56 protein-coding genes and 3 pseudogenes (1 of these 59 running past the window's edge) are annotated in these 57671 nt (G+C 50.0%); 27 read left to right on the plus strand and 32 right to left on the minus strand.

Going from position 1 to position 57671, the window contains the following annotated elements; translation table 11 throughout:
* Positions 1-377 precede the first annotated feature (377 nt).
* The 4 genes from AC27N8_RS13605 to AC27N8_RS13620 are packed head-to-tail and all read left to right on the plus strand — an operon-like array spanning position 378 to position 2157.
* Positions 378-863, plus strand: coding sequence for a MerR family DNA-binding protein (locus tag AC27N8_RS13605; protein WP_487067932.1), 486 nt, complete (start codon positions 378-380; stop codon positions 861-863).
* Entirely contained in the window at positions 856-1167 is a 312-nt protein-coding gene (locus AC27N8_RS13610; protein ID WP_487067933.1) for a GDCCVxC domain-containing (seleno)protein, read from the plus strand. The genes AC27N8_RS13605 and AC27N8_RS13610 overlap by 8 nt, the downstream gene beginning before the upstream one ends.
* Complete coding sequence (merB, locus tag AC27N8_RS13615) at positions 1148-1825, plus strand: organomercurial lyase (protein ID WP_487067934.1); 678 nt, start codon at positions 1148-1150, stop codon at positions 1823-1825. The genes AC27N8_RS13610 and merB overlap by 20 nt, the downstream gene beginning before the upstream one ends.
* Positions 1825-2157, plus strand: coding sequence for a VOC family protein (locus AC27N8_RS13620; protein WP_487067935.1), 333 nt, complete (start codon positions 1825-1827; stop codon positions 2155-2157). The genes merB and AC27N8_RS13620 overlap by 1 nt, the downstream gene beginning before the upstream one ends.
* A gap of 192 nt (positions 2158-2349) precedes the next feature.
* Here the strand turns inward: AC27N8_RS13620 and AC27N8_RS13625 are convergent, their stop codons facing one another.
* The 4 genes from AC27N8_RS13625 to AC27N8_RS13640 form a co-directional block, all read right to left on the minus strand.
* Positions 2350-2529, minus strand: coding sequence for a hypothetical protein (locus tag AC27N8_RS13625; protein WP_487067936.1), 180 nt, complete (start codon positions 2527-2529; stop codon positions 2350-2352).
* A 498-nt stretch (positions 2530-3027) separates the two neighbouring features.
* Positions 3028-3486, minus strand: coding sequence for an NUDIX hydrolase (locus AC27N8_RS13630; protein WP_487067937.1), 459 nt, complete (start codon positions 3484-3486; stop codon positions 3028-3030).
* 38 nt (positions 3487-3524) lie between these two features.
* The gene (locus tag AC27N8_RS13635) at positions 3525-5132 is read right to left on the minus strand and encodes an ISL3 family transposase (RefSeq protein WP_487067938.1); all 1608 of its coding nucleotides are present in this window, start codon (positions 5130-5132) and stop codon (positions 3525-3527) included.
* Positions 5133-5342: 210 nt separating this feature from the next.
* Positions 5343-5507, minus strand: coding sequence for a hypothetical protein (locus AC27N8_RS13640; RefSeq protein ID WP_487067939.1), 165 nt, complete (start codon positions 5505-5507; stop codon positions 5343-5345).
* A 737-nt stretch (positions 5508-6244) separates the two neighbouring features.
* Between AC27N8_RS13640 and AC27N8_RS13645 the strand changes: the two genes are divergently transcribed.
* Together AC27N8_RS13645 and AC27N8_RS13650 are read left to right on the plus strand one after the other, a co-directional pair.
* Entirely contained in the window at positions 6245-6937 is a 693-nt protein-coding gene (locus AC27N8_RS13645) for a ferritin-like domain-containing protein (RefSeq protein ID WP_487067940.1), read from the plus strand.
* Between the two features lie 185 nt (positions 6938-7122).
* Complete coding sequence (locus tag AC27N8_RS13650) at positions 7123-7287, plus strand: hypothetical protein (RefSeq protein WP_487067941.1); 165 nt, start codon at positions 7123-7125, stop codon at positions 7285-7287.
* 100 nt (positions 7288-7387) lie between these two features.
* On the opposite strand, the gene AC27N8_RS13655 is transcribed toward AC27N8_RS13650, so the two are convergent.
* From AC27N8_RS13655 to AC27N8_RS13685, 7 genes are all read right to left on the minus strand, one after another.
* Positions 7388-8614 carry an MFS transporter gene (locus AC27N8_RS13655; protein ID WP_487067942.1) on the minus strand — a complete coding sequence of 409 codons (1227 nt, stop codon included), beginning with the start codon at positions 8612-8614 and terminating at the stop codon, positions 7388-7390.
* A gap of 64 nt (positions 8615-8678) precedes the next feature.
* Positions 8679-9710, minus strand: a complete 1032-nt coding sequence (locus AC27N8_RS13660; protein WP_487067943.1) for a PLP-dependent cysteine synthase family protein — start codon at positions 9708-9710, stop codon at positions 8679-8681.
* Between the two features lie 12 nt (positions 9711-9722).
* Positions 9723-10640 carry a GHMP family kinase ATP-binding protein gene (locus AC27N8_RS13665; RefSeq protein WP_487067944.1) on the minus strand — a complete coding sequence of 306 codons (918 nt, stop codon included), beginning with the start codon at positions 10638-10640 and terminating at the stop codon, positions 9723-9725.
* A gap of 261 nt (positions 10641-10901) precedes the next feature.
* Positions 10902-11897 carry a M56 family metallopeptidase gene (locus tag AC27N8_RS13670; RefSeq protein ID WP_487067945.1) on the minus strand — a complete coding sequence of 332 codons (996 nt, stop codon included), beginning with the start codon at positions 11895-11897 and terminating at the stop codon, positions 10902-10904.
* Positions 11898-11899: 2 nt separating this feature from the next.
* Complete coding sequence (locus tag AC27N8_RS13675) at positions 11900-12340, minus strand: BlaI/MecI/CopY family transcriptional regulator (protein ID WP_487067946.1); 441 nt, start codon at positions 12338-12340, stop codon at positions 11900-11902.
* Between the two features lie 240 nt (positions 12341-12580).
* Entirely contained in the window at positions 12581-13768 is a 1188-nt protein-coding gene (locus AC27N8_RS13680) for a permease (RefSeq protein ID WP_487067947.1), read from the minus strand.
* Positions 13769-13797: 29 nt separating this feature from the next.
* A complete protein-coding gene (locus AC27N8_RS13685; RefSeq protein WP_487067948.1) occupies positions 13798-14073 on the minus strand; it encodes a metal-sensitive transcriptional regulator in 276 nt (91 codons plus the stop codon).
* Positions 14074-14350: 277 nt separating this feature from the next.
* Here AC27N8_RS13685 and AC27N8_RS13690 point away from each other — a divergent pair, with 277 nt between their 5' ends.
* Positions 14351-14650, plus strand: coding sequence for a hypothetical protein (locus tag AC27N8_RS13690; protein ID WP_487067949.1), 300 nt, complete (start codon positions 14351-14353; stop codon positions 14648-14650).
* 39 nt (positions 14651-14689) lie between these two features.
* Here the strand turns inward: AC27N8_RS13690 and AC27N8_RS13695 are convergent, their stop codons facing one another.
* From AC27N8_RS13695 to AC27N8_RS13710, 4 genes are all read right to left on the minus strand, one after another.
* Positions 14690-15331: a DUF305 domain-containing protein gene (locus AC27N8_RS13695; RefSeq protein ID WP_487067950.1), complete on the minus strand. Its 642-nt coding sequence runs from the start codon at positions 15329-15331 to the stop codon at positions 14690-14692.
* A 315-nt stretch (positions 15332-15646) separates the two neighbouring features.
* Positions 15647-15862, minus strand: a complete 216-nt coding sequence (locus AC27N8_RS13700; RefSeq protein ID WP_487067951.1) for a hypothetical protein — start codon at positions 15860-15862, stop codon at positions 15647-15649.
* 192 nt (positions 15863-16054) lie between these two features.
* Positions 16055-16315 (minus strand): hypothetical protein, encoded by a 261-nt coding sequence (locus AC27N8_RS13705; protein WP_487067952.1) that lies wholly within the window; start codon positions 16313-16315, stop codon positions 16055-16057.
* A 632-nt stretch (positions 16316-16947) separates the two neighbouring features.
* Positions 16948-17367 (minus strand): hypothetical protein, encoded by a 420-nt coding sequence (locus AC27N8_RS13710; protein ID WP_487067953.1) that lies wholly within the window; start codon positions 17365-17367, stop codon positions 16948-16950.
* A gap of 602 nt (positions 17368-17969) precedes the next feature.
* Here AC27N8_RS13710 and AC27N8_RS13715 point away from each other — a divergent pair.
* Positions 17970-18461 (plus strand): hypothetical protein, encoded by a 492-nt coding sequence (locus tag AC27N8_RS13715; RefSeq protein WP_487067954.1) that lies wholly within the window; start codon positions 17970-17972, stop codon positions 18459-18461.
* Between the two features lie 307 nt (positions 18462-18768).
* Here the strand turns inward: AC27N8_RS13715 and AC27N8_RS13720 are convergent, their stop codons facing one another.
* The 8 genes from AC27N8_RS13720 to AC27N8_RS13755 form a co-directional block, all read right to left on the minus strand.
* A complete protein-coding gene (locus tag AC27N8_RS13720; RefSeq protein ID WP_487067955.1) occupies positions 18769-20655 on the minus strand; it encodes a protelomerase family protein in 1887 nt (628 codons plus the stop codon).
* A gap of 254 nt (positions 20656-20909) precedes the next feature.
* A complete protein-coding gene (locus AC27N8_RS13725; RefSeq protein WP_487067956.1) occupies positions 20910-21053 on the minus strand; it encodes a hypothetical protein in 144 nt (47 codons plus the stop codon).
* 65 nt (positions 21054-21118) lie between these two features.
* Positions 21119-21577 (minus strand): hypothetical protein, encoded by a 459-nt coding sequence (locus AC27N8_RS13730; protein ID WP_487067957.1) that lies wholly within the window; start codon positions 21575-21577, stop codon positions 21119-21121.
* A 506-nt stretch (positions 21578-22083) separates the two neighbouring features.
* Positions 22084-22605: a hypothetical protein gene (locus tag AC27N8_RS13735; RefSeq protein WP_487067958.1), complete on the minus strand. Its 522-nt coding sequence runs from the start codon at positions 22603-22605 to the stop codon at positions 22084-22086.
* Entirely contained in the window at positions 22541-25888 is a 3348-nt protein-coding gene (locus tag AC27N8_RS13740) for a hypothetical protein (RefSeq protein WP_487067959.1), read from the minus strand. The genes AC27N8_RS13735 and AC27N8_RS13740 overlap by 65 nt, the downstream gene beginning before the upstream one ends.
* Positions 25888-29055, minus strand: a complete 3168-nt coding sequence (locus tag AC27N8_RS13745; protein ID WP_487067960.1) for a hypothetical protein — start codon at positions 29053-29055, stop codon at positions 25888-25890. Before AC27N8_RS13745 ends, AC27N8_RS13740 begins: the two co-directional genes overlap by 1 nt.
* Positions 29036-30454, minus strand: a complete 1419-nt coding sequence (locus AC27N8_RS13750) for a tyrosine-type recombinase/integrase (protein WP_487062701.1) — start codon at positions 30452-30454, stop codon at positions 29036-29038. The genes AC27N8_RS13745 and AC27N8_RS13750 overlap by 20 nt, the downstream gene beginning before the upstream one ends.
* A 278-nt stretch (positions 30455-30732) precedes the next feature.
* Positions 30733-31566: a protelomerase family protein gene (locus AC27N8_RS13755; protein ID WP_487062703.1), complete on the minus strand. Its 834-nt coding sequence runs from the start codon at positions 31564-31566 to the stop codon at positions 30733-30735.
* A gap of 553 nt (positions 31567-32119) precedes the next feature.
* Here AC27N8_RS13755 and AC27N8_RS13760 point away from each other — a divergent pair.
* Together AC27N8_RS13760 and AC27N8_RS13765 are read left to right on the plus strand one after the other, a co-directional pair.
* Positions 32120-33202 carry an IS256 family transposase gene (locus AC27N8_RS13760; RefSeq protein ID WP_487062705.1) on the plus strand — a complete coding sequence of 361 codons (1083 nt, stop codon included), beginning with the start codon at positions 32120-32122 and terminating at the stop codon, positions 33200-33202.
* A 266-nt stretch (positions 33203-33468) separates the two neighbouring features.
* Positions 33469-34224 (plus strand): aminoglycoside adenylyltransferase domain-containing protein, encoded by a 756-nt coding sequence (locus tag AC27N8_RS13765; protein ID WP_487062707.1) that lies wholly within the window; start codon positions 33469-33471, stop codon positions 34222-34224.
* A gap of 75 nt (positions 34225-34299) precedes the next feature.
* Here the strand turns inward: AC27N8_RS13765 and AC27N8_RS13770 are convergent, their stop codons facing one another.
* The 6 genes and pseudogenes from AC27N8_RS13770 to AC27N8_RS13795 form a co-directional block, all read right to left on the minus strand.
* Positions 34300-34425, minus strand: a complete 126-nt coding sequence (locus AC27N8_RS13770) for a hypothetical protein (protein ID WP_487062709.1) — start codon at positions 34423-34425, stop codon at positions 34300-34302.
* A gap of 246 nt (positions 34426-34671) precedes the next feature.
* Complete coding sequence (locus AC27N8_RS13775; protein WP_487062711.1) at positions 34672-34917, minus strand: hypothetical protein; 246 nt, start codon at positions 34915-34917, stop codon at positions 34672-34674.
* A gap of 196 nt (positions 34918-35113) precedes the next feature.
* Positions 35114-36391, minus strand: coding sequence for a transposase (locus tag AC27N8_RS13780; protein ID WP_487074694.1), 1278 nt, complete (start codon positions 36389-36391; stop codon positions 35114-35116).
* A 51-nt stretch (positions 36392-36442) separates the two neighbouring features.
* Positions 36443-36631: pseudogene (locus AC27N8_RS13785) on the minus strand (transposase); the annotation flags it as partial.
* A gap of 15 nt (positions 36632-36646) precedes the next feature.
* The gene (locus AC27N8_RS13790; protein ID WP_487067856.1) at positions 36647-36769 is read right to left on the minus strand and encodes a hypothetical protein; all 123 of its coding nucleotides are present in this window, start codon (positions 36767-36769) and stop codon (positions 36647-36649) included.
* Between the two features lie 153 nt (positions 36770-36922).
* Positions 36923-38248: a hypothetical protein gene (locus tag AC27N8_RS13795; RefSeq protein WP_487067854.1), complete on the minus strand. Its 1326-nt coding sequence runs from the start codon at positions 38246-38248 to the stop codon at positions 36923-36925.
* A gap of 790 nt (positions 38249-39038) precedes the next feature.
* Between AC27N8_RS13795 and AC27N8_RS13800 the strand changes: the two genes are divergently transcribed.
* From AC27N8_RS13800 to AC27N8_RS13815, 4 genes and pseudogenes are all read left to right on the plus strand, one after another.
* Positions 39039-39782 carry a peptidoglycan-binding domain-containing protein gene (locus AC27N8_RS13800; protein ID WP_487067852.1) on the plus strand — a complete coding sequence of 248 codons (744 nt, stop codon included), beginning with the start codon at positions 39039-39041 and terminating at the stop codon, positions 39780-39782.
* 57 nt (positions 39783-39839) lie between these two features.
* Entirely contained in the window at positions 39840-40118 is a 279-nt protein-coding gene (locus AC27N8_RS13805; protein ID WP_487067850.1) for a hypothetical protein, read from the plus strand.
* Positions 40119-40873: 755 nt separating this feature from the next.
* Positions 40874-41215 (plus strand): hypothetical protein, encoded by a 342-nt coding sequence (locus AC27N8_RS13810; RefSeq protein WP_487067848.1) that lies wholly within the window; start codon positions 40874-40876, stop codon positions 41213-41215.
* A gap of 71 nt (positions 41216-41286) precedes the next feature.
* Positions 41287-41925 (plus strand): annotated as a pseudogene (locus tag AC27N8_RS13815) (IS3 family transposase); the annotation flags it as partial.
* 209 nt (positions 41926-42134) lie between these two features.
* On the opposite strand, the pseudogene AC27N8_RS13820 reads toward AC27N8_RS13815, so the two are convergent.
* Positions 42135-43752, minus strand: a pseudogene (locus AC27N8_RS13820) (glycosyl hydrolase family 28-related protein); the annotation flags it as partial.
* Between AC27N8_RS13820 and AC27N8_RS13825 the strand changes: the two are divergent.
* The 13 genes from AC27N8_RS13825 to AC27N8_RS13885 all read left to right on the plus strand — a co-directional run bounded on the left by AC27N8_RS13825 (position 43727) and on the right by AC27N8_RS13885 (position 54405).
* On the plus strand, positions 43727-44017 hold the full coding sequence (locus tag AC27N8_RS13825; RefSeq protein ID WP_487074836.1) for a hypothetical protein: 291 nt from the start codon (positions 43727-43729) through the stop codon (positions 44015-44017). The pseudogene AC27N8_RS13820 and the gene AC27N8_RS13825 sit on opposite strands and share 26 nt — an antisense overlap.
* A gap of 204 nt (positions 44018-44221) precedes the next feature.
* Entirely contained in the window at positions 44222-44476 is a 255-nt protein-coding gene (locus AC27N8_RS13830; protein WP_487067961.1) for a hypothetical protein, read from the plus strand.
* Between the two features lie 113 nt (positions 44477-44589).
* Positions 44590-45348, plus strand: a complete 759-nt coding sequence (locus AC27N8_RS13835) for an SDR family oxidoreductase (protein WP_487067962.1) — start codon at positions 44590-44592, stop codon at positions 45346-45348.
* Positions 45349-45520: 172 nt separating this feature from the next.
* Entirely contained in the window at positions 45521-45973 is a 453-nt protein-coding gene (locus AC27N8_RS13840; RefSeq protein WP_487067963.1) for an FAS1-like dehydratase domain-containing protein, read from the plus strand.
* Positions 45974-46117: 144 nt separating this feature from the next.
* Positions 46118-46648 carry an acyl-CoA thioesterase gene (locus AC27N8_RS13845; RefSeq protein WP_487067964.1) on the plus strand — a complete coding sequence of 177 codons (531 nt, stop codon included), beginning with the start codon at positions 46118-46120 and terminating at the stop codon, positions 46646-46648.
* A 103-nt stretch (positions 46649-46751) separates the two neighbouring features.
* The gene (pobA, locus tag AC27N8_RS13850) at positions 46752-47933 is read left to right on the plus strand and encodes a 4-hydroxybenzoate 3-monooxygenase (protein ID WP_487067965.1); all 1182 of its coding nucleotides are present in this window, start codon (positions 46752-46754) and stop codon (positions 47931-47933) included.
* Between the two features lie 3 nt (positions 47934-47936).
* Positions 47937-48725 (plus strand): 3-oxoadipate enol-lactonase, encoded by a 789-nt coding sequence (gene pcaD, locus AC27N8_RS13855; RefSeq protein ID WP_487067966.1) that lies wholly within the window; start codon positions 47937-47939, stop codon positions 48723-48725.
* A 10-nt stretch (positions 48726-48735) separates the two neighbouring features.
* The gene (gene pcaC, locus AC27N8_RS13860; protein ID WP_487067967.1) at positions 48736-49125 is read left to right on the plus strand and encodes a 4-carboxymuconolactone decarboxylase; all 390 of its coding nucleotides are present in this window, start codon (positions 48736-48738) and stop codon (positions 49123-49125) included.
* Positions 49122-49844: a protocatechuate 3,4-dioxygenase subunit beta gene (pcaH, locus tag AC27N8_RS13865; RefSeq protein ID WP_487067968.1), complete on the plus strand. Its 723-nt coding sequence runs from the start codon at positions 49122-49124 to the stop codon at positions 49842-49844. Before pcaC ends, pcaH begins: the two co-directional genes overlap by 4 nt.
* A gap of 44 nt (positions 49845-49888) precedes the next feature.
* Complete coding sequence (pcaG, locus tag AC27N8_RS13870; RefSeq protein WP_487067969.1) at positions 49889-50470, plus strand: protocatechuate 3,4-dioxygenase subunit alpha; 582 nt, start codon at positions 49889-49891, stop codon at positions 50468-50470.
* Positions 50467-51789 carry a 3-carboxy-cis,cis-muconate cycloisomerase gene (gene pcaB / locus AC27N8_RS13875; protein ID WP_487067970.1) on the plus strand — a complete coding sequence of 441 codons (1323 nt, stop codon included), beginning with the start codon at positions 50467-50469 and terminating at the stop codon, positions 51787-51789. Before pcaG ends, pcaB begins: the two co-directional genes overlap by 4 nt.
* Positions 51790-51798: 9 nt before the next feature.
* Positions 51799-53055, plus strand: a complete 1257-nt coding sequence (locus tag AC27N8_RS13880) for a thiolase family protein (RefSeq protein WP_487067971.1) — start codon at positions 51799-51801, stop codon at positions 53053-53055.
* A 12-nt stretch (positions 53056-53067) separates the two neighbouring features.
* Positions 53068-54405 (plus strand): 3-oxoacid CoA-transferase, encoded by a 1338-nt coding sequence (locus tag AC27N8_RS13885; protein WP_487067972.1) that lies wholly within the window; start codon positions 53068-53070, stop codon positions 54403-54405.
* 123 nt (positions 54406-54528) lie between these two features.
* Here the strand turns inward: AC27N8_RS13885 and AC27N8_RS13890 are convergent, their stop codons facing one another.
* Both AC27N8_RS13890 and AC27N8_RS13895 read right to left on the minus strand, forming a co-directional pair.
* The gene (locus AC27N8_RS13890; protein WP_487067973.1) at positions 54529-57000 is read right to left on the minus strand and encodes a beta-glucosidase; all 2472 of its coding nucleotides are present in this window, start codon (positions 56998-57000) and stop codon (positions 54529-54531) included.
* Positions 57001-57075: 75 nt separating this feature from the next.
* Positions 57076-57671: the 3' portion of a sulfite exporter TauE/SafE family protein gene (locus tag AC27N8_RS13895; protein WP_487067974.1), read on the minus strand. It continues 253 nt past the right edge of the window; only the last 596 of its 849 coding nucleotides appear in the window; its start codon lies beyond the right edge, outside the window; it ends in the stop codon at positions 57076-57078.

The following is a 57671-nucleotide window of genomic DNA, read 5'->3' on the forward strand; positions in this document are numbered from 1 at the left end:
ACAAAGAAAATACATGTGAGTGTGATGGGTTGAGGTAATCAGTGTGGCTTGTTTACTATTATATTACGGGGGTATAAGTAATCATGGTACTTAGATTATCTTTTCTATTGCTGTATGTAGTAATCTAGCTACACTGATTACTAATTATTGGCCTAAACGCTTCCCTACCCACCTTGATATAAGTAATCACAGTGGTTTGATTATGGCATACAGGTTATTTTAAGTAATCATGCTACATTGATTACTTCATGAACTACATTGTGGACTACTGGCGATAATCAACATACATAGATAACTTATAAAGGGTAATCAACCTAGTAAAAAAGAGAAGGGACACGGGCACGACTTCAAGCGGTTTCACCCTGAGAGGATTCCCAATGGTTTCTCTTGACTCTGTAGTATGGTACAGAGTGTATAGTTTTCTTGAAGGAGTGACAGCTATGGAGATCTTCTCAATTGGACAGGTGGCGCGTCTCGCGGGTGTGGGTATCGAGACGGTCCGTTTCTATGAGCGCGAGGAATTGCTGGAGGAGCCTGCACGGCGAGCTTCAGACTACCGGCAATACACAGGAGAAGTGGTCAAACAGATTCACTTTATTAAACGGGCACAACAGCTTGGTTTCTCACTCAAAGAGATTCGAGAACTCCTCACACTGCGCGTGGACGGGCAGAACTCTTGTGAGCAGGTCAAGGAACGTACCACCGCAAAATTAGTGGAAGTAGAGCAGAAGATGATGGAACTCCAACGCATGCGACAAGCCCTGCTGCACGTCGCCTCCCTGTGTGCAGGGGAAGGCCCGAAAAGCCGGTGCCCCATGCTTGATGCTCTCGACGATGATTCAGAAACGGTGGAAAATGAATGACACGACCCTTTTAGCAAACCTTACCTGCCCGAATCCGACGTGTCAACACCAACAACACGTCATGATGCCGACCACTTACTGCCAGTTATCCTATACGTGTGAAGCGTGTTCCATGACGCATGCCCACAAAAGGGGAGACTGCTGTGTGTTCTGTTCGTATGCGGATAAGCCGTGCCCTTCCATGCAAGGAGAAGGAACGTGCAGCACTCCTCATCTCGATGCTCCATTGATCGTGCAGGTAAAAACACCTTCACGATCAACAAATGAGAAAAGGAATGGAAGAGATGGATCAGTCATCCCTTGAGCAGTTCGCGGCCCGTTTAGCTGCTCATCTCGATTGCACGCAGGAGCGTGCCTGTCAGCAGATCGTGCGAACCATCATTGAAACGGGGCAGCCTCTTCTTCCCATGCATCTCGCCAGACGTTTACAGATGCCTCAGGAGAGCCTGATGGCGTATCTAACCAGCACAGATACGGAGTTTGACGCGCAGGGCAATATCGTGGGCTGGGGCATCACCCTGGTCCCAACTCCACACCACGTTCAGATCAAGGAACGTGCACTCTTTACCTGGTGCGCGTTTGATACGTTCCTATTTCCCTCATTGCTCCAGATGGAAGCCCACGTCCAATCGGCCTGCCAAGCATCTGGTCAACGCATTACGTTTCTGGTGACGTCGGATCGGATTGTAGATCTTACTCCTTCCACGAGTGTCGTATCACTCATCCTGCCAGATGCACGCGGTGAGTGTGCCCGGGGAGCTTTTTGTGAGCAGTCGCGCTTTTTTCAGACGAAGCAAGCAGCCTTGCCCTGGATGGCACTGCACCCCGAAGCCATCCTCCTCTCAGTTGAAGAAGCCGCAACTCTTGGGCACGCAACCAGTGAGATAGCCTCATGCATCCGTTTCTTCACCCGAAACAAAGAAGAAGTGAAAAAGAAAAAAACAGGAAAGGAAATCAACTGATGTCACCAGTTCCCCAGAGTCAGCCCACACTCAATGAGATTGCTCCCCGCTTCGTCGTTCAAAATCTCTCGCAAGCCCTGGCCTTTTATGCGCAACTGGGCTTTGTAGCAACCTATCAGGATGAGGCATTTGCCATCGTCACACGCGATGGGATCGATATCCACTTCAATGCGTCCTCTGAGTCCCCAAAGGGCCACGCAGTATGTTGGATTGGCGTCACCAATATCGAGGGCTCTCTATCAGCAGTATCAGCCAACCCAGGCGATCCAGTCTCCACTAGAGACTCAGCCATGGGGGATGAAAGAATTTTTCCTCCGCGATCCCTTTCATAACCTTCTCCTCTTTGCAGCGTGTGAAGATTAGCAAAGATGTCATTCTGGTTTTATAGAAGGAATGGATGACTTGATGAATGAATAAACGTATTCGCAAGAAAAAATACAAGTAATTGGTCAACTGGTTCTATGTACTCGTCACATGTAAGAAATCATTATTTGACCAGGTGACATTCGAGCGAGCAACAAATATTATGGGAAGCTATGGAAGTGGAAGTTATGGAAGCAAAGAGTAAGGACGAAGCGATCCATCTTTTTTATTGCATCTTTGCCCTGATAGTCCGGCCGGATCGGGCGACCAAGTTTTGCGCTGAGCAGTCGCGCCGTATCACCAACTGAGCAATAGTTGTTGATATCTTCTTTTTTCTTCATAGAAATTATTCCTGATCGAGACCCTATCATTTGTATTCAAAGGAGTGGAACAGCACTCCATCTCAGTGAGAAGACTCACACTCACGCCTTGTGGTTTCTCTTGATTTTATTCGCCATTCTCTCATAAAAATTCTTGGCATGGGCATACAAAATGAGCAGAACAAGTGAGCTTTCTCGCAATAAATTTTCTCGATACTGGCCAGTGCTGGCGCAAACTATTCCCAATTTGACAGATAACTTTTCTCACATAAATTTTCTTCGGCCTCTAGAGCGGAGCGAAGACCTCTCGGCGAATGTTTATGTGAGAAAAGATGCCTGTTTGAGACCGCCAAAACGCACTTATATAGGCTGGAAAATTTATGGTGAGAAAAGAGAGAGCCGCTTGTAAGCTTGGAAGCCACTCTACAAGCCGCCTTACGCAAAATCAACGAACGCTTATATGGGTTCTGGGACATATTCGGTGTGCCTTTCGACCTTTTTCTTGGGAAGACAGAACAGTTACCGTGAGAGAGCAGAAGAGAACGAGCGTTCTTGCTCAGTCGCGATGTTGAACAGTGATTGCGCTATTTTCGTCTGTCCCCACGATAACAGTGACAAAAAGTCTTTTGGGGTGGCGAGTGTTCGACGAAGTGTTTCAAACTGGGGATGAAACGGTTCCAGATGGACCCGTGCCCAGAAGCGCGTCTGATAATATCGAGTCAGCCCAGAGGGGGCTGAAGGATCGTCAACTTGCTGTGCACCCAGATAGGCAAGATGCTCGACAATGGCACAAGCCTCTTCTCGTACTTCGCGCACCAATGTTTGCTCAATGGTCTCTCCTCGCTCTGGATGACCACCAGGAAGGGACCAGGTTCCCTCTTCTCCTGCGATTAGAATGATCAATCCATCATTGGTGAAGCAGAGGCCACTGGCCTGAGTGATGAGTGCGCATGGGGAAGCGTTCGTGAAGCACTCCATGTCGTTTTGAGGGTGCGTCCCTCATAGATGGTATCTTCTCAGGCCACTTCCGCCGTTGTTTTTGAACGGAATACATGCTTCTGCGTTGGATGAAGCAGCACACGCCGTTGCAGCAGTGGAAATCCAGCTTGCCCATACGAACTACGTTTGATCCATTTTACTTTATTGACGAACCCCTCAACCATCCCATTGCTCCAGACCAGATTGCATCCATTAGCAACGGCCTCTGCGTCATCGGCGAGCCCATCGACAAATGCAATCAGTTCAACAATCCCGCTGGCCCGCACGGCGGCTTTCCATTGCTCCAGTCGCACCTGCCCCTCACGTTTTCGGAGCAGGCGGCCAAAGTCCTGCGCAAGCTTGAACACGACAGCGATGGTCTCATTGCTGTGGATGAGCTGATCCAGATAGGCCGTTTGTTCCCTCGTGCGGCTTTGTGTGGGTCTCACCATCATTAGTGCAACCCCTCTAGACGATGGAGGCTTGTCCCAGATGATGGTCTGTTTCGAGACAGGGTGTGCTCCTTTGGGACGAAAGGGGAGCAACCGCATCTGAAGGGTTCTCTGTGTCCCTGTATATCCCTGATCGACAATTTCCTTGTACAACTGGGAGACGTTATGGCATCCCTGGTTCCATCGTGAAGTCAGGTAAGAAAGGTAAGGGTCAACAATGGAAGCAGAGCGAGATCGTCGTCGCGGAGGTGGAGGTGTTTCTTGTTCAAGAGCGCGATAGACCGTGCTCGAACTGACTCCAACTGCGTGGGCAATCTGCTCTTGGTGATATCCTTCTCGATACAATTTCCAGATCCGCTTATGAAGACTCACTTGCTGGCGATGACGAGCACGGCGCTCTTGTGCGACTTTTTCCGGCACCACAACCCTTTCAGCAGGACGTGCCTTTCCTGTGCTGCGTTGCGTCGCCTTTTTGAGCACACTTTCCTGCTTGCGAAAGAACTTCTCCAAAGCTTCAGCAAAGTTCTTTTGCAAGTGAAAACGATCGGTCACCTGTTTGGCCTGAGGAGCGCCCTCAGTGGCAGCGTCACGGAAGATTTTACCGCGATCGCGTGAGACCAGATCAATTTCGGGGTGCGTGCGCAACCACGTTTTACTCGTTTCCACCGAACGGTCTGCTAACAACTGCACGACTCGTCTCTTTTCCAGGTCCACGAGGATCGTTCCGTACGTATGGCCTTTCTTCCACGCCCACTCATCGATACCGACCTTGTGCACCGAGCTTTCGCTGGGTAGGGGAAGCTGCAAGACGCGACGGATGATGGTTTTGGCGGTCGTGGGTATTCCAAAGGACGAGGCGATCCGCGCAGCATCGGCTCCATTAGTGGTCACTCCTAGCGATTGAAGAGCCTCGATGAGCCGATCGGTCATCCGAGCATAGCGCTGGACCACCTCTGGGAAGCGCTCGGCAAAGATCCTTTGGGAACAGGAGACCTCACGGCAGATCCACTTGCGCACCCGTAACTTGAGCATGAGGCTTCGCCCGCCAAACGCGACATCGCCAATGGTGCGCACATAGCGACTATGAACCCGAAAGCCGGGCGTTCCACATCGTGGGCAAAGAGCTGTTGGCGAAGTTGCAGAAAGATGGACAATGATGGTCTGATTCTGGATCTCGATGGTCTCAAGGCTCACTGTTGAAGGAAATGCAAAAACAAAGGAAAGATCGATGGAAACGCCTCCAGATGACTCAAATGATGAGAACTACTGCTAGTATATCACAAAGCCAAGCCGACCGGCACACCGAATGTGTCCAAGAGCCCTTATATGATTGAGATACGAACGTAATCAAGAGAATCCACACGTCTTCTTACTGATCAACGTTCCCTCATTTCAGAATACACCTCAACGATGGAAGAGGATGCCCATATCCTGTGCCATATTCCAGGCATCAGGCGTACCCAGACCCGTCGCCATGTCATACCCTATATGTGCTGGATGAAGCATCCTTCCCGAAGAAGCCGCAACCGGCGAACAAGGAATGAGAAAGAGCGAAAAAAGTATCGCCACACAGATGAAGTCTCTTTGAGCTATTCTACGCACAGCACCCACCCTACTTTTTCTTCTTGATATGATGAAATAGCTGTTTTTCATTATAGATAAAGAGCATAATCTCTGTCAACCTATTGTCTTTTCCATCAACACATCCATATATTTATCATCTTCCTATTCTTCCTATTCGTCTACAGAGAAGAAAGCTCCCTCTCCAAGCAGTGTACGAGCATTGTTTAGAGAGGATCGATGTAACTGGTCGCTTACTTCGACAGCTTACGTAGAGCTACCCCTATTAGTCGCCACGAACAGACGAGCGGCTCAAGTGGTTACGTCGAAGGGCAAGATCCGCTCATGTTGCAAGTCATTTACCATCTCTCTCATCGCATGAAGACACGACAGGGAGCCATGACAGCGGTGAGTCATGCGCTTCCGGTCATTTGTTATCATGTACTGGATCGCAGGAATGGGAAGAAAACTCTTTTGATGAATGTCAACGGCAATCGGTCGAAAAACGTCTTATCCATCACTTGGAGAAACTTGGTTATGAGGTGTCCTTATATCCTACAGTTCAGATTATTTGAGCCACAGACTTTTCTTCACCTATTTACAAAAGAGATGAGGCAGAACCACAAAAGTGGGTAAAGATCACCTGAATCTTTTTTGAAAATGACAACGTTTTTTGAAAATGAAGCTATAACAGCTTCACTCAAACACTTTCATTCACCATGTATGTAGAAACAGTGAGGGAAAATATGCCACAACACTTTGAAAAACTCGAGAGAAAGACCTCGTTTCTCGTTGGTCACAATTCACGGAGAACGTTTCTCCGTACCTCTCTTATGAGTACTGTCGCAGGTGCTATTCTTATTCCTGGGAGTACACTTGTAGATCAGACGGTTCATGCTGCCATGCAAGGCGGTCAAGGTGGAGGGAGTCAGAGTGGTTTTCCCTTGAGTGCTTCCAATGCATTCAGGGAGATTATGGCAGATGAGAATGCGCATGTCTCTTTCTTGATGCAAGCCCTTGGCAGTTCTGCGCGTCCGAAACCGACGTTCAAAGGTCTCCTACAAAATAGTGCGGATAGTTTTGTCCAACTCGCTCAGGTGTTCGAAAATGTTGGGGTCGGTGCGTATCTTCTCGCAGCCCCAGCAATCAGCAATAAGGGGTATCTCGCAGCAGCAGGGTCGATCCTGACCATTGAAGCGCGACATGCGGGGTACCTCAATGCGTTACTTGGAAAACCCTTGAGTACGAACGGCTCATTTGATAAGCCGATCCCTCAGGCACAGATAGTGGCAGATGTCGCACCATTTATTAGCAATCTCAATGGAGGGCCTGATCCTGCAAAGCCTTTGGCAAATGATACCGACATTCTCAATTTTGCACTGCTTTTAGAATACCTTGAAGCCTCATTTTATGATAGGAACGTCCCAACGTTCTATTAAGTTCTTTGATACATGAAAGAAGAGCGATTGAACATGTGAGATTGAGAGACTCATTCTCTTGAAAGGGTGTAGGAAGAAGTCTTATCCTTTGTTACAGAGTGGTTTTTGTCTCTGTAACAAGGGATATATGTATTTTTCCAATCAAAATGTCCTGTCCTCATCGGGCAGATTGTGGATGAATAGTCGTGAAAATTGTACCTAAGTTTTGCGCTTTCGGTACTGGGGTCAGTGGTGCACAGGAGCGTGCCTGCCAGCAGATCGTGCGAACCATCAACGAGGCAGCCACTGGCACCCATGCATCTCGCCAGACGTTTACAGATGCCTCCGGAAAGCCTGATGGCTTTATCTGACCAGCACAGATACGGAGTTTGACGCGCAGGGCAATATCGGGGGCTGGGGGATCCGCTGGCCCCAACCTCAGAGCAGCCAGCTACATGGGTGCACTCTGTGCTACCTCTCTTCATGGGGGTGGATGCCAAAACGGAGCAGTCCAGCCAGTCCCGTTAGCAGGAAAATGGCGGCGCTGAGCACGATGGTGACGTGAACGCTGAGATGGGCGAAGGCGGGAATAGCCACGGCAAACCCAAGCGATGCTCCCAGGCTGGAGAGCACCATTCGCACACTATATATTTTCCCCACATGACGAGCGGGAAGGTCCGTTTGGATCATGATCAGCAGCATCATATCTTCCATGGGTCCACCCAGCGCAGCAATGGCCGATCCAGCCAAAGCCATAGGCAGCGTCGTCGCCGTCGCCAGGATCAAAAAACCACTCCCGACGATGATTTTCCCAAAGAAGATCAGCGACACGCGCTGCCGAAGTGCGATCGAGCTCATCACTATGGTACTGATCACATTGCCAACGCCATAGGCCCCCACGATGAAACCATAGGCGGCAATATCTCCCGAGAGGACACGATGGACCAATAACGGGACCCCCACAATAAAGGCGATGCTCCAGGCGATATTAATGATCCCATTGGTGAGCAGTGCCCATGCTAAGGGACGATGAGCCCACATGAGGTGCATTCCTTCACCTATACCATGCAGGACACCCATTATTGCCCGCCTCTCCGTCGGCGTGTTCTCAGCTTTCCAGACAAAGTGCCGTCCTAGCGAGAGGATGGCACACGCGGAAATGACAAAGCTCACCGCATCCAGGGTAAAGAAGTGAGCCAGTGGCATCACAGCCAGAAGCACCCCTGCCATACTGGGCCCAAGTGCGCGTGCCAGGCGTCTGGTCACGTCCATAAGGCCATTGGTCGCCTGCAATGTCTGGGCATTGGCGGTCAGCGCGGGTAAACTGGCCTGCAACGCTGGATCAAAGAGGGAGCCGAGCCCCCCAATCAGGAGTGCCACCAGGAGAAAATGCCAGAACTGGAGCGTGCCAGTCACAGCCAGCACCGGCAGCAGCGCCACAATCCCCGCACGCAAGAGATCAACCAGCATCATGACCCGACGCCGATTCCAGCGATCCGCATAGACACCACCGAACAAGCCAAAGATGAGCATGGAGGTCGTTTCGGCACCAATCACGATACCAGCAGACCCTCCCAAACGGGTGGTTGCCATCCACATGATGGCAATTTCATAGCAATAGTTTCCCATCGCCGAGAGCAGCTGACTGATCCAGAGGATCGCCAGATGCCGATGACGCAAAACCCGAAAAAACACCATGACGATCGAGGTTCCTTTCTCTTTCTTCTGGGCATGGAACACGCAGTGTTGGTCTCTCGGTCTCCTAAGAGCGCTGCATCGCGTGCGTGCTCGGTGCCTTGAGAAAGGACCAGGAGGACACAGGACGCAGTTCAATGAGTTCTTGGGGCGATGCGGGGCAAGGAATCTCGGCCATCCCATGGGCACTCCGATAGGCTTCATTATAGATCGTCTCCACATACCGGTCTCCCCGATCGGGAAAGATGGCCACCACATTCGTCGCGGCGTCCACTTGCTGACTGACCCACCGTGCCACCGCATAGACTGACCCTGAGCTATTGCCGGCAAAGATCTTTTCATGCGCCGCCAGTTCCAACGTGGACAGGAAGGCTTCCCGATCGCTGAGCCAATGCACCTCATCAATCAGCGAGACATCGACATTCGACGGAATCAGGCTATTTCCCAATCCTCCCTGGAGACGGTGTGGCCGATTGGGTTGTCCAAAGATCACGCTCCCAACCGCATCGACGGCGATCACGCGCAGATGGGGATTGGTCTTCTTTAAGGCTCGTGCGGTTCCACAGAGCGACCCACCACTGCCAACGGCAGCCACGAGAATATCGACACAATCAAGCTCGTCAAGCAGTTCGCGAGCCACCTCGGCATAGGCGCGTGGATTGAGCGGATTGTCATACTGGCGCGGCCAGAATGCGTGAGGATGTTCTTCCAAAAACGTGTGGAGAGCGTCCAGCCGGGCTCCCTGCCACCCCTGGGCATTCATCTGTTGAACCACATGCACATGACACCCCATGGCCTGTAATTTGGCACACGTAATGGGATCAATGCGCGGATCAGTGACAATATGAACCGGATGACCCAGCATCGTTCCCACTAACGCGAGCCCGAGCGCCATCGTCCCAGAGGACGATTCAATAATCGGGGCCGCCTCTCGTAAGGCTCCGCTCTCTTTGGCCTCAAGCACTATGTGTTTGGCGACGCGATCCTTCATCCCAAACGGATTGCAGAGTTCCAACTTGGCGTAGAGCGTTCCTCCAGATCCTTGCTGCAATGCGACCAGCGGCGTCTGACCAATACAATCGAGGAGATCTTTCTTCACTTCCAACCCCTTCTATCCACAAAAACCACGAAAAGAATGATAGTCGCGCACGACATATCCCAAGCACGCGAGGGCATGATGGGCCTGCTGGACCTGAAGAGGAGACCCGGCCTCCCCCCCTGGCAACAAGATACCCAGACAGGTCCCACTATGGGCGACAACCACGCCCAATCCGTCAATGTCTTTACATACAGCAATGCAGGCAGCCAACATCCGTTTGGGATTCCTGCCTTGATTCATCACCGCACTGCGGGTCGCCACCTGACCAATCCGGCTGAGATCGCGTTGCCGGATCGCCTGCGAAAGGACGGCGAGAAGATGGTGATATTCTTCCACCTCCCCCGCCGTACAGGGCAGGCGTCTCTGATTGAACGCCATCGTATCCACCGCTCCCCCTTCATCGAGGCCAACAATGGTGAGCGGTGGAAGCACGCCGAAAAATTCGTGCAGCAGTCCCTGACAATGGTGGAACGTCACCACCCCTGGATACATGACCCCATCAGACGGTTCAATCTGACACATGAGTGTGGCCAGCAATGCCGCATCCATCTGGAGCTCAAAACAGGAACTGATAGCGTGTGCGGTGGCAACCAGGTCGGCCGAAGAGCTGGCGAGTCCCTTGCCGATGGGTAATTCGCTTTGCACAATGACCCGACCACCAGGTGGCAACGCATAGGACGCTAAGATTCGTCGGGCGAGCGCGTGCGCCTTGTGTTTCTCAGGTGGAACGATCTGCACATCGTGCAATGCTGCGTCCGCGACAAAAAGCGCATAGGAGTACTGGTCAATGGGCAAGGTGACCAGAAAGTCAGTTCGTTCTTTCCCGACCTGTCCTTGCAAGAGCTCCCCAAAGGTGCCAAAGGCTCTCCCCGCACCCACGCCTGCCGTCCAGGGGACAAGGTGAAATGGTTTCTTTTCCGAACGTATCACAAATTCTCCCTTTCTCACCGCTCCTCTCTCTCTTTGGATGCCACCACGGCATCAAGGCATGCAGCATCTCCAGAGCGGGAAAGCGGCGAGAGACACACACCGACACGACGTTCATGGCGTGCATGCGTTCTCTCGTTTCTTCTCTACTATCAATGATAGTACGACATGCAAATAGAAGCGTATCACTCTGCAGAAAGGAGAAACAGAACGGTACACAGCACCAGCGTTCTCATGACGTCCACGATGGGCAGGCCCCGGTGTCTAGGAGAAAAGTGAGGCCACAAGAGCGGGTGGAAAGCACCCAAGATGCAGCATGAACAGGCAAAAGACGCACAGTTGCAGCAGCGTCACCAGCAAAACGGTGAACACACTCAATGACGACCATAGCAGGGCATGTTTCACGACCGGATGGGCGCACGACACCTCGGACACGGGGGGATGAAGTAAGCGCTCAATGCGCTCTCGGATCACGCTCTGATCACGTATCAGGTGTTGCGCGGTGCCAAAGACAGGACCAGGAGCACCATCGACGGTGTGCAGCCAGACTTTGGTGAGCGCACTGGCCAGCGCCAACGGCCGGTGCGTCAAGGCAATCGCCCGTTCGTCGCCACGCACTTCTTTTTCCTGCTGGAGTTGGCGATAGACCAGATGGATGGGAGGCAGATAGAAGAACGCATCACGCAACATGGTCGCGACTGAGACCATGAGATAGTCATGATGGGCAATATGCCCCAGCTCGTGTGCCACGACCGCTTCCAACTCCTGTGGATCAAGATGCGAGACCATCCAGGAGGAAAGAATGATGATCGGCGATCGTGTGCCACTGGTAAAAGCGAGGGGACGATCCAGCGGCGTCCAAAAAATGGAGGGGGATGGCAGCTCAAGACGGGACGCCAGCGCATCTCCCATCTGTTGTAACTGCGGAGACGCCAGTTTCTGTGTGCGCACCAGCAGCAGCAGCATACACGCCTGTCGGATGATGCCCGCCAGCAGAGCCCCCCCCATCAGCACCAGCATCAGCACCGGGATCAGGATCCCAAAAAAGCGATCCCAAGCAGGCACAGCGGTACAGAGGTGATCAACCAGATGATAGAGGCAAAAAAGCCCGGCACCCAATGGAATGGCTGGCAACCCTAAAATCAGCAGTTGAGCGATGCGCCGAGAGGACCAGGTACGAATGGAGCGCAGGCTTCTGAGCGCCAGCATTCCCACACTCAGATTGAGCACAAGGCCAACCAGACCAGAGAGGGTATGCATCCTTATCCTTCCTCTTCTCGTCTTCTCTGGGAAATCTCTTCGAGGAGCTCGCGTGCTTCCAGCGCGGCACTCGGATCTTTCATCGCCGTAATCCCATCACGGACCGAACCGGAAAAACTCACAAACAGGTCTTCAAGAATACGCCCCACCACGGTGGTGATAAATTCTTGTTCGGTACAGGTCGGATAATACAGATACGTCTGTTCCGTCTTCTCGACACGCAACAGATGCTTTTTGCCCAGTCGGGCCATCGTACTCATCACCGTCGTATATGCCAGCCTGCGGCGATCATACAGCAACGCAAAAATATCGCGGACCGCAATCCCCTTCTCCGGCGGTTGCGCCCAGATCAACTCCATAATCTCTGCTTCGAGATCTCCCAACACTTTGCGAATGCCGGGACGGTCAGGTCGAAAGGTGGTGATATCCGGTTTCACATGCATACAGCTTCTCCTCATCTCAGAGCCTGCTCACCCCCACAGGCAAGCAGGCACCATCATGTGCGTGCGACGCGCTCGTTTCGCAGGCGATCCGTGCGCACATTCTATCATAGCACGCTGGCCGTCGTACACACACCATCGTACGTGTCCCTCCGTACGATCACTGGGCAACAGAGCAGTCGGAGGCCTTTCTCTCTCTCTACAGTATAAAAGCGCCTCAAACCCCCACACCCACAGCCCGGCTCACTCCTCATGGCTCATGCCGTGATGATCCATCTCGTGATGCTCCATGCTCTGTGCTGACCCTTTCATCATCCGCAACATCGGCAGACCCCCCGTCCTCACAAAACGGATGGCCAGGACCACTGCCAGCACCAGAAACAGGATATTGAGCACGGTGGTATAGTTCCATTGCATGCCTGCGCTCAGCGCGACCACCTGGCGATTCTGGGGAATAATGCCCACCGCAGCAAACACGAACTCAACCACATAGCCCGCCGCCGCCATCGTCACGTAGAAGGTGCCCAAGATATACCCCATGGCCTTCCAGCCATAGTATTTGCGATAAATGTCCAAAATGGGGAGAATAATGAGATCGGCAAAGATAAAACTGACCACGCCTCCGAAGCTAATTCCGCCTCTCCAGAGCACGGCGGCCAGTGGCACATTTCCGACAGAGCAGACGAAACTGACCATGGCCACCAGCGGCCCAACCAGAGGACCCTCAATTTTCGCGAGCGTTGGATTATTCGAGAGGAAAAACGTTTGCCAGAAGGATTCTGGAACCCAGGCCGCGAGCGCCCCGGCAATCAATAAACCGAGAACGATATCGAGCCACACAGATGCCCAATCCATGACAAAGTACTGACTCAGGGCAGTGAACCCGTTGCTGCTGAGAAGCCTGGCCCACCATGATCCTCCTGACACACTCATATCCATGGCGGCATGCCCCTCCATTCTGCCCATTCTCCCATGCGCTGCCTGTTCTTTGGCCACAGAGACCAGACGAGGCGTTAAGGTCAGACGGAAGATCAGTGCCAGGAAGATCACCATCAACACCCCACCCAGATATTCTGCCAGCGCAAACTGCCATCCCATTAAGACGACGAGGATGATGCCTAACTCAATCACAAGATTTGTGGAAGCCAGCTCAAAGACCATCGCCGAGGTAAAACTGGCCCCTTTCTCAAAGATGGAACGAGCCAGTGCCACTGCTGCATACGAACAGGAACTGGACGCAATCCCAAACAACGTCGCACGTGTCAGATGCTTTGGTGCGTCACCGCCAAGCGCTCTGGCAATGCTTTGATGGGACACGACCGCCTGGATGATCCCCGAGAGCGTAAAGCCCAGAATCAGCGGCCAGAGAATTTCCCACAACATGCTCAGGGCCATAAAAAGCGCATCACCAAGATGCATCAGCAGATCCATCTCACATCCTTTCTCCGGGTACCCAGAAGCTATGCTTTCGTATGCTGCCGAATGACATGCATAATTTCACTGATTTTTTCCTCGCCCTTACCCTCGATGATCGCCTCAGAGACACAATGCTCCAGATGATTTTGCATCAGGAGCAAAGAGACTTGCTCAAGTGCGGACTGTATCCCTGTAATCTGATTCATAATATCCACGCAATATTTCTCCTCTTCAACCATCCGTTGGACTCCCCGTGTTTGCCCCTCAATTCTTCGCAGACGGGTCAACAGCTGATGGTTGAGCTCACCTGATGCAGCCATACCTGTGCTCCTTTGTGTTTCTCTCTTTACCCCAGGGGGGTATTTCTTCTCAGTATAATACCCCCCTGGGGTATCTGTCAAGCCACAGACGGTCATCCATCCGTGATGCTCTTCACCCCGAAAGCGTGATCACATGGTGAGAGGAGGAGCAATGCTGTGACGCTCTCGTGATGGTGATGCGGTATACTCCCCATGATGGAACACTCCATACGTGGAGCAAGACACACCATCAGAAAGAAAAAAAGACATGATGAACGGCTATGAGAATGGCGGATAGATGATGGGGAGTGGATGGGCCATGATCGTTGGACTCCTTGTCTGCCTTGCAGTCATCGGGGGTGGTGTGTGGGTTGTGGCACGTCTGGTGCACAGCAGACCATCTCTGCCTCTCCAGCAGCAACCACCTTCATCTCAGGAATGTGAGCAAGGATATCAGCCACGACCAGATCCAGTACCTTCTCAAGAGAGGGGGAACGGGTCTGATGGTCCCAAGGAAGATCCCTATCCATACTTGAACGCGCAACCACTGAAGGAACCGTTCTCTCAACGAAAAGCGTCCCCGCATTGGACCATGTGAGGACGCTTCTCGTTGAGACGTGAGACACGTCTGGATTCTCTACGCTTGAAACCAGGCTTTTTGCCAGCGGTGCATCTGTCCAATTTCTGCACTTTGTGTCGTGATAATAGTTTGACCCAGCGTCAATAACTCAGGGCGCTGTGTTTTTTGAGGAAGCAACTGTGCCATAGTGACCGCCTCTTGATGATGGGAAATCATCATGGTCAGAAACTGCTGATCGAAGCGAGCATCTTTCGTCGACTTCAGGGTCTCCATACTGTTCATCATCTCCATCATCCCTGGGACCTGCATCGCATCCCCGAGTGGTTTTTCCCCATACCACTGCTTCAGCCAGCCAGTCATTTCCTGGATTTCATGATTTTGAGCGGTCGTGATAGTGTGAGCCAGGGTGATCAGCTCGGCCCGCTTCGTATGGGTGGGGACCAGCGCCGCCATGTCAACCGCCGATTGATGATGCACAATCATCTCTTGCAAGAAGCTCACTTCAAATGATTTGCCAGCGAGATTCTTCAGACTCTCCGTCATCGGATCAGTCGTCATCGTTGCAACGGTCGTCGGGGTCCTCATAGCAGACATCGTCGCGTGAGCAGGAGCGCTCTGCGTGGTCGTTGCTCCACAGCCGCTCAGCAAAAACAGCAGAAACAGGCTCCCAAGGAGCCTCCAGGTCCAGCGTCTGTTCATTTTTCGATCTTCTTTCTCAGTCGTGATAGGAGAACGTCAGTGAACGCAAAGCCCTCAGCACACGCTCTCCCTGGTTTTCCACCATGCGTTCACCTGTGTCCTAGTGTATCCATTCTATCCTACTATCGTCAATAGTACGCATGCCAATAAGAGCATGCATTGAGGGAGATCTCTCTGCATGCGCCTGCCCATGGAGAGAACGATCATCCCTGCGCACAAAGGAGACATTCTTCCTCATCGTCAGAATGCCTCCTTCACAGGAACACAGAAAGGATCATCTTGTCTTTTTGCTACAGACCAGATCTGCTCGGCACCTTAGTCCTCGTCACACTCGCACCAACCGCCACGATGCCAATGATGCCACCTCCTCTCGTGCCAACCGCCACGATGCCAGCTTCTCTCGTGCCAGCCATCGTGACCATATCCAGACCCAAAGGCACCAGTCACGGATGCAAGCTCACGCTCCGTGAGTTCGCGGATCTCCCAGGCATGGTCCTCTTTCCTGGGGTTTCCATTCTCCTTGTTTCCCATCGCTCTTCCCCTTTCTTCGGTGCTCCAACAGGAGCACGTGGTAAAACATGTTCCTTGGTCCATCTTCCTGCTCCAGGCTCTCTCTTCCACACGTCAGCATACACCACGCTCTTCTCATGGAAGAGGAGGCGACAGCGTTGAAGAGGAGAGGTCACACCTTACACGCGGTGGAGTAGTCGTTCGGAGCTGCAATTAGTAATTGCAGCGTCTTCGACCACCACACCAGCCATCCTCATAGCCACCACCATAGCCACCACCAAACTGATCACCGTAGCCACCACCAAACTGACAATTGCCAGCAGAAAAAAACCCCAATGATGGATCGCACCATGGGCCCTGTGGTCCACACCCAAAGCCACCATTGATCATCGCAAGGTCTGTCTCGGTCAACGCACACATACCAGGAGCTGAGACGCTCTCGTTCTCTGCTCGTACACGCTCACTGTTGTTCATCTATCTGTCCCTTTCTTCGTCTTTCACACCATAGAAGATGGTATCCTGCAGCAGGAAATCTGTCCGTTCCCGAGCGAAAAAACATCTCACGACGGCTTTTCATCATCGGGTCCCTGCCACCTACGCATTCGTTCGTACGACATGATTCGTACGAAATACCTCGATACCTCTATGTAGTATACAAATGCTCCCAACAAACAAGCGGCCACATCGTGTGCCTGCAGGCACACGATGCCTGCATACAACAAGCACCACGTTCCCCGCACATCGTCCTCCTCAAAATCCATGGGAGGCACACACAACGGAGGCTGGTACGTCTGACCAGCCTCCGTTGTGTGTGCCTCCCACCAGAGAGGGCATCCTCAGCCTCCCGCGGGCGCAGGGTCCGGTGCCGGCAATGCACTCTCTTCCAGACACGAGAGATCAGTAGGATGCTCTGCAATCTCAATGCCTTGGAAATCGGCTCGGGCTTGGGCGCTGGCGTTCGATTCTGCGCAGCCAGGATACCCAGTTCCTCATGATGTGCCTTGATCAGATCAGCAGTGGCATCAAGCACCAGCCGAATACAACGCGGATGCGCTCCCGTCAGCTCACGTAACAACGTTTGCGTGATAGACCACCGCCCATTGGGATCACTGCTCCCACGATCGCTCTTTCTTGGTTCGCGCCAGACCACGCTGCATAGTGCTTTCTCGCTTGAGTGCATCCTGCACACATTGCCACAACGAGTCCTGCCCGCTCTGCTTCATCGCTGCCTTCACCGTTGGCAACAACGGTGAAGGCAGCCCCAACTGCTTCATCATCAGATGCGTCCCATCAGTCACACGTCTCCCCTGCCCACCACACTGCTGATGGGACCAGCAACAGCACCAACGTCGCATCATCGCCTTCCCAGACCAGATCTCTCTCCACCGCAATCCGATCCAAGCGTCTGCTGACCCATTGCGTGGTTTGAGGAAGGGATATCCCGACGCGGAATTGCGCTCCTTGCACGGACGTTTCTTGGCCCGCTTCCTCCCCAACGCACCCTGGTGCCCGATCCATATCATCATCACAGGCTTCTTATGGTATTTCTTCACAGCATTTCTATGCCATCATTCACATTTTCAGCGTGAAGTATGCACACTTCTCTCACGTCAATCACAGACGCTCACGCATATATAGTCGACAAGAATCGAGACCTCTTTTCCTTCAGCATGCATCTCACAGGAGGAGACTCTCCTTCTCAGGAGGCACCTTCTCCTACGACCTCTTCATCGGACAGCTTTCACCCTCAGACCAACATCCACCTCTCCTTTCGCACCACCTTGTTGCTCCTATGACGAGAGCATATCCATTCTTCTCCTTGAGCCTCACACGCTCTTCCTCATCGCGAATACTCCATAAAGCACCGTCCATTCTTCACGCACTCATACTTTTTCAGAACGCATGTTGTGAGAAAAGGGGGGTTTTTATGGGTTTCTTGTCCCTTTTTTTCTTTTCTTTTTTTCAACTATTTTTCGATGAAAAGTCCTTTTTTTCGCACTTTTCTTTTGAAGCAGTTTTTATACTGCCAACAGAGACATGAACGCTGAAAGACACATCGTCTCGCTGTATTCAAGCAGGTGACACCACACGGTTCCCTGTTCTCGCTCAATCGGTTAGGAGAAAGCCTGTGACAACAAAACGGACAACCCTCACAAAAGGGAGAACGCTCCTCGGAGTCGCGCTACTGGCGCTTGGATTAGCTGGCATGTTCACCCCACAAAGTGCCCACGCCACTGCTGCTCTCACGCACAAAGATCAGACATCCATCGTGATGGCCAACCACACCTTTTTCTGTGATGGCTATTGGAGTGCCTATCCCTGTTCTCCCTATGGTGGCGATCCCTGGTTTCCACCTCACTATCCCTGGTTTCCACCTCACTATCCCTGGTTTCCACCTCACTATCCCTGGTTCCATGGCGGTCCTGGCGATTTCCACGGTGGTCCCGGCGATTTCCACGGTGGTCCCGGCGATTTCCATGGCGGTCCTGGCGATTTCCACGGTGGTCCCGGCGATTTCCACGGTGGTCCCGGCGATTTCCATGGCGGTCCTGGCGATTTCCACGGTGGTCCCGGCGATTTCCACGGTGGTCCCGGCGATTTCCATAGTTTCCCGCACTAAATGCATGGCGAAGCAAGAGCATGCTCAAGCTGGCTGATCTTCTGCAGACAACCAACAGTGAGAAGCCGATGCTTGGAGATGAAGAGATGCTTGCCGATGCTCGTCTCGCAAACAACGCAGAGAGGAGAGACGCAAGCGTCTCGCTTTTTCATCCCAGACAGACACAGCCTGTTGCTCTTACACGCTGCGTCTCATCTTTTCTCACACGTCCACGGATTGAGCATCTGAGAGGCACACACAAAGGAGGCTGGTCCGGCCGGACCAGCCTCCTTTTCTGCACCGCGCTCTCCCACCAGAGAGGGCGTCCTCAGTCTCCCACGGGCGCAGGGGCCGGTGCCGGCAACGCAATCTCTTCAAGGCAAGAGAGCGTTAACGGGTCCTCCGCAATGCTCAATGCCTTAGAAATGGGCTCTGGCTTGGGCGCTGGCGTTCGATTCTGCGCCGCCACGATACCCAGTTCCTCATGATGCGCCTTGATCAGATCGGCATTGGCTTCAAGCACCGGTCGAATAAAACGCGGATGCGCTCCCGTCAGCTCACGTAACAGCGTTTGCGTGATATACCACCGCCCATTGGGATCGCTGCTCCCACGATTATGCTCCATGATCGTCGCGATCGCACGGCGAATCCGTTCATACGCCTCATCCGCTCGCCGCGCTCCTAATAATGTCGAGGTCGGCACCTGCGAAAAATCCTGATGCTTCTGCGATCGCTCTTTCTTGGTTCGCGCCAGGCCAAGCTGCGTATTACTTTCTCGCTTGAGCGCATCCTGCACAAATTGCCACAACGAGTCCTGCCCGCTCTGCTTCATCGCTTCCTTCACCGCCGTTGCCAACGGCTCAGGCAGTCCCAACTGCTCCATCGTCAGATGCGCACCACCCGGCACACGCTCCCCCTGCCCACCACACTGCTGATGGGCATCATAGGTATCCAAGAGCAACACCAATGTCGCATCATCACCTTCCCAGGCCAAATCTCTCTCCAGCGCAATCCGATCAAAGCGCTTGGCTGACCCATTGCGTGGTTTGAGTAAGGTATACCCCGACGCGGAATTGCGCTCCTTGCGCGGACGTTTCTTGCTCCTCTTGCGCGCAGCTGCCTGCTGTTTCTCCGTCGCTTCCATCTGATCCTCCTGTGGAAAGCCCTCAAGCACTCGCACCCCTGCCTCTCGCAAGGCCATCCCTCGCCGGCCGTCCAGCGTCCCATCAGGATGCAACAGCACAAACCGGTGATAAAAGTGCCCGGACATATAATTGAGTCGTTCCTCGCCCTGCGCTCGAAAAAAATACCGATGCCCCAGAATGGTGGCCCGGAATGTATCCGGGTCCACTACCTCCGGACAATACCGCCACACCGCAAGCGTCGCGTACAGGCTTCGCAGTTGATGCGAGAACAATGGAGCGGACAATGGTACGTCGTCTTCCTCGTTTCCAACTCCTGGAATCAGTTCCCCAAAGAAGTGCGTCACGGCAGCCCTGACACGTGGATACAGCTTCCCATTGATCCGGTCCAGCTGCCCCCTGGTTGGCTGCTCACCCGGCACCACCAACTCCACCAGATCAGGGTGCGCCCGTAAGCGTTCCCACGCGATCAGCACCAGCGATGCCTCACACAAGGTGGGAATCTCAAAGGCATACTCCGGCATCCCTCTGCGCTTTAAGCGTCCCGAGAACGTCACCGAATACGCCGACTTGGGCGCAATCTCTCCGGAAAGCAACACCTCACCCACCCGTCGACCCACCATCGCCAGAAGACCTGCCGCCAGCGGCGCCCAGTCCTCACGCGCCAGCAACGCACGTCCTTGCACCAGAATCGCCTGCGGATCAGGCACCCGGACCAGATGCTGATTGCGCTGCTCCACCGTGCCTCGTGAGCGCATTGTCAGTTCGGCCCAGTGCTCCGGCGCAAAATTAAAGGCACCCAGCGCCACATGCTGTAGCTTCCCCGTTTCAGCTGAGCGCACGCTATTGCGCTCGGTGAGTGGCAACCCACTCAACCACTCACGCGTCTGCGTCAGATAGGTCGCCACCGTATAATCCGAGAGCGGCTTACGACGCAGCTGCGGCCAATCAAGCAGCATCTGCTCAAAGAGACCCTGCAACTGCGCCTGGGTGCCTCCCGCCAGTTCCCACTCGGACAGCGCTGGCTCTAATGCGTCGTTCCAATAGGCCCGTAACCACCTTGGGGTCGGCATGGCTTCCCACCTTTCTCACCAGCAGAGACCGATGCCACACCATCCCCACCGCATGCGGGAGACATCTCCACTGCTGTTCTTTCCAAGAAAGTGTATCATACTACCTTGTTTCCCGTCAAATAATAATCAATATGGGGGCCACGTGGGACTAGCTCAATCTGATCTCACCGCACACAGCACGCGATCGAAGAGAGGTGGATCTTATCAGTAATGGCAAAGGGCTTACTATTCTCTTTGTTGGTGAGACAAAACACTTAATGATGCAGGCCAATCTCTTGCTGGTGAGCTTTGAGATACACCCCAATGAGTTCACCACGCCCACCAACAAGCTCTTTGATTTCTTTGGCCCAGATAAACCAACGACCCAGATCATGGGAAGCAGTCTGATTAGACGCCATGATCTGATCGCCTGCACCGCACAATGGATGCGTTCGTTAGTGGCCTCGGGAATACGCATCGCTTTTCACTGCTCCAAAGACAATATGGTAAAATCCATCTGCTGATAGTGAGTGCGCTTGTCCAACAACTCACGCAGAGAGGCCACCGGATTGCCATCTCCCAAAGCAGCAGCGTGCTCAAAAAGCGCATCCATCTCTTCAAGGGTGACCCCCAACGTTCGTGGAGATGAGCGGGAATAGTGGCTTCCTCTGGATGTGCTGATTACCTCAACAATCGCAGTAAGCGTCTCAAGAGGTGTCGTGGTCCCATACATCTGCATCAGCGGAGTAAGTCGGCTCTCCATTTGTTCCCAGAGTCGGTAGGTATCCGCTAACAGCGAAAGCACGTCATCATGGTGAAGCAAGCCTTGCTCATGCATAATTTCAACGATACGTTGAGCGGTGGACTGTTTCGACTTGAGCACGCAATAGCCCGTTTTACTGGCTCCAACCACTGGGAGTGTGCCTTCTGGTTGCTTTGTCATGTGTTTTCTCTCTGCTCTTTGGCGGCCACAGCCTCTTTCAAGACGTAAAGGTGCCCACGAGCCTGGTTCCCCTCGCCCTCATGGCTTGCCGACCATCGATAAGACCGTCTCGATCATCGGTCTATTGAGCGAGTGCAACGATTTCATCGCCGGACACCCACCACGCCGCAAGATCCTCCTCACACCCGCTGGATCTCCCTCTGCTGCTCAGAACCCTGAACGGCAAGCTGCGACAAGAGTATCGGTACACACTCCGCCAATCACTGTTTCATCCGTTTCCTTCTCAAGAGAATACATATTCTCTCGTGCTGTCCATACATCACAGCACTTTCTATCACAAAGGATGAGCATATTCGCATGATGATTCTATAAAAGACACACATTCCCTCAACCCGTGAAAATATACAGGTCTTCTTCGGGCTCTTTTTCCCTCCATTCATAAAAAACGTATTGCCCTTCAGAGGTTTTTACACAAAAAAGAGGGGAGAGACCGGAGAACGAGAGAGTCATCTCTCGTTCTCTTTGTCATAAGCACAAGATGGCGGGTTCGACTGAACCCCACAGGTACAATGTGTCAGCATCTCTTCAAGACAGGCAACTTGCCGCTGATAGGCAAGAAGCATCTTCTTGAGTTGAATACTCTCCTGTTGCGGGCGTTGCATTCCCAGTTTCGTCAATTGAGCATCTTTCTGTGAGGCACTATTTTCAGCTTTCACTTTCTGCAATTCTTCTTGTAATTCCCCAAGAGATCTCCGATGCACCTGCTCTGTTATCCTTCGTTGAATGTGAGAATTCGCTTGTTGGATCAAAACAAAGAGGTCCTGACGACGATAAATAGTGGCAACGGACACTCGTGCTTCTTTTGAAACCTCCATCACGGTAATCTGTTCTGGATCCATGCGGCGCAGAAGCATGGCTTGCACCGTCACTCGTACTCGTTCATAATTCTGCGAAGCGACCTGTTTACGAGCGCGAATCAATGCCTCTGATTTCAGATTCTGAAGTCGAGATTGGTTTTGAGAACGCATATCCTCCTCCTGGAACAAACATCGCGACAAGCCGATCTATTGTTCCTAAATGCTGCCACCACGGACGCAATAGCTCTGCTAATTCACTCAAAAAGACACGTTGTTCTTGAATATCGGTTTCAGCTAACTTTCTACCGAGAGAGCTCCCCAACGAATCCTGGACAACCCGCACATGGAACTGGACAAGCGCATCTATTTTTTCTCGCTGGAGAAAAGCAGGAACCAGCGCGTGCCACTCTCCCCCAGTCACACGCTCAAAAGCTACCTCTGAAACAGCTAATCCCAGAGCTTCATACCAATACTGTGCAACGGTATGCTCGTAGCTCTCTTCCAGGATCACGATCTCCTCCTGGAGAGGACGGGGGGATCCAATACCTTGACGAGCCAGCGTCCCAACCCAAAATCCTCCCCAGAGGCCGCTCGTCCGGCGACGGAGCGCCCGCCGTAATGTCACTCCAAGATACTGCTCCAGAGAAATCGTAGATGCGACACCTTCCTCCACAATTTTTCCAGAAGGAGAAGACAATGCTAGACTCACCTCTTGTAAGCGCTTTTCTGCGAACAGATGACGGACTTCTTGCGTTGTCTCATCCAAATAGAGATGAACATAGCGCAGATGCATTGGAATTGTCTGATGCCCATGTAAACGCATATTTTGCACCAGGGAAACACCTGCGTTGTACGTCCGGCTCACGCTATTGTGACGAAAAAGATGCGTCGAAAGCGCCACAAACGACGCCAGTGGGGCATCACATCTCGGACAAAATACCTCCTCAGCTTGCGCCACTCCATCACAGACAAAATCCTCCTCAAGAACGTGATGACAGTACACCCCCTGATGCCCTGAAAGGCGTGTACCACAACGAGGACATGTCGTAATACCTTCTTCCGTCGCAAAATAGCGGCATTCCATCCCTTTTCCTCGTCTCTGCTGACACAGAGGACTGTATGTTCCTGGTTGGAATAATCCATCTGCATTTCGCTTCGCGGCAAAGAGCAATGCTTCTCGCAACGCCTGACTGACTCGTATCGGAGACAGCCTTCCACGTGTCTTTTTATGGCGCCCCTCAGCTATCGGCACACGATCAAATAAATAATGCCAATCATTGGCACGCTCGGGGTCTTCTCTCAGGTAGCGAAAATTTGTTTGCCCAAGCGTGCGTGATGTTCCATCTTCTCTCAGGCGCAAGGAGACAACGTGATCCATATATTCTAGCAAACGCTCCATGCCGACCGCGACAATAGGAAAAGGCCGCTCCTGCTTGGTTTTCCCGCGAGGAATCAAGATATACGCATGCCCAGAATGATCCTCAATGAGACAGAAGAGATGGAGTTCGCACGTTTCGGTCACACGCGTGCCACAATAATATTGAATAGTCAGCGCCAAGCGGGCAAAAGGATCATAGGAAAGTTGGCAGACACCATTATGAAAAATACGATCAAACACCTCTTCTTGGGGAATAACCTTTGGCTCCCACCTTCTTCCTTTCGCCAACAGGGAAAGGACCTGATAACCAGCAGGGACCACATAGTCCAGATTCCTCAGATTGGCAAAAAAAGTGGCCAGGATATGCAGTTGTCCAGATCGGGAATGAGCCGTCATCTCAAGACATTTCGTCTCTTCATAGCCACGAAAAACTTGCTGGGTCTTCTCTCGGCTCCAATGAGGATAATCAACCAGAAGACCGTGCAATCGTCCCCACGTAAAAAAGTGCAGCAGAGCCGCCACCCGTGTTTGTAACGTGGAAAAAGCCAATCCCTGTTCTTGGTACCCCCAGGTGACATACGTCAACAAGTGCTCTTGAACAGCCAATGGAAGCAAAGCATACCCATTTTCTGCAGACAGGCCCTTTTGATGCAAACGCAAAGGACTCACCAAAGGCTGCTCGATTTCAGGCCTTCGCGAAAGGATGCTCTTCTTTTCTTCATACATCGGCGCTGCAAGCGCTTGCTCAAGCGCACGCACATACTCCTGGTGCCAATGACGAGGTCCATCATCCCTTCGATGCCTGTCTTGCTCTTGCCGTGCAGCATACTCCCAAAAGTACGAACGAATTTCGTCGAGAATCACATGACCCATACGAATATCTTTAGATAAGGGGAAAGGAAAAAACATGCCATGACTCAAATGGAATGTCACGAGACGATGCTCATGACAGGCTTGATTGAACTCATCAGGAGAGAGCGGGCGTCCAAGTTCAGCGAGGTGAGCAAATCCATACCGTAAGAGGACAAGTAAACTCACTATTTTCAGTATATACTCATGGGATGTTGGTCGATAATTGGTTGCCTGCAGGGCTGCAAGAAATTGCTGATATTCCTGTGGAGAACGTTGCCGCCATAAGCGCGTTCGATCCTCATTCTTCATTGAGCAGAGCGATTTGATGCGCAATATCTCCTCTATCGAGAGGTGAAGAAGTCGTCGATCCAATACATACATGAAAATAATTCCCCACGCAGCATTCGGCTCTTTTTCCCACCCATCTCTTTGGTGAACGCTCCACCACAGACGCACACTCCCCAAACGAAGAACCTCGCGAAGAAAGCTCGCGACAGCAAAACGAAGGTGGTTCAGGATTGATCCCTGACACTTCACCTGCTGGAGAAGAGGATTGCGTTCATGCTCTCGACAGCGATCGCACCGCTGACAGGCAGGAGCAAAAAAACGCCTCCACCACTCATTGAGTGTCCTGATCAGACGATCTCCTTCCCACTGAAAAAGAGCTGGCTCAAGATCATCTTTCTTGTAGAGAGGAATTCGTTTTCCCTGGCTTGACCGGTATCCCTTTGGCACAAGACCATATTTTCGGATAAGTTTATAGCAATACCGCTGATTCACTCTAGGAAAGAGACCTAAGAACTCCTCAATCGTAAAGACCTCTTCTGTGAAAGCGGGAATGCCTGCCACGTCAACGTTGAGACGTGGCATCAACTGAGCAAGATCTTTAGCAGCATACACTGCTGCAAGACGACCCTTATTGACCTGTGACCCGGTCGCTTTGATCTCATACCGCCTCAATACAGCACCCACACCGGCCAATCCATACACATGATTGAGTTCGGCCACCGTATAGGTTTCTTTCGTCAACTCGATGGGACTCAGTAAGGGCGGATTCACTCCTTCCTCAGAATGCAGAGGAAGGTGCCACTCGGTCTCTAACCAGAAAAAAAAATCTGTCGTAATACTATACACATTCCCATCTGAAATCACCGTGTCTCGAGCAAAAAAACTTTTTCCAGCACACGCACCGGGATTCTCTTCTTGCGCGAAGGACTCTCCCATTAACGCTCCCTTTCTGCGATCATTTCTCCAGAAACGTTCGTCATTGGCTTCAAGGGAGCAGAAAAATGTGATCCCCCTACTGGTGCCATCACTTCGACAAGGTGGTCAATTGTTCCCACATGCTGCCACCACGGATGTAAGTGGTCTGCGACCCTCTTCAAAAAGGCTTTCTGCTCGCGAATCTCGGCTTCGATCAGTTTCCGACCCAAAGAACTCCCTAATGCATCCTGCACAATGGGAAGATGAAACTGGACCAGCTCATCAATCTTCTCTCGGTTCAGAAAAACAGGGATCTGCGCATGCCATTCTCCTGCAGTGGCCGCCTCAAAAGCCACCTCGGAAACTGCTACACCCAAGGCTTCGTACCAATACTGCGCCACCGTATGCTCATACCCCTCTTCTGGAAGAACAATCTCTTCTGAAACAGCCAGAGGAGATACGATTCCTTTCTGGGCGAGTGCGCCTGCCCAGAAACCTCCCCAAATACCGCAGGTACGCCGCTTGAGTGAATGAAGCAAGCTGATAGTGAGATACGTTTCTAAAGAAAGAGGTGCGGCGTTTTTCAATCTGCCCGACTGTTGTTCATGCTGCATCTGTAACGACACACGGACTTCTTCCAATCGCTTTTGCGCAAAGATACGGTCTACTTCCTCAGCGCTTTCTTCAAGCAATGGATGCAGATAACGCAAATGCATCGGTATTGTTTGATGCCCATGTAATCGCATATTCGTAGAGAGCGAAACCCCAGCACGGTGAGCTCGGCTCACACTGTTATGGCGCAACATATGAGACGTCAGAGAGAGAAAGGGGGCCAATGGCATATCACATTTTGGGCAAAACATTTCGCCTTCATTGGCCACCCCATCACAGCTAAACGCGTTGTCAAAGCGATGCAGACAACGCTTGCCTCGCTCTCCCGAAAGAGACCCACCGCAACAAGGACACACCACGATGCCCTCCAGTGCGACAAAATAGTCGCATGTTTGTCCTTTCTCTCTTCGATACTGGCAGTGGCTCGTCCCGGTTCCAACCTGAAAGAGACCATGGGGATTGCACTTCGCTGCAATCCACAGTGCCTCCTGTAACGCCTTACCTACACGATTATGGCTTAACCTGCCATGTCCCTGACCACCCTTTCGTGCAGCAGAATCACCCGGCACGCGCTCAAATAAATAGTGCCAATTCTGCCCACGCTCAGGATCATCATACAGATACCGCAGATTGGTCCTCCCCAAGGTCCGTGAGGTCCCATTCGAAAAAAAATGATGCGCAACAACCTCATCAATATATTGCAGTAATATCCCCATTCCTATGTCCACAAGTGGGAACGGCCGCTCTTGCTTTGTTTTTCCACGCGGAATGAGTAACCAGGCATGACCCTCTCGATCCTCAAGGATACAAAAGACATGCAGATCGCACGTCTCTGTCACCCTCGTTCCACAATAATATTGAATAGCCAACGCGGCACGAACAAGTGGATCATAGGAAAGCTGACACACTCCATCTCGGAACACTCGATCGATCACCTCTTCCGGCGGAACCGCCCGAGGCTGATGCACACGCCCTTTCCTTCCCAGTGAGAGCACCTGATATCCTTCTGGAACAACATATCCCTGATCTGCAATGGTTTCAAAAAAGCGTGCAAGAGTCCCAAGGTACTCAGTACGCATCTCCTCTTTCATCTCACCACAACCACGCAATGCATATCCACGGAACACCGTGTGCGCAAAGGTCCGATCCCAATGAGGATAGTCTTCTAACACCCCTTGCACCCGCGCCCAGCAATAAAAATGCATGAGCATAGTGGCTCGCCCCTTCAGGGTAGAGAGTGCCAAACCTTTCTCTCGATGACAAAAGACAAGATAGGCCATCAACTGCTGTCTCACCACCTGCGGCTGTAACGCATACCCTTTCCCTTCATGCTCTCTCCGAGAACGAAGAAGCCAGGGATTCACCAGCAACTCCTTGATTTCTGGTCGTCGAGGAAGAATTCCGCGCCCGTTACCATACACAGGTGCCGCCAATGCTCGCTCTATGCTTGTGATCACTGACACCGCAAGAGGAAAAGACCCCCTGTTGATGGAATCCTTTTCCGATTCCTGTCTCCCAGAGGCCGCAGCCTGCCAACAAGAAAATCGCAGATCATCCAAAATTCCGTGACCAATGCGACTATCCGCGAGAAGAGGATACGGCAGAAAAATCCCGTGCCCCAGGTGAAGGGTCACCAAACGACCAGCATGACACATGCGCTCAAGTTCCTCTGCCGAGAACGCACGCCCCAGATCTCCAAGACTGCTCAACCCATAGTGCAAGCAGAGAAACACACTCACCACAACGAGGATACGTCGGTGCACAGCTGCATCAGAACTGATCAGCCCCAGCGCATGGCAAAACTGGGAATACTCCTCTGCTTGGCGCTCTCTCCACAGAGCCGTAAGATCTTTCATCGTCAGTGTCAGTAACGGGGTCAGTTGCCATAATTCCTCATTTGACATCCGGATCAACTGGCGATCAAGCAGATAGATAAAAAGGATGCCCCAACCACGGCTCCGAACTTCTTTCCATGTACAAGCCGCATGCTCACCCCACCAGGCGCTCACACTCCCCAGACGATGAACTTCCCGCAAAAAACGGAGTACGCACAAGCCCAGTTGCTGATTCCCATGCTTCCGACACACCACCTGCTGGGTCGGAGAATCGGAAGCAGGCTGGAAGCACGCTGCACATTTTTGACACGCAGGAGGACAAAAGCGAAGCCACCACTGCTTCAGCGTTCTCTCTATACGTTCCCATTCCCAGTCACGTAGGAGCGGGGCAAGATCCTCTTTTTTATACAGCGCTCTCTTTCCCCCCTTCCCGACGCTATATCCCACAGGTGTCAGTTTCTGCGCTCGCACTCTCCGACTGAGCACCTCCGACCCTCCATACACATCCCTCAAAGCGGCAACAGTAGTGACATCCTCATTCAACTCAACAAAAGGAAGAGGGAAGGCAATGGGAACCTGTTTCACATCGACAATGGGCACATGCCAGACATGTTCCAACCAATGAAACACATCACTCATCAATGCCGCAAGAGGTTGTTCCTCACTCAGAGCAGAACGTCTGGCAAACCACTGGTAAGCAGAGGTATCAGAGGAACGCTCTTCATCCAAAGAGAACACCATGTTTCCCTTTCCCTCCTCCTTGCTCAGTACCATATCCTCGGCGTTCATACCACCCCAACGGCGAATGCTGGGCATTCGCCGTAATGGTTGGGGCACTGAGAGCCTCTTGAACACGCTGACCGATCCGCTTCACTTCTTCAGGCAGTTTCATCTGTTCTGCGGCCACATAATATCGTTGGGTTGTTGCAGGATTCTCATGGCCAAGCAAGAGAGAAAGTCGCACAAGATCCATCCCCGCTGCCGCCAGAAGCGTCGCTCCCGTGGCCCGAAAAATATGACTATGCAGTTTCTCACACAGTATTCTCAGCACCTGTTGCTCCCCTGGAGAGCTGTGCGCAAGCGTGTGCTGAAAATGGGCTTTGAGCGCCAACAGCAGATGTTCCACCGAATGTTTCGTGACTGCACATTCCTCATGATCAATGTGACGAAAGAGGGCTCCATGATACCGCTCTTCCAGAGGAAGATGCAGTTCATTCGTGTAGGTATTCACGTACGTCCACGTACCCACGTCAACTATCGGGACAAAACGAGCTTTCCTCCCTTTCCCGACAATCTGCACCACCTGACCATCCACCGCTTCCCAACTCAATTTCACCAGTTCAGATATTCGTAACATCCCCCACAGCATCACTCGCAAGATCGCGCCGTTCCGGTTGGCCGCATTGCGACCATGGCTCACCAACGGAATGGCCTCAAAGATCAAATGCAATTCCTGGGGACTTAATGCCTCAGGACTAGGAGTATCTTGACGACGACGCAACAGTTTTGAAGGTCTCTGCATCTCCTTCCCAGAACGCCCGAGCAATCCTTCTGGCAACTTCGCCTCTTGCCAGCACGAGAGAGGGTGCTCGATGCGGGAGAAAGGATGACACGCAAGCGCTTCTTTTCCCACACGATCAACCACATACTCGCTCACCAGCCAATCGTAAAACGTCGAGATAGCCGCAAAGCGCAGATTCCGTGTCGCCGCCGACAATTGCATCTCCTGATACCCAACAGGCAATCTCCCTGTCTGACAGACCGTTTGGCGAGCCTGCACTGCATGAACCGGAAGATCCAACCACGCAAAGAGCGCACGCATATCCGCTCGCGTCAGCGCAAAAAGGGAACGATCCACCGCCTCCGCCGTTTCTAACCGAACTGGTTGCTGAGCCAGCCAGTTCAACGTATAGAGGAGCACCTTTGCATATTCATAGATCGTACCAAAGGCATATCCACTATCTGCCCCTAAACACATCAGCCATACATTGACTGCCACCACACTCGTCCCCAACTGCAAGACGTGCCGTTGCTCCTCGCGGCTGCGCGACTCCCTCGTTTCCTCTTGATCGCTCCACGCAATCTCACATCGACGGCACATACGCTCCACTGAAAGAATGAAAACGTTTGTCTCTTCCACCACAGATTCCCTCCCACTCACTCCTCTGAGTCTGTATCAGTTTTCCACCACACCCTATCCCCCCTGCTACCAGTATAGTCGAGCAAAGAGAAAAAAGAAAGGAAAATAGGAAAATAAGAGAAAAAGTACAGGAAAAGATACACAAGAAGTTATACAAGCAGATAAACGAGCTATCAACCAAAGGAAGAGAGAAAAAACCGTTCAAAGAGGAACCCTTTACGAAGAATGAAGATCATCTGTGTGAGAATCTCTCAGATGATGTGAAGTGAGGAGAGAACTCAATTGAAAGCGAAAGCAGAAGCCCCAACCCGTAAAAATGTATACAATTTCTCGTCGTCTTCCTCCTCCCCAACGCCCGGGATCAGTCCCCCAAAGAAGTGCGTCACCGCAGCCCTGACACGTGGATACAGCTTCCCATTGATCCGGTCCAGCTGCCCCCTGGTTGGCTGCTCACCCGGCACCAACAGGTCCACGAGATCAGGGTGCGCCCGTAAGCGTTCCCACGCGATCAGCACCAGCGATGCCTCACACAAGGTGGGAATCTCAAAGGCATACTCCGGCATCCCTCTGCGTTTTAAGCGTCCCGAGAACATCACCGAATACGCCGACTTGGGCGCAATCTCTCCTGAGAGCAACACCTCACCCACCCGTCGACCCACCATCGCCAGAAGACCTGCCGCAAGCGGCGCCCAGTCCTCACGCGCCAGCAATGCACATCCCTGCACCAGAATCGCTTGCGGATCTGGGACCCGGACCAGATGCTGATTGCGCTGCTCCACCGTGCCTCGTGAGCGCATCGTCAGTTCGGCCCAGTGCTCCGGCGCAAAATTAAAGGCACTCAGCGCCACATGCTGTAGCTTCCCTGTTTCAGCTGAGCGCACGCTATTGCGCTCGGTGAGTGGCAACCGACTCAACCACTCACGCGTCTGCGTCAGATAGGTCGCCACCGTATAGTCCGAGAGCGGCTTACGACGCAGCTGCGGCCAATCCACGAGCATCTGCTCAAAGAGGCCCTGCAACTGCGCCTGCGTTCCTCCCGCCAGTTCCCACTCGGCAAGCGCTGGCTCTAATGCGTCGTTCCAATAGGCCCGTAACCACCTTGGGGTCGGCATGGCTTCCCTCCTTTCTCACCAACAGACAGACGTCACAGCCCCCAACGCGTACGGGGGACATCTCCACTGCTGTTCTTTTCAAGAAAGTGTATCATACTACCTTGTTTCCTGTCAAGTAGTAATCAATATGGTGGCCACGTGAACCATTCAATACGTCCCTTTCACCACACACGCAGACGCTCGGTGGGACGTTTTAAAACGGCCCCTTGCTTTTTGGCCTCTCTTCTGGTATACTTATTAGGTAAGCTTTTTTGAGCATATCTCACTGAGCTCTTTTTTTTGCCCACATCCTCCCTCCCCTTCCCTCTCGTCCTCCTAAAAGCGCACCGCGAGGCTCTTGTCATCTGAGAAAAGAAGAAAAATCCTTCTGCTCACGCGCATGCCCTCCGTTGAGTCGATAGAACTAGGACCTTTCTCCTCCATGACTCGCTTGGACACCATCCCGCGTTGTGTGTAAGCGAGAAGCTTTTCAAAGCGAGAGTGTTGAGGCGATACTACAGGCATAAACAGTTCCTTTGGAACTCGTCACTCATTTCACAAAAAGGAGCGTGTTATGCCTGTGTCTAAGAACAAACCTACCACATCAGACGCTCTAGCTTCAACGCCAGAGGCCAGGCCAAACCTCTTGCCGGAGCCAGAGGACTTCCGTGAGTACTTACGTCGTCTCGCGGTGAGCGCTGTTCAGGTCTTGCTTGAACAGATCATGCTAGAAGAAATTGAGGATCTCAAAATCCCCAGAGATCGGGAAGGAGTCTTTCACACCGGCGTCTTCGAGCGCTACAGTCGCTATGAACCAGAAGTAGCAGAAGCGCTCACCCAGATGTTTGTTAGTGGAACTAGTACCCAGAAAGTAGGCAAAGTGGCGGAAAAGCTGATGGGAGTCGCGCCCTCTGCCAGCGCCGTCAGTCGTCTCAACCAGAGTTTGACTGAGCAATATGAGACCTGGAGGCAGCGTTCTCTGCTCGCTCATTACCGGATTGTTTACCTGGATGGGATCCATTTCACGGTTCGTCATGGAACCCAAACCGATTCCACGATGATTTTAACGGCCTTGGGAGTTGATTTGGAAGGCAGCCGTGAAGTCCTGGGCTTCCGAGCTTGCGCCGAAGAAAGTCAGGATGGCTGGGAGGGCCTGTTGCAAGATCTGCGCAATCGCGGCATGAAAGCCATTGATCTGGTGGTGACTGATGGTGCCGATGGCCTGCTCGCCGCAGTCTCCGCGCTCTTTCCAGCCACTCCTCGGCAACGCTGTCTGATTCACAAACAGCGCAACGTGATGAGTGCGATTCCCAAACGCGAACAGCCAGAGGTCATGGCCGATCTCAAAGGGATCTGGACTCAGGAGAAGAAAGAGGACGCCCTCGTGAACCTAGCGGCATTCAAAGCCAAATACCAGAAGCGCTATCCTGAAGCTGTTCGCAGCTTGATTGAGGATGAAGAGCATTTGTTGACCTTTTATGCCTTCCCACCGGTCATGCATCGCTACATCCGGAGTACCAATGCCATTGAAAGCCTCTTCAGCAATGTTCGGCAACGCACGGATCAGATTGATACCTTCACCACCGAAACCAGTTGCCTGACCATCGTCTGGGCGGTAATCCAGGATATTCGCTTACCGAAGATCCCGGTTGGCTAACGGCTGAAGACTCATAGTGGTGGAGAGATCAAGCAACCAGCCTGTTGGGCTGGGTTAGGGGAAGGTTGCCTTTGTCGATCGTCCTGTGTAACAATCCGTCCTTGCAGCAGTTGTTTTCTGATCACTGATGATATACTTGGGCCAGCGCTCCTTCTTCTGTGTAAATTTCCTCCCATGCGCGTGAGCAAATTTACAATCAGACAATCTTCTGCAAGAGGAGATTGTCTGAGCTTATTTTTGTCTAAACATCAATTGAAAGGTAGATTATGTCTAAAACTCATTATCCCGAAGTAGATCAGCTTATTAGCGAGCTGCACACTTCTATTAAAATCGCTCTTGGCGAAAGGTTACGCGGCTTTTACTTGTTCGGCTCACTGGTTGGTGGCGACTTCGATTCAAAAACCAGTGATATTGACCTACTAGCTATCGTTGAAAGTGATGTCACGGACGACGAGCTACACGATTTAAAAGCCATGCACGAAGACTTTGTCCAGAAGCATCCCGCTTGGCACGATCGAATAGAGGTAGCCTACGTTGATGTTGAAGCGATGCGAGCCTTTAAGACAAGTACAGTGAGAATCGCTCGTGTCAGTCCAGGTGAATATCTCCACTACCGTGACATGGACATTCAGTGGCTCATGGACTGGTATATGGTGCAGGAGCAGGGTTTGACGATAGAAGGCCCTTCGCCCAAGACATTCATTCCGACTATAACTGAGGATGAGTTTGTTACCTCCATTAAGGGCGAGTTCTCGTCTTGGCTAGGCCTAGCAAAGGAAGCACGCTGGGTGGGCTACCAATCATACGTGATTCTCTCCTTGTGTCGCGGCTTGTATGCGATACGGTTCGGAAAGCAGGTATCAAAGTTTAAGGGTGCGTCATGGGCTGCACAAGAGTATCCGCAATGGGCTGAGCTTATTCAACAGGCGACTCAATGGCACGGCTCGTCGGATAAAGCGGATAGTCTTGCAGCGCAAGCTGAAACGATTACATTTGCCCAATTCATGATCAGCCAAGCCTAACTTGAACGGTGCAACATGTAAATCTGCTCAACTTCTGGAGACAAGCGCATCGCTTTTGAAACTCTGCTTGTTCGTTTATGGTTTGCCTTTACACACAACGCGGGATGGTGTCTGGATATCTACCTCTGGCCTCTCGTCGAGGTCTTCCACCATGGCAGCGGCCAACTCCTGCAACGACGCCCCTTCCCTCTCTCCTACCATGCTCACCCATCCTACACATATCCACCCCCATCTTGAACCTATGCTCACACTACCACAAAAAAGGAGCCTTTCACTCCTTCCACTCTCCCCTTCTTTTCTAGTATGACGAGAAAAATAACCCGCTCAGCCGCCCGCCCTCTCACCCCCTCCAATAGATGAGCTTGTGACTTCGCTTAGAGCAACCCTCCCCACGCCCCTCTTTCCTCTCGCTCTTCTGCAAAGTCTGTCTCGCTCTACTGCAATTCCTCAATCCACAGCCACTGCGCGTCTTCCACACGCTTGCCGCCACGTCAGCGCCGTCTGGATCGCACTCGGCGCCGACCACGAGAGTCTGTAGCCTGCCACTGCTCGACTCTTCTCATCCTCGATCACCGTCAACCACGGCCTCTGGGTCTTCCCTTGACCGTCTTTCACCCACATCGGCAACAGACAATGATCCGCCTGCCAGATCGCGTTCGGATCTGCTCGCCTCTCGCCGATACAACAGATCATACTCCTCACGATACGCCCCTGCACCCGCGTGGGCCAACGTCAACAGCGAGGCTTTCATCTCCCTGATGATCCGATATACCTGCGCGTCACTCGGCTCTTCCCACCGAGGCTCCCAACGGCAGTGATTGGTTGCTCGAAGTCAGAAAATTCATGGCATATTTTCTGGCAACTACGCCAGATATCAAGTCAAATGACATTAAGCTGCATTGTAAAGCCTTTGGAAGGTCGAGACACGTGTGGGAGCTAATTCATCCCCATCGAGCCATGCTTCCACACCCATCATGTTTATCGCAGCAGCAATCCCAAGGTGTTGCAAATGTGTTTTTGCAACACCTCTATAACGGGAGCGACGCATACCGAAAGCACGAACTCCTTGGGAAATAGTTGCCTCGATACCTTCTCGCAGAGCATACTCTTTGGCAAAAGCTGGCGTCTTTTGTCGGCGGCGAGCGGCTTGAAGCGCTTCATGTTGGGCTTGTGGTCGGATCGTGAGGGTGCGCCGCTTGTACTTGTTTGCCAAGCGGATACAGTCAAGCTGGCGAGAGCAATGACCACAATCGGTGGAGGAAAACTTGATTTTGATCACCTCGTTCTTCCGATCGTCGATGGCTGGAGTCCAATTGATACTGCGCTGCCCCTCGGGGCAGGTGGCATACTGATGTTGCCAATCGATACCACATTGACTAGCATCAATGCCACGCTCCGTCTTCGCTTGCCATTTCACATCGCCTCGAGCAGGCCCAATTCCTTCAATGCCATGTTGTTGCTGACTACTGACGAGAATTGGTGCGGTAATATAGCCTGAACCAAGCACATGTTGACGAGGGGTGAGACCTGCGTGCTGAAGGTCTACATGGATCATTTCTATGAGCGCCTCGTCGGTGGTAGCAGCGATGGTCGTTGCTACATGCGTAATCAGATGAGGAGCGTCTTTCTCGCACGTCTCGGTGATGTGAACTTTGTAGCCCGTCCAGCGTGTCTCTCGTTTTTTGCCATAGCGGGCCTCTTGATCATAGGGCGAGTTGATAAAGAGCTTCTCTGCAGGAAGATCTTCGTTACTGCGCCAGTGAAGATGGCCCTCGACCCAGACGTAGTTTTGCAGCCAGATGCAGCGTAAGACCTGCACTGCTGGGATCTCGCGCAAGAAGAGAGGAGCATCGGCAGCAGAGACATCGGTGAGCAAACTCAAGCCATCCCGACCGATGAGGTCAGCAACCGACTCGCGTTCCTGCTGACCACGTGGGAGATAGGTCTCCTCAATTCGATGTCCATAGCGATCAACCCATTCAAGGTCACTGTGGGTGAGCAGCCCCCCCCCAGCAACAACGGCAATGCTGTTGAGAGCAAAGCACATAGCCTCGCCGACACACATGAGTCGATTGAGCGCACGCACTGTTGCGAGCACATGAGTCGAGTCACTGCGCTGACGTTGGCGTTCCTTGAGCCAGTCACGCTCCTTAAATAAACATAACATTGCATCCAACAGCACGTGTTCGGCCTTTCCTTCCACCAGACGTTTGCGAAAATCAGAGAGGATAGTAAAGTCAAAGTCGGAATCTGTGAGTTCTAAGCCCAGGGCATACTTCAAATCGATTCTCCCGCGTACCGCGTCTGCCGCCTGTCGATCAGGCAATCCTTCGATGAATTGCACGATGGTAATGAATGCCAACCGCCAGGGAGCCTCGACAGGGCGTCCATTTTGTGGAAACACATGAGCAAAGGCTTCGTCCTAGTACATGGTTCCCAAGGTATCACGCACCTTCATAGACAGATTCCCTTTGGGATAGGCTGCACGAGCCACACGAGCAGTTTCTTCCGGGATCGAACACTCGTTTTGAGGATGTAAGGTCATCTTCCTGCTCCTTCTTGCATGTAATTGCTCAGACTCCTTCTTCGTTTCTTATCCTAGCACATACGATGGGAAGGTTGGAGGGTTTCCCAACAGTGTCTAAAGTGTGCCAGACCCATTATTCGACAAACGACAATCTATACAGTGGCATACCTACTACGAAAATTTTGTCCACAATGTAAAATCTGTAAAATCTCCCTCAGTCACCTCATTTAAATTCGGCGAGGCACTAAAGAGCCCAATGTATCCAGTATTGGGAACTTGGTCACAAACGGTTATAAGCTTATGACCATTTATATAAACTGAAATCAATGATTTGATAATCACGATAGTAATAATATTCATTGAACTCTTTCCTATTCCTTGATGAATAAAAGGATTGGTAGGATCATTAGAGTTATTAGATAATGTACTCTGTGCTTGTGGACTATTCACATTTGTACATATGCTAAGGCGACCTGTATGGTTTTCATGTTGTATAAAAAGATCGTAGGTGCCATCACTGCCAATGCGTAAACGCTTCATTGATGCTGTGTCAGAAATATCTGAAGCTCCAAAAACAATACCCACGCTATGAGGAATTGACGGATCATTTACAGAAGAGAAGGTCACTACTGCCTGAATTGCAAACTGGTCTTGTGGTGCAAATAGTGGCAACATCTGTTCAAAGCATATGCCTAATGGCCAAGAAGATCGATCAATGGCTTGCAACCCTTTTGGTGTAAAGTTGCAACTTCGGATCTTCTCCGATCTTGGAGGCACTTGCCAGTGTAAAGACTGTGCATTTATCAAGGTATCGTGATAGGTTGGAGTGATGGTTGTTAGCCGGGCAGGTGTCAAGGTGGAAATAGTCAGAGATGGTTTAGAAGTTATACTCTGATTCCCAACCCATGTAGTAACCAATGCAAATACGAGAATACAGAGGCAAAGAAGAGTTCCCCCTGTGAACCACCATTTGTACCTCCGCCAAATAGTGGTTTGAAAACCCAAAAATCCGAGGGTTTCGCGAAGCTTCTCAGGCTGAGGCTGCGATGGACTTTCCCCCTGAGCGTTAGCTAAATCGATAGGTGTGAGCAGCGGCTCAGATTGTTGTATCTTTATGAAAGTCTCGTTTGAGGAAGTAGGTAATGGCTGGCTTGGTGATTGATGAGTAATCGCTACATCACTATATTCTAAACAATCTATATCTGGATTTTTCCATCCACCTGGAAAGCAAGATTCTAAGTCCATATCTACTAATTTAAGGAGTTCTTGCACTTGTTCTCTTTTGGTAATTATTTTTTTCTTTATAAAGACATTGGTAATATCATGTACATCTGACGTATTTATATTTGCGGATCCATTCAATTTTCTAGTGAGATTTTCTCGACCAATACCTACTATCTTGGCAAAATCAGTAAGAGTCATACGAGTTCGGCTTTTCCCAGGGAGTTGATGAATATACCCCCAAACTGTTTCACGAAATACTTTCAAATTCGCCATCACAGATCCTCACAAAAGCTCACAAATTATCTCACAGAAGTTCACAAAAAGAATCACATATAGCTCCCCTGAAATAGATTTCCTGCTGTATATTCTTTATGGCACCTGAATTTCAGGTATCCTATCTCATCTAATCTATATTTTTAACGTTTGTAGCCAAGCTTTATAACGCATTAAGAATAACAAGCTACTACAGTATCAAGATATAGGCTTAGAAATGAAGATTAATCAATAATAAAAGAGGTTTTAGGGATATTTAATGTTAAATAAATTTTTATTTGAATTATGTGCAAAAATATAGAATAAACGCAAAATAGTATTTTACCAGCAATAATTGTAATCACATATGAAAACATTTGAATTTGGAAAATGCTCTCAAGTTCGTGAAAGGGAAATTTATATGGTACGGGACTTCAAAATGGATAGACCTACAATTGTATATTGGTACTGTTTACCGTTGATAGTCGTACTAATCGGCATATCCATGGCTGTTTCGCCCTTGCCAGCGTCATCAGTTACAAGCGATATTATGTTGTTGCAACGAGACTTGGCAAGGCTAAACAACCGTCTTTTCTAAGATGTTCAGAAGCAAGTCGAGTATTCTTACGTCTAGCAGACTATCAGATTGGAGCGCAAAATGCAAAAAATTTGGCGAGCAGGTGTTGGAGCTATCATCATTTGTCTAGTGTTAATTTTAGTAAGGCAGAACATTGCACCTACCACAGCAATGGCTGCTTCAGGCTCGTTTCCGGGGTGTCCAGTGTTGACGCAGGGCTCGCACGGAGCATGTGTGGAATTGCTACAGAGAGAACTGGGGGGGCTAAGTGTAGATGGAGATTTTGGTCCTCTGACCCGTCAGGCAACAATAAACTTCCAGCGACTATACGGGTTAGAAACAGATGGAGTGGTGGGATCCAAAACGGCCACAACGCTTCGAGATGTCAATGACTTAATTTTTCCTCTACCACCACATGGTACCCCAGCCAATTACCCGCCATCTTTTAACCCAAATGTAGCAGCAATTTGGGCAAAGCAAAATGTGACAGAATATCGTGATCAGCACCCCCACGATCCATGCACCGAGTTTGCCTCAAATGCGTTAGCGCATGGAGGATTACCTTACAGTGGTAGTTGGTATCTTGATACTGATGCTGTCGATTTGTATGTCAATAGTGGTAAGTCTTCACTGCAATGGAATAACGCTACAGAACTGAAGAATTACATTGTTGGCCAAGGATGGGCAAGCATTATTCCGCTTAATCTGTACGATCCCACTTCGGCGCTTATGGCTAGACCTGGCGATTTGATCTATTATCTGTGGTATGGAACGGAAGCTCGTATTGTGCATATGTCCATCGTTGTAGGGATGAGCGGCGATGGACCGACAATCGCTGAACGAACAGGCGATCCCCATGTCCCGTATGCAAATGATGAGCCTTGGTATCAGTCACATGTAAATGGTGATAACCCCCTTGACTCTCTCTTTCCATCGGCACAGGTTTATCTCCTGCATTGGCGCGAGACAGTCGTGTAAAATCTGAGTTTTATCTGTAGTACTGATGGTTGTGGTTGTGAATGGGAAAGGCGGGAAGTGCCAGTCTTTCCTGGCCGAGAAGAGGCGGTCTTCTCGCAAGTGGCAGGCAAAGCACCGGATGCGCCAGTCTTTTCTCGCCTATCGAGCTTGCTGGACATTCATAGCTATCGCCGGCAATTTGCGCAAGAGCTCTATGAGCATCTGTCTGGCCAGGTGTTGCCACTGGTAACAGGTCGTCTTCATACAGAGGACTTGGATTATCATGTCGCTCTGGCTGTGAGTTGGTGCTTGGGTCATAATCGCGTTGATATCATTTTCGGTCATCATATACGGTAAGAGCACTTTGTCACGCCTGTCTCGACACTCCTCGGTGTGGTTCTTAGATGTTTCCTCTGCTCGCTTCCCTTCACTCACATTCAATGCAGCTTTTGAGTTTCTATACTATATTCATTTACTATAGTGTGTATACTATCGCAATGTGGGACCCTTTTATTGAAAACTTGCTTTGCTGCGAGGGACGACGAGATGAGAAATCGGCGTGGAATATCACCTTGGGCTTCTGGTGGTTGTGTCATCGCATTGGTTATTCTTGCCACTACTATTACAATAGCATCTATCTCTATTCCAGTATTAAGTTATATTGCAACTGCTATAGGGACTATCTTTACTGCGGGGTCCTTTATTTACGCTCATTTCCAGGTAAACCCACTACCACCCAACCCTTCCCAAACAACTCAACTTCTTCAACCTACATATGACAAGAACAAACGTCGATTTGGACAGATAATAGGAATATCCCTCATTTTGGGAGTTATAATTGTCCTCTTGTCCCTCAAATTCGTATCCTAGTAAATGCTCAACAATATAATTTTCAAAACTCTACTACATCTTTATTGCCTACATCTAACTCTCCGACTCCTACAACTACACAGACTAGTCCCCTGATTATGATACCACTTACTATACAGCAACCCTCGGGACAAAATTTGTCGGCAGTGCTGTACTTCGGCCAAGTAGGAGTCTTACGGCAAAATCACCCAGATGTTGGGTTTGTCCTAAACGAGTATGCTCAACAACATGAGCAATTGTGTGTGGAAACGGTAGTAGTGAGCAGTATCTCTGGCAAAACTGCTGTGGTTTTCAGTCAAGGTCTCCTAAATTCCTGGGAAGGAGCAGAAGACACTCCTCAATCCGATATGACCCAAACCAATTATATTGCACATCAGCAGTTGATCATTCCACCTGCGAGTATAGGGCCAGGCACATCTTACGACGGCGGTGCTCAGGTTGTCATCAACCATAATATCACGGCTGTAACCGAAACATATCGTCTAACCCTCAAAATTATCACTGGCCCCAAAACCCAGTGGAATGTTCAGAATTCGGATGGGAGAGACTCTGGTACGGTCGAATGCACTGCAGGGTCAAACTAATGTGTTAACACGATTGAGGTTGAGGGTAATCAAAGAAAATCTCTCCTCGTGGTTAAAGTCTAGGACGCAAACGGGTGGTGCACTTGATGCAATCGCTGGGGCTTTCTGCCTTGCCCAAAAGGTCCCGTCGTTCTATGAGCACCACGAGCGATCCAACGGCCCGCTTTGCACCCAATCTGTTGGATCGTGATTTCAGTGCATTGGCACCCAATACGAAGTGGGTCACCGATTGCACCATGATCTCGACCCAGGAAGGATGGCTCTATCTTGCGGTTGTCCTCGATCTGTTCGCACGTCGCGTCGTGGGCTGGGCGATGGCCGCGACTGAGGACGAGGCGCTGGTGACGATGGCGCTCCGTATGGCTTTAGCCCGGCGGCATCCTGAAAGTGACTGTTTTCCCCTGTTGCATCATTGGGATCGGGGCAGCGAATATACCAGCCTGGGCTATCAAGCATGTTTGGCCGGGGAAGGAATTCAGGTGCGTATGAGTCGGACCGGGAACGCATGGGATAACGCTGCGATGGAGTCTTTCTTTGCACCATTGAAAAAAGAGTGTATCTATCGATCCTCTTTTCAGACACGACGTCAAGCACGCCAAGCGGTTTTTGAATACGTAGAATGTTTTTACAACTCAATCCGACTTCATTCCACGCTCTCCTACGTCAGTCCGGTCACATTTGAGCGAGAAAACGATCAACCGATGAGCTAACCATCTTTTGTCTCTCCATCTTAGCAGGTCACTTCCATCTCACATTCCCTCTTTAGCCACGCTTTGCCTGCAGCCTCACTCCCGCTTCTCAACAGCTTTGACCTCACATTCCTTCCAACCCACACCTCACTTTTCTCCACCGTCATACATCCCACCCACACCTCACTCACTGACTCAACACTCCCCTCATTTATTTATGAATTTTACACTCCCAGGCCAATCTTCCAATTGAGCTCGAATGAGCCAGCCCGGACGGTCGTATTGTTCGTGAATCGGAGATAGCCAGCAAACAGAGTCGAGCCGAAGCGCGATCCTGCATGAAGACCGCTGCCCTCACGCACAGAGTCGGCAACGATATCGTTCGAAACAGTATTGTCGCGACCACCATAGATAGCAATCCCATTCGCGAATATCGGGTTCTGCACCGTGTTATGGTCGAACACGTTATTAGCGTCCTCAATTTCAGGCTGACCAGTGACTGCCTCCAACCACATCGCGAGTGCATCATCGCCCGTATTGCGAATGAGCGAATTTATGACGCTCGATTTTGTCACTCCCTGGTGAAAATTAATGCCATCTGCGATCTGATCTGCAATAACCGGGTTCTTAATCGCCACGTTGTTTATCGGCCCATCAAGCCAGATGCCAACTTTCGTGTGATGGATATAGAGCCCATTGATCGTCGTGTTGTTCAAAGCCCCGCCAATACCATTCACCTGATCGGTGTCAATGCGCTCACGGACGTCACCCTCAATGGCAAAGTTCGACAAATGCACAGTATGACTCCCACCATCAGCTGCACTTTTGCCCTAGAAGCCAACGCCTGCGTGCACAGTGCCATCTGAGGCCGCTGAGGAGAGTGTAACCTGATGCCCTTTGTAATCGACCACCAGTTGCCAGCACCTTCGATAGTGCTATCATCGACCATGATATGCCTGTTCACCTGCAACGTGCCAGCCGGGATATAGACGGTCATCCCCAAGGCTTTCGCTATCCGAATTGTGAGATCATAGGCATTGCCAGAGTCGCCCCTGCCGCTCGGATCAGCACCGAAAGACGTCACGGAGACTGAATGCTTCGGCTGCGGCGCCGGACTGGCGATCTCCTGAAAGTCGACAAGGTCGATGACCGTCCATGCTGCATGTGAATGGGCAGGCATCGTCAGCCTGACAACGTCTCCTGCCTGATAGGTATTATTGAGAGACAAACGCTGCTCATCATAGAAGTGCATTGGACGGAACGGTTTCGTTCCGCTCAGCGACGGTATCGTAGAAGATGGAACGCACGTGCACTCGGTGATCCACCAGTCAGGATGTAGCAAGTCTGCATTTGGATCGTTCGTGAACGAATATTGGTTATAGAGCCATGAGTACTTCGAGGTCAGCGTGATCATCTGTGGGAGCTTGTTCTCACTACCGCTGTGGCCCACGCTTATGCTCAACGGAGCGTCGATTCCGCCACCAGTTGGTGCATCTGGAAGCGCGTAACGATCGTCATCGCATTCATTCGCTGCGTGAGTGTAAACAAGATATACTGGCCCGGTACCAGCCGCACCGCTTGCCAACCTGATGCCTCACTCGACAACGTATAAGCCGACGTATCAAACGGGAGTATCGTCCCATTCGTTGTGGCATTCTCAGCCTCCTGCTCAACGAGACCAAGCTGAGCACCACGTCCTGCAACGAGTGATGGATCAATTGCGGCGACAGTCACGTGCGGAGAAGCTTGGGCTTTTACATGTTGGGAAAAAAGACTACGACCGAAGATTGTCACAGCACTCGTGAGAACAAGGAGAAATACAATGAGCATACAGCTGCATTTTTGCATCGATCGTCCTCGATTGAGAAAAAATCCGGCCCTTGATGTGATACCCATGAGAAACCTCCATGAAAAAGGCATCATCCTCTTATTTTCTCTCTCTGACGTTGACGTGGATAAAAGAGGACAAACAGCATCTTCTTCAGCGCACACAGACCGCACGCTTCTTTACCACCAAGGCAAGACAATGGCCGAGCAATGCTTTTCATCATTGAGTCTTATTTATTGCTTAATAATCAGCCTGTTCTTTTATAGAGATATCAGTAACAATTGAGGCTCTGTGTGTACAATTTTTGTACAGGTAACCCTGTCTGCAGAGAGATTATCAAACTTCTGACAGAACCAGCAGTAAGAAGCCCACTTATTTTTTCCCTTGCTCATACTCTCAATTGACTAGTCAATCAAAGCTATGATATATTGACACAAGTTGGTCCAAATAGAGCACTGTCTAACGTTCAATGAAGGATGTTATACGCTTATGAGTGATACAGCTACACATAAAGAAGACTTTCTACTTGCACATTGTAAGAATAAGATAGTGGGGCACCTTGCTACTTTTGAGCAAAACCTTCATATCAGTCATTCTCCTGAGCACTCCAATATCCTCATACATAAACGCTATACCGTGCTAAATCATGAGTTAAAAGTCCTCATCATCATTTATAAAGATATTTCGACCCTCCAGCAAGAGATACGGCAATTTATTCTCACCAAGATTAAAAATCTTGACTGAACAGAAGATGGTAAAGAAACCCGTTCGCTTTTTGTACAAAGAAAACTTTTCCATTTAAAAGTAAAATTTGATAATCATCATACAACATCAAAAGAAGAAAGGTCATAACTATCATGGGAAGATTCGACGGACGCGTCGCTTTTATTACTGGCGCAGGCAGAGGTATTGGCGCAGCTACGGCCATCCGTTTAGCCGAAGAAGGAGCACGCATTGCTCTCGCAGACATCGATACTGAAGGATGCAAGCAGGTAGCTGCTGAAATAGAAAAACTGCACATGCAGGGATTAGTTCTCTCCTGCAATGTCGCCGACAATGAAAACGTACAAACAGCTATTCAGCAAACCGTAGATACATTTGGAAAACTCGATATCCTTGTCAACAATGCTGGAGTCCTACGTGATAACCTCCTCTTCAAAATGTCCGAAGATGACTGGGACACTGTTATGAATGTCCATTTACGCGGAGCATTTCTCTGTAGCCGTGCAGCACAGGCACATATGGTCAAACAAAGATACGGTCGTATTGTTTCACTTTCGTCAACCTCAGCATTAGGTAACCGTGGCCAGAGTAACTACTCCACAGCAAAGGCAGGGCTTCAGGGCTTGACACGCACCCTGGCCCTTGAACTAGGACCTTTCGGAATTACCGCCAACGCAGTCGCTCCTGGCTTTATTGACACTGAAATGACCCGTGCTACCGCTCGACGACAAGGTTTGGATCCTCAAGACCAAATTGACGCAGCATCAAAGATCATTCCGGTCAGACGTGTTGGACAGCCACGTGATGTTGCAAACGCCATCTGTTTCCTTGCCTCGGAAGAAGCCAGCTACGTAAGCGGACAAATTATCTACGTTGCAGGTGGACCACGTTAGCACAATACGTCATTGGAGATAATATGCTCTGCTCTCAGTTGAGACTATTATCTCCACCTGATTCCTTGAATCTACTAGCGATAGGCACATTTAACGCTCAAACACTTATTTATAGACATAGCTATCCAATACTGCCTAAAGACAAATACCTATGATACAGAGGAGAAAACCCATGTTTGACACAAGCAAGATCGGTCAGAGTTTTGCCCCATTTAAAACCGAGGTGCATCGCAATAAAATCGACGAACTCACAACAGCAATTGGAGATCCAAACCCTATCTACCACAGCCGTGAGGCGGCACAGGTAGCGGGATTGCAAGACGTACCACTCTCACCAACCACGCCAACTTTATTTAACTTTTGGCATACAGAGCCTCGAGAAAACCCGGCAGCAAGCCTTGGCATTGATGTCCGACGTATCCTTCATGGCGAAGAAGAATATGAATATCTAGCTCCAATCTATCCTGGCGATGTGCTAACGGGTATCACCACTATTACTGATGGAAAAACACGACCCGCAAGCAACGGCTTCTCAATGGATATCATCACCATGGAAACGCGCTATCGTAACCACCATGATCAGCTAGTTCTTAATGTCAAAGCGACACTTATCGTTCGCATTTGAAAATTATACGGACAAGCAATCTTAAAAAGGTTTAGGCATACGTAGGCAACGCATGCTTGCTAATAAAACATACACTTCTCCTAAAAAATGGGTATAATAAAATAGTGAAATCTCATTGTTGCGACAGAAAGGCTTCTTTTTTCCATGAATGAGACGTATCATTGTTGGTATCCATTACAAATTCGCTTTCGTGATTTAGATCCTCTCGCACACGTGAATAACAGCGTCTATTTTATCTATTTTGAAGAGGCACGAAGTCATTATTTTAATCAACTCACTCCCTGGTTAAAACAATGGCCCGCTGGAAAAGAGCATCAGCTGCCAGATGATGATGAAGCAGCTGCCATCAATGATGGTGAAAGCGAAACACCCAACCCACGTATTCGCACAGACCCACGAGGTCGTCATTATGGCATTCTTGTAAAAGAAGCGACGTGTACATATGAGCTTCCACTCGTCAGGTCTGACCAGACCGAAGTAGGAATACGTGTCTCCAAAATAGGGCGCTCCAGCATCGTCATTGAACACGTGATCCGAGCGATTGATAATCATACACGGATCTTCGCCACAGGACATGTCGTCATGGTCTGGAGTAATTATTATACTGGTCGTTCCCATCCAGTCCCACAATCATTGCGGAACGCCTTCGAACAAATGGAGCAAAGAACGTTTTAGTATCACCTATTCAAGGGGCTTCTGCGTATCTTCGATTTAAAGAGTCACTGGCTGCACAGTAAACAGAGTCGTCTGTGCAAACAATTTTTAAACAGGAGAAACAATGAGAACTCAAGTTGGCATTATTGGGGCAGGTCCATCTGGCCTTTTACTCGCACAACTCTTATACTTGAACGGCATTGAAACCGTGATTCTCGAACGTCAGAGCAGAGCATATGTCGAAGCACGCATTCGTGCCGGCGTATTAGAGCAAGGAACAGTCAATCTTCTGCGTGACGCACAAGTAAATACAAGGATGGATCAAGAGGGACTCATCCATGAAGGCTTCTCACTTACCTTTGCTGGTCGACGCGAACGGATCAATATGTTTGAGCTGACAGGTGGCAGCGCAGTGATGGTCTATGGCCAGACCGAAGTAACCCGTGATCTCATCGATGCTCGACTCCGTTCAGGAGGAATTATCGAATTTGAAACTCCTGCACTTGCCATAGAGGAACATTCTGATGGCAAATCACATATCCTTTATACAAAGGATGGAGAACGTAAAGAGCTCATTTGCGATTTCGTTGCTGGTTGTGACGGTTATCATGGTATCTCACGTATCAGCATACCAACCTCTAAAATACAGACTTTTGAAAAAATGTACCCTTTCGGATGGCTTGGCATCCTTGCAGATACTCCTCCCGTCGATCACGAACTAATATATGCAAATCACAAACGTGGTTTTGCGCTCTGTAGTATGCGTTCTCATACACGCAGCCGCTATTATATTCAATGTGATCTAAACGACAACATCGATAATTGGAGTGACACCGCATTTTGGGATGAATTGCGGCGACGGCTCCCCCCGGAGATCGCTGAAAAAATAGTTACTGGGCCACGTTTGGAGATGAGTATTACTCCTTTACGCAGTTTCATTACAGAGCCCATGCGCTTTGGAAACCTCTTTCTGGCTGGAGATGCTGCCCATGTTGTACCACCTACCGGAGCCAAGGGACTCAACCTGGCAGCCTCAGACATCTTCTATCTCTCGCGAGCATTGACAGTTTACTACAGGGAGCAACGCACCGATTTACTTGACCGCTACTCTGAGACCTGCCTGCATAGAGTTTGGAAAGCTGTCCGTTTCTCCTGGTGGTACACAACATTAATGCACAGATTTAGCGACGATCCACTCAGCTACCGCTTACAGGTCGCTGAGCTCGATTACCTGACAGGATCACATGCTGGACGCACAACTATAGCTGAAAACTATGTGGGTTTACCTTTTGAGAATTTCGAGTGAGTTATGTACTTTGCATCAATCAATGAAATCGTCCTCCACTACAAACAAGAAGGTGCCAGGAATGGCGTTCCCTTGATCTTCATCAATTCTCTGGGAACTGATCTACGCATCTGGGACGCTATAATTCCGAGTTTTACATCATCATACTCAACCGTATGCTATGACAAACGTGGGCATGGTTTATCTGACAGTCCTCTCGTTCCCTACAGCCTCCGCACACATACCCGCGATCTTATTGGGCTCCTTGACTATTTACACATCGATCAAGCTATTCTCGTTGGCATTTCCGTCGGAGGAATGATCGCGCTTGATTTCGCCACGCTACATCCAACCAGAGTCAAAACCCTCATATTATGCGACACAGCCACAAAAATTGGCACAGAAAGCATGTGGAATGAGCGTATTCAGACACTTTACCAGCAGGGGTGGGAATATCTCGCAGATAGTATTCTAGCACGTTGGTTCGCTCCATCATTTCTGCACCTGCAACCGGCTGCATATCGTGGTTATCGCAATATGCTTACCCGTACAACCATCGAAGGTTATGTAGGTACATGCAAAGCAATCCGCGACGCTGACCTTACATTACTAACTCCAGCAGTACAAATAAACACATTAGTCCTATGTGGGAGCAAAGACACTTCGACACCACCTGATCTTGTACGTGCTACAGCAAACATACTACCTCGTAGCCATTTCCAGTTAATCGCAGGAGCAGGACACCTACCATGCATTGAACAACCGCAAATAGTAGTTGACTACATCAAACAATTTTTATCAAGCACCCCTTAAAGGAGCCGCTATGCCTGAAGACATTTTTAATATTGGAATGCATGTACGTCGTGAAGTACTTGGAGATGCTCATGTAGACAAAGCAGAGGGCAACATTACCGATTTCGATGCGGATTTTCAACGTTTTATCACCGAGACTGCATGGGGAAATATCTGGGCGCGCCCGGGACTAGATCGGCAAACGCGTCACCTGTTAACCATTACCATGTTAGCCGCCCTGGGCAAAGAGCATGAATTAGCGCTACACATCCGCGCAACCAAAAACACTAGTGTGACTCCTGAGCAACTCAAAGAAGCACTCTTACAAGTGGCTATTTACGCAGGCGTCCCGGCTGCCAACACAGCGTTTAGAATTGCCAAACAAGTCTATGCAGAAGACCATAAGGAGCAAACATCATGAGAGAAAAAAAACAGCCGCTAACATCATTGGATTGGAAAATACAACCTCCATATTTGTTTGAAGGATATACCTCCACGACCCTGCGTGCCCCTCGCAGGCCACTCATTGCAACACCGCAAACCTTATCTGAACTTACAGGGCCTGTCTACGGACATCACACATTACAACCGCTAGACAACGATCTAACAAAAAATGCGGTTGTCAACGGTGAACCCATCGGAGAACGCATCATTGTCACGGGACATGTCCTGGACGAAAACAACCGCCCGGTGCCGAACGCCTTAATTGAAATCTGGCAAGCCAATTCTTGCGGGCGCTATATCCACAACGTTGACCAACATGACGCCCCCCTGGATCCAAATTTCCGTGGGGCAGGATGTGTTCTCTCTGACGAACGAGGAGAATATCGTTTTACCACGATTAAACCAGGCGCCTATCCCTGGCGCAATCACAACAATGCCTGGCGTCCAGCGCACATCCATTTCTCGATCTTCGGCACGGCCTTTATCTCACGTCTGGTCACACAAATGTACTTTCCTAGTGATCCATTATTAGAGCTTGATCCAATCTACAACAGCATCCCTGACGAAAATGGTCGTAAGCTTCTCATTTCTAAATATGCTCACGACATCACCCAACCTGAATGGGCACTAGGCTATCGCTTCGATATTATCCTCAATGGAAGTAGCATGACGCCTTTTGAAACAAGGGAAGCATAGTATACTCAACAAACGTTCTTCACATAAGGGCAAAGGAGACTATTATGTCACAGCAATCACCCAGTCAAACAGTCGGCCCATTTTTCCACTATGGACTCATCACCCAACCTGATATGAACGTGCTTATAAACGACTATACAAATGGTCAACGTATCCTGATCAAAGGTCAAGTACGTGATGGAGCAGGTCAACCAATCACGGACGCATTGATAGAAATCTGGCAAGCCGATGCCAGAGGATATTTTTATCATCCTGCCGATCCGAACAATATGCTGGCAGACCCACAATTCAAAGGCTTCGGACGTGCCGATACTGTAAATAATGGACAGTTTACCTTTCAAACTATCAAGCCTGGAGCTGTTGTTTATGATAAAGAGCAACAACAAGCTCCACATATTAATATCCGCATCTTCTCACGAGGCATGCTTATACATGCTTACACTCGTCTTTATTTTTCTGATGAACAGTCAGCCAACGTAACTGATCCAATTTTGAATCTCATAGAACCCGAGCGTCGAGCCACACTTATTGCTCAGCTTGAATCGTCCATAGGTCAACCAACTTATCGTTTCGACATTGTAATGCAAAACGATAATGAAACCGTCTTTTTTGATCCACAATTATGATAAACTCACATGCATTTGCATCCCTGCTTGGTGACGCAGATATGGCTGCCATATTTTCGGATGAACAATTCATCCGAAACATGCTCCATATTGAAACAACACTGGCACAGGTACAATCAAAGCTACAAATAATTCCGACGCAAGCCGCTCAACATATTCAACGAGGAGCCTCACAGCTTCATGTCGACATGGAACGCCTACGAATCGGCACCGATCGATCTGGTATCCCTGTCATCGACCTCGTACAGCAACTCAGAGAAATAGTTGATACCAGATCCGCATCATATGTTCACTGGGGTGCAACATCACAAGATATCATGGACACCGCGCTCGTGTTACAGCTTCGCACCGCACTTGAACTCCTCGAAAGACAGATCGAACATCTCATTCAGCAGTTAGCTCAGCTCGCAGACCAGCATCGTACGACCCTTATGGCTGGGCGTACTCATTCGCAGCAAGCTCTACCAATCTCATTTGGCTTCAAGGTAGCTGGTTGGTTAACTCCTTTTCTCAGGCAGAGACAACGCCTGAAACAGTTAAAGCCGCGCCTACTGGTCCTACAACTTGGTGGAGCAGTAGGGACTCTAGCCTCAATCGAGGGCCAAGGGTTACAAGTACAGCAAGCGATGGCACATGAACTTGATCTCAACCTACCCCTCATGCCATGGCATACCCAACGTGATACCCTGGTAGAACTCGCGAATTGGTTATCATTATTGACAGGCTGTCTGGCCAAAATGGCTCAGGATATCATTCTCCTGGCTCAATCTGAAATTGCAGAGCTACAAGAATCTGATGACCCAGCCCGAGGAGGCTCCAGTACAATGCCGCAAAAAGGCAATCCCATCATCAGCGAAGTCATCGTAGCCACAGCGCGAACGAATGCGGCCCTGCTTTCCGCTATGCATCAGGCATTGATTCAAGAACACGAACGAGCTACAGGAGGATGGCAGATAGAATGGCTCAATCTCCCACAAATGATCGTCTTAACAGCTAATGCACTCAGCAAAGCAATCTTCCTGAGTGAACATCTTGTGGTTGACCAGGCTAAGATGAGAGCAAACATCGCAGCATCTCATGGTCTCATGCTTGCAGAAGCCCTTGACCTGGCGCTTGCGCCTCACATCGGACGTATTCAAGCCAAGCAAGTGATTAAGGAAGCCAGCCGGATAGCCATCAAAGACAATCGACATCTTGTTGATATCGTTCGAGAAAAGATAAATGCGCCAATTAATTGGGATGAGCTAAGAAATGAAGCCAGTTATATAGGATTAGCCAATAGCTTTATCGATCGTGTCATCGATGAAGCTAGAAAGTAAAAACAAACTATGAACGAAGTTGTTATCGTGAGCGCAGTTAGAACCCCCATCGGACGTATCCGAGGTGCATTGAGTGATGTACGTCCGGATGATCTAGCTGCTTTGGTCATCAAGGAGGCTGTCAATCGTGCAGGTATTGATCCCACATGGATAGAAGAAGTCTACATGGGATGTGCTAATCAAGCAGGTGAAGATAATCGTAATGTAGCACGTATGGGAGCATTGCTTGCCGGACTCCCTCAAGAGGTTGCTGGAGTCACCATCAATCGTCTCTGTGCCAGTGGGCTCAACGCTGTTAACCAGGCCGCTAGAGCAATCAAATGTGGAGAGGGGGACATTTTTGTAGCGGGCGGCGTAGAAAGTATGACGCGTGCCCCTTACTCACTTCCCAAGACAGCCGCTGGAAATATCACCGGATGGGATACATCACTTGGTTGGCGTTATCCAAACCCGGCGATGAAAGCACTCTTTCCACTTGAGGCGATGGGAGAAACTGCCGAAAACATCTTTGAGATGAGTAACAAAGGTCAGCTTGAAAGTGGAACAATCTCTCGTGAGGATCAGGACCGCTTTGCGCTACAAAGTCATCGTCGTGCGATAGAAGCCATCAACAACGGTTATTTCAAGCGTGAAGTCATACCCGTCACTATTACACAACGCAAAGGAGACCCGATTATTGTTGATATCGATGAACAACCATTTTATCGCAAAGCTGAACATGGATATGAAATAACGACCAACATGGAAAAGCTCAGCAAATTACGTCCTGCGTTTCGTGAAGGTGGCAGTGTCACAGCAGGTAATTCCAGTGGTCTCAATGATGGGGCATGCGCATTAGTTTTAATGTCCAGTGACAAAGCAGATGAGCTAGGCATCAAACCATTAGCACGTTGGCTTGGTTCCGCAGCCGCTGGCGTTAATCCTCGTACAATGGGTCTTGGACCAATCTACGCCACGCGTAAAGTCCTAAAGCGTAACAACCTCACGCTAGAGGATATTAATCTCGCAGAGCTCAATGAAGCCTTCGCAGTACAATCGCTAGCGGTACTTCACGAGCTCGGTTTAAGTGAAGAGATCACCAATGTCAACGGAGGGGCTATCGCTCTTGGACACCCTCTAGGTTGTTCAGGAGCACGAATACTGACAACATTAATCTATGAAATGCATCGCCGTGTCGCCAGGGGTCAGCATATGCATTATGGACTCGCAACGCTCTGCGTCGGCGTTGGACAGGGAGAAGCAACGCTCATCGAACTGGTACCTTAAGGATTAAATATCATGAAGCAAGTCCCACAAATTACAGCTATTGAAGCCGCTGCACTGGTCAAAGACGGTAATACCCTGATGGCTGGCGGCTTTGGTATGACAGGTAACCCAATACATCTACTTCACGCACTGGCGGAAACTCCTACGAAAAATCTGACCTATATAGGCAATAATGTAGGTGAGCCCGGATTAGGAGGCGGCCGTCTATTACGCAACGGGCAAATCAAAAAAACGATCGGATCATTTTTCACCAGTAACCCTGAAGCCGTTGCGGCTGCTCAGTCTGGCGCAATCGATTTTCAGTTATTGCCTCAGGGCTCACTGGCTGAAGCCATTCGCGCTGGGGGAGCCGGCATTGGTGGTTTCTACACTCCCACATCCTATGGCACAATCATTGCCGCCAACAGCGACACCAAAGTAATCAACGGTCAGCCTCATGTTTTTGTTCCAGCCTTACATGCAAACATTGCCTTTATTCGTGCATGGACAGCTGACACCTCTGGCAACCTCGTCTATCGTATGACAGAGCAAAATTTCAACAGAGCAATGGTAATGGCAGCAGACATCGTAATCGCAGAAGTGGAAAACATCGTACCAGTTGGCCAACTTGACCCCAATCAAATCCATACACCTGGCATCTATATAGATTATCTAGTTCAAGCACATACGACATTTGAGGATCTGGGATCATCTTCGTCTATTGGTGATAATAGCAAACGTATCGATCAGGTCCGGATCAATATGGCACGATACGCACTCGCAGAGCTTAAACGGGGAGATGTCGTCAATCTGGGAATTGGTATCCCAACGCTGGTAGCCGATCTGATGACGCCAGACGATGGTATTATTCTCCATACTGAAAATGGCATGCTTGGTATCGGTCCAGCCCCTAAAGCCGGCGGCGCCATGGATTATCCTGTCAATGCTGGAAAAATCCCGGTTACAGCAGTACCAGGAACCAGCTATTTTGACAGCGCTGATTCATTTGCAATGATCCGTGGTGGACACATTGACGTTGCAATTATGGGTGGCTTACAGGTGGACGAAAAAGCCAACCTCGCCAACTGGGCAGTACCCGGCAAGCCTCTTCTTGGAGTTGGCGGCGCCATGGACCTGGCAACTGGAGCACGTAAGCTGATCGTTACCATGACACACACTGAAAATAACGGCAAGGCTAAAATAGTTCCAGAGTGCACCCTACCCCTCACTGCTCTAGGTGCTGTCGATATCATCATTACCGAATTAGCCGTTTTCGCATTTTTTGAAGGACAACTCAGGCTGCGCGAAATCATGCCAGAATCATCAATCGACGAAGTACGTGCGAAAACCACTGCAAACTTCGTTATATAATAGATACCAGGTACTTCTAAACTTTTATGCATGCGACAAAAGTTTAGAAGTGCTTGAGACTCCAACTCTTCCTTTTCAAGTTTCTACCTTTTCAACAGAAGCTTCTACATTTATCAATTCACACTACAGCCAATAGCGTTCTGTAGTAAGACGAAAAGTGGCGCGAGCATGAATATCTTGTGATGAGGAACCGACAAGCACCTCAAATTCTCCAGGTTCAGCCACCCAACTATGTTTAAGGTCATCGAAATAGCCCCAGGACTGATAATCGAGCATAAACGTAATAACTTTGCTCTCTCCTGACTCCAGAGCCACCTTAGCAAATGCCTTCAGCTCTTTTACAGGGCGTACCAACTTTGATTGCAGATCACGCACATAACATTGCACGACCTCTTTACCAGCAAGTTTACCGCTATTATTGATAGTAATATCAGCCTGTAATGTCTCATCTGATGTAATTTCCTGAGCGCTTAGATGCAGATCATTATAAGCAAACGTAGTATAAGACAGGCCAAAACCAAAGGGAAAGAGAGGTGCAACCTTCTTCTTTTCATAATAACGATAGCCAACGAAGATACCTTCCCCATAGTTCACCCGGCCATTCTCACCAGGATAATTAATAAAGGCGGGATTATCCTCTACACGCACCGGAAAGGTCTCAGACAGCTTACCAGAAGGCGTCACATCTCCAAAGAGCACATCGGCAATCGCATTACCGCACTCCTGACCTGGAAACCAGGCTTGCAGGACAGCGGGAACGCATTCAAGCCAGGGCATCGCAATCGGTGAACCAGTATTCAACACAATTATTGTACGAGGATTCGCAGCGGAAATGCGCTTAATTAGCTCAACTTGCTTGCCAGCCAGATCAATATCAGGACGATCAAAGCCTTCACTCTCCCACTCCTCATTCAGCCCAACACAGAGCACCACCACATCGCTCGTAGCCGCCAGTTCCACCGCCTGCTCTATCGCCTGCTGATTCTGAGGCAAAAGATGGCCCAAACGTACAGCTCGTAAAATATTAGGACCTGCTTGACTATACTCAACGCTCAGGTGGTATGTACGACCGGCTTCAAGCTTGACTGTTTTGATTACTTCTGAGCTACCAAAACCAAAGTAAGAATCGCCATGAACTTGCTGATCCCAGTTATTGATAATTTCTTTTCCATCGATCAAAAGACGAGAGAGGCCAGCACTTATCAAGCTAAAAGTATGGATATCTGTCTCAGCAGCGGTATACCAGGCATCGAGCCGGGCCGAAAATTGTTCTGTAGTTAACGTGAACCACTGCATCTCTGAAGATGTAGTAAACTCTGTACCAACAACTTCTCCTGAAAAATCGCTACTATTGTAATACGTGACAATAAAACCCGGGTCGGAATAGCCCTGAGCAACTTCAAGTTGAGGGATATCCACCAATGGAAGCCGCTTAAAATTTGTACAACCTTGTTCGAATGCTACTTTGACGTGATCGCCGACTGCATTCACAATACCTTCAAACGGTGAGATTCGGTAATGTGCAGTCACCTGGGCGCTACCACCAGCCATTATACGCGCTACTTTGGCATTTGGACCAATAACAGCAATCGACTGAAGTTTCTCACGCTGGAGCGGCAAAATATCATTTTCATTCTTCAGCAAAACGATACCTTCAGCGCCTGCCTCACGGATCAATGCTCTATGTTCAGGGCGATCAATAGCCAATTCTTCACTTTCCTGAGGATGTTCAAAGAGGCCAGCCTTCTGAATAAGATGAAGCAGACGAAGAACGATTACATTAAGAGTCTCTTCACTTACTTCGCCATTATTGACAGCCTCAAGCAATTTGGGGCCGCGCCAGATTCCCGGCCCCGGCATTTCCAGATCTAAGCCCGCATTTACCGAAGGACTTGTGCTTTTGACGCAATTGAACCAGTCAGAGACTACTACACCATCAAAACCCCACTCGTGGCGCAAAATATCGGTCAGCAGATAAGCATTCTCGCTCGCATGCTTCCCATTCACCTGATTATAGGCAGCCATAATAGTCCAGCTTTTCGCCTCAGTGATACCGGCTTTAAATGCTGGTAAATATATTTCGCGTAGGGCACGTTCACTCACATCTGAACTGATCGTATCGCGTTCAAACTCGGAATCGTTACAGACGAAATGCTTGATCGACGTTCCAACTCCCTGGCTCTGAACACCATTAATATAAGCCACTGCCATACGCGCAGACAAATAAGGATCTTCAGAAAAACTTTCGAAATTGCGTCCATTGAGTGGTGAGCGATGAATATTTGAAGTTGGTCCAAGCAAGACACTTGCACTCTTTGTTTGAGCTTCCTGACCAAGAGCTTTACCAACACGTTCTACTAGATCTATATTCCAGCTTGACGCCAGAGAAACACCGGCGGGGAAACAGGCAGCAGGCTTTCCATTTGTAAAACTATCGCCACGAGCCCCATTGGGTCCATCGGACATCTTCAATGCCGGTATACCTAAACGTTCAATCGGCTCTGTATGCCACATATCAGAACCAGATAACATTGATACTTTTTCTGCAATTGTCATCTTTGACACAAGTTCTTCAAGCATTGACGGTATCTCCATTGGCTCAATTCCTTCATGGCTGCTTACAAATAAGCTATTTACAATCACACGTAATTATTATGCCATGCCCTCCTGTTAAATGCCAACACCGAACCCTCTCAACATCATTTGTATTGAGATCAGAGCCATAATCGGTATAAAAATCAAACGCAACATCTTGTTGCTCATACGTGTAAGCAAGCGTGCGCCCAAAAGAGCTCCAAGCAATACTCCTAGTGCGACAGGGGCTGCGACAAAAGGCAAGATATCTCCCCGCGACAGATATATACCGGCACTGGCTGCCGCAGTTACTCCAATCATAAAATTACTGGTTGTCGTCGACACCTTCATAGGCAAGCGCATAATTGTATCCATAGCAAGTACTTTAAAAGTACCACTTCCGATACCCAGCAAACCAGAAATCAACCCGGCCACATACATCATTACAAAGCCATAAGGAGTTCGCGTCATCTGATACGAGACCATTTTTCCCAACTTTGCATCTGGATACGCACTTTCTAGATGAAGGCTTGCTGCCAGATAATCATTATGCACTTCCAGAGGCAACTCTTCGCCTAGCTTAAAGACCATTGGAACCACAGAGATCAGCAATATAGCTCCAAAGATGATAAAGAGAAATGATGGAGCTATCCATCCAGCCAGAAACGCTCCACTAATAGCCCCTATTGTTG

The sequence above is a fragment of the Dictyobacter sp. Z7_2 genome, assembly GCF_057551105.1.

Coding starts and splice junctions, on each gene's coding strand:
- AC27N8_RS13605 (WP_487067932.1), top strand. CDS start 378: ATGGTTTCTCTTGACTCTGTAGTATGGTACAGAGTGTATAGTTTTCTT.
- AC27N8_RS13610 (WP_487067933.1), top strand. CDS start 856: ATGAATGACACGACCCTTTTAGCAAACCTTACCTGCCCGAATCCGACG.
- merB (WP_487067934.1), top strand. CDS start 1,148: ATGGATCAGTCATCCCTTGAGCAGTTCGCGGCCCGTTTAGCTGCTCAT.
- AC27N8_RS13620 (WP_487067935.1), top strand. CDS start 1,825: ATGTCACCAGTTCCCCAGAGTCAGCCCACACTCAATGAGATTGCTCCC.
- AC27N8_RS13625 (WP_487067936.1), bottom strand. CDS start 2,529: ATGAAGAAAAAAGAAGATATCAACAACTATTGCTCAGTTGGTGATACG.
- AC27N8_RS13630 (WP_487067937.1), bottom strand. CDS start 3,486: ATGGAGTGCTTCACGAACGCTTCCCCATGCGCACTCATCACTCAGGCC.
- AC27N8_RS13645 (WP_487067940.1), top strand. CDS start 6,245: ATGCCACAACACTTTGAAAAACTCGAGAGAAAGACCTCGTTTCTCGTT.
- AC27N8_RS13655 (WP_487067942.1), bottom strand. CDS start 8,614: ATGGTGTTTTTTCGGGTTTTGCGTCATCGGCATCTGGCGATCCTCTGG.
- AC27N8_RS13670 (WP_487067945.1), bottom strand. CDS start 11,897: ATGCATACCCTCTCTGGTCTGGTTGGCCTTGTGCTCAATCTGAGTGTG.
- AC27N8_RS13675 (WP_487067946.1), bottom strand. CDS start 12,340: ATGCATGTGAAACCGGATATCACCACCTTTCGACCTGACCGTCCCGGC.
- AC27N8_RS13680 (WP_487067947.1), bottom strand. CDS start 13,768: ATGGATCTGCTGATGCATCTTGGTGATGCGCTTTTTATGGCCCTGAGC.
- AC27N8_RS13685 (WP_487067948.1), bottom strand. CDS start 14,073: ATGGCTGCATCAGGTGAGCTCAACCATCAGCTGTTGACCCGTCTGCGA.
- AC27N8_RS13690 (WP_487067949.1), top strand. CDS start 14,351: ATGATGGGGAGTGGATGGGCCATGATCGTTGGACTCCTTGTCTGCCTT.
- AC27N8_RS13695 (WP_487067950.1), bottom strand. CDS start 15,331: ATGAACAGACGCTGGACCTGGAGGCTCCTTGGGAGCCTGTTTCTGCTG.
- AC27N8_RS13700 (WP_487067951.1), bottom strand. CDS start 15,862: ATGGGAAACAAGGAGAATGGAAACCCCAGGAAAGAGGACCATGCCTGG.
- AC27N8_RS13705 (WP_487067952.1), bottom strand. CDS start 16,315: ATGAACAACAGTGAGCGTGTACGAGCAGAGAACGAGAGCGTCTCAGCT.
- AC27N8_RS13710 (WP_487067953.1), bottom strand. CDS start 17,367: ATGATGATATGGATCGGGCACCAGGGTGCGTTGGGGAGGAAGCGGGCC.
- AC27N8_RS13720 (WP_487067955.1), bottom strand. CDS start 20,655: ATGCCGACCCCAAGGTGGTTACGGGCCTATTGGAACGACGCATTAGAG.
- AC27N8_RS13725 (WP_487067956.1), bottom strand. CDS start 21,053: ATGGCGTCTAATCAGACTGCTTCCCATGATCTGGGTCGTTGGTTTATC.
- AC27N8_RS13730 (WP_487067957.1), bottom strand. CDS start 21,577: ATGACAAAGCAACCAGAAGGCACACTCCCAGTGGTTGGAGCCAGTAAA.
- AC27N8_RS13735 (WP_487067958.1), bottom strand. CDS start 22,605: ATGCGTTCTCAAAACCAATCTCGACTTCAGAATCTGAAATCAGAGGCA.
- AC27N8_RS13740 (WP_487067959.1), bottom strand. CDS start 25,888: ATGGGAGAGTCCTTCGCGCAAGAAGAGAATCCCGGTGCGTGTGCTGGA.
- AC27N8_RS13745 (WP_487067960.1), bottom strand. CDS start 29,055: ATGGTGTTCTCTTTGGATGAAGAGCGTTCCTCTGATACCTCTGCTTAC.
- AC27N8_RS13755 (WP_487062703.1), bottom strand. CDS start 31,566: ATGCCGACCCCAAGGTGGTTACGGGCCTATTGGAACGACGCATTAGAG.
- AC27N8_RS13760 (WP_487062705.1), top strand. CDS start 32,120: ATGCCTGTGTCTAAGAACAAACCTACCACATCAGACGCTCTAGCTTCA.
- AC27N8_RS13765 (WP_487062707.1), top strand. CDS start 33,469: ATGTCTAAAACTCATTATCCCGAAGTAGATCAGCTTATTAGCGAGCTG.
- AC27N8_RS13770 (WP_487062709.1), bottom strand. CDS start 34,425: ATGGTAGGAGAGAGGGAAGGGGCGTCGTTGCAGGAGTTGGCCGCTGCC.
- AC27N8_RS13775 (WP_487062711.1), bottom strand. CDS start 34,917: ATGATCTGTTGTATCGGCGAGAGGCGAGCAGATCCGAACGCGATCTGG.
- AC27N8_RS13780 (WP_487074694.1), bottom strand. CDS start 36,391: ATGTTATGTTTATTTAAGGAGCGTGACTGGCTCAAGGAACGCCAACGT.
- AC27N8_RS13790 (WP_487067856.1), bottom strand. CDS start 36,769: ATGACCTTACATCCTCAAAACGAGTGTTCGATCCCGGAAGAAACTGCT.
- AC27N8_RS13795 (WP_487067854.1), bottom strand. CDS start 38,248: ATGGCGAATTTGAAAGTATTTCGTGAAACAGTTTGGGGGTATATTCAT.
- AC27N8_RS13825 (WP_487074836.1), top strand. CDS start 43,727: ATGAGCATACAGCTGCATTTTTGCATCGATCGTCCTCGATTGAGAAAA.
- AC27N8_RS13830 (WP_487067961.1), top strand. CDS start 44,222: ATGAGTGATACAGCTACACATAAAGAAGACTTTCTACTTGCACATTGT.
- AC27N8_RS13835 (WP_487067962.1), top strand. CDS start 44,590: ATGGGAAGATTCGACGGACGCGTCGCTTTTATTACTGGCGCAGGCAGA.
- AC27N8_RS13840 (WP_487067963.1), top strand. CDS start 45,521: ATGTTTGACACAAGCAAGATCGGTCAGAGTTTTGCCCCATTTAAAACC.
- AC27N8_RS13845 (WP_487067964.1), top strand. CDS start 46,118: ATGAATGAGACGTATCATTGTTGGTATCCATTACAAATTCGCTTTCGT.
- pobA (WP_487067965.1), top strand. CDS start 46,752: ATGAGAACTCAAGTTGGCATTATTGGGGCAGGTCCATCTGGCCTTTTA.
- pcaD (WP_487067966.1), top strand. CDS start 47,937: ATGTACTTTGCATCAATCAATGAAATCGTCCTCCACTACAAACAAGAA.
- pcaC (WP_487067967.1), top strand. CDS start 48,736: ATGCCTGAAGACATTTTTAATATTGGAATGCATGTACGTCGTGAAGTA.
- pcaH (WP_487067968.1), top strand. CDS start 49,122: ATGAGAGAAAAAAAACAGCCGCTAACATCATTGGATTGGAAAATACAA.
- pcaG (WP_487067969.1), top strand. CDS start 49,889: ATGTCACAGCAATCACCCAGTCAAACAGTCGGCCCATTTTTCCACTAT.
- pcaB (WP_487067970.1), top strand. CDS start 50,467: ATGATAAACTCACATGCATTTGCATCCCTGCTTGGTGACGCAGATATG.
- AC27N8_RS13880 (WP_487067971.1), top strand. CDS start 51,799: ATGAACGAAGTTGTTATCGTGAGCGCAGTTAGAACCCCCATCGGACGT.
- AC27N8_RS13885 (WP_487067972.1), top strand. CDS start 53,068: ATGAAGCAAGTCCCACAAATTACAGCTATTGAAGCCGCTGCACTGGTC.
- AC27N8_RS13890 (WP_487067973.1), bottom strand. CDS start 57,000: ATGGAGATACCGTCAATGCTTGAAGAACTTGTGTCAAAGATGACAATT.